The sequence below is a fragment of the Pelorhabdus rhamnosifermentans genome (assembly GCF_018835585.1).
In the GTDB taxonomy this organism is placed as follows: domain Bacteria; phylum Bacillota; class Negativicutes; order UMGS1260; family UMGS1260; genus Pelorhabdus; species Pelorhabdus rhamnosifermentans.
Genome location: NZ_JAHGVE010000002.1, coordinates 99,665 through 157,033 on the forward strand (window position 1 = coordinate 99,665; position 57,369 = coordinate 157,033).

The following is a 57,369-nucleotide window of genomic DNA, read 5'->3' on the forward strand; positions in this document are numbered from 1 at the left end:
GACTCCGTAGCTCAGCTGGATAGAGCGTTTGACTACGAATCAAAAGGTCGCAGGTTCGAATCCCGCCGGGGTCACCAGTAATGGAATCAAAAAACATCTTTGTATAAGGTGTTTTTTTTTCGTATTAAAATTTGTTTTTAAATGCTATTTTAGTCTTGCCAAGCTTATGTTAATTTGATATAATATTTCTTGTCATCAAATATGACTCCGTAGCTCAGCTGGATAGAGCGTTTGACTACGAATCAAAAGGTCGCAGGTTCGAATCCCGCCGGGGTCACCATTGATTAAGAGCAGTGTAAAGAATAACTATTCTTTGCACTGCTTTTTTGTGTGAAGTGAATTTTTTAAGGGAGTGGGTTAAATTTAAATGAAGCGTGAGTATATAAAGCGGATACGTTATAAGGCATCCGCTCTATTTTTACATTGATTTTAAAGTATAAAAAAACATAATATGTCGAAAATAGTAGTATAGATGAGATAATAAATGAATATATCACTAAAACTCATTTATAAGGACTATTTACTAGTTGCTAAGTTTATGTTAATTTGATAAAATAAATTTCGTCACTTAAGACACTCTTACCTTTCATTTATATTATTATAAATGGCTAATAAAAAAGTCTTGACTTTGTAAGAAACTGTGTGTTATAATATTAAATGTTGTGAGATTAACAACTGTGGTGGCTGTGGTGAAGCGGTTAACACGCCGGATTGTGGCTCCGGTACTCGAGGGTTCGAGACCCTTCAGCCACCCCATTTAAATTAATAATTCGTTGGGGCATAGCCAAGTCGGTAAGGCACGGGACTTTGACTCCCGCATGCGTTGGTTCGAGTCCAGCTGCCCCAGCCATTATATGATCCACTAGCTCAGTTGGTAGAGCACCTGACTTTTAATCAGGGTGTCCCGCGTTCGAGCCGCGGGTGGGTCACCATCATTATGCGGGAGTGGCGGAACTGGCAGACGCACTAGACTTAGGATCTAGCGCTTTACGGCGTGCAGGTTCAATTCCTGTCTCCCGCACCAGTTGTAAAATGTAGGTATATCAAAGGCTTTAGTCCTTCGGTATACCTTTTTCATTTCGAAAGTAGTGTTACTATGGTTGCGACTTTGCCGATTGCTTATCCTTTACGTATAGGATAAGCAATGTCATTCCTTAGAAATAATAGAGCGACGACTTATGTTAAACAGCTGGTGGCCCCTGAGCTTCGCGAAGGACATAAACATTAATCTATAGTCGAACAATTTTTAATGGATGTGCCTGTTGCAATTGTTTGCCTTCAGCTGAGAGTTCGACAATGTAAGCAGGGCCATAGTCAAAGTCATCGGTAATATCTTGATAGATGTAAGTTGATGAATTCAGTTTTCTTTTTACTTGCTTAAGATGGGATAAGCCGTTATTAGAGACAATATCAATAGACATATAAATTTACCTCTTAGAGTTATTCTTAATGCTACTATTTTATTATGGTAGCATATGTCAACATAAAATTCTAGAGTAAATCTGAAGAAAGATCTCTAACCTTGTCATATATTGTTATATGATGGTAACTGAAAATGTCCATAAAGCGCAGTGAGTCACGGCAAGACGTGGTACTAATACGGTAAAAACCCTCCATATTTAAAAGTTACCACTAATTATATTTGGTGAATGTGACAAAAATATGACAAGTGTTTTTGTTTGAGTACGTGGCAGATAGTGACACGCTGTAACATATGAATTATACTTATATTATAAAGCTGAAGGTTAGAAGGGGTTGTATCTTAGTGTACTGGTTTAGGGAAAAGATTTTCATACGGGGAATGATTATTTTATTTTTTTTATCGGGGCTGAGTTATATCGTTTTAACTTATTTTCAAGGAATTCCAGTTTTAAATTATCATCAGATTAATAATGAAGACCATAATGTGTTAACATTGAGTGATACTGAGTTTGAGGCCCAAATAAATTATTTATATCGTGAAGGCTATACTGCTATCTCGCCGGAGCAATTAGTTGATTACTTGCAGTATGGGAAAAAGCTTCCACCCAATCCTATTCTGATTACTTTAGATGATGGTTATGAAGATAATTATCGCGTGGCTTACCCAATCTTGCAAAAATACCATTTTACTGCGACGATATTTGTAATTACTGATTTTGTGGGTCATTATAATAAGTATTTAACTTGGGATCAAATAAGCGAGATGAGTGATTATGGAATGAGTTTTGAAGATCATACTCTAAGTCATATTTCTTTGCCCAAAGCTTCCGATGAAGAGATAAGTAAGCAATTAGTTCAATCAAAGGAAGCATTGGAATGGAGGTTGGGTAAGAAAGTAGAATACTTAGCTTATCCAGGTGGAGAATATGATCAGCGGGTAATACAGATGACAAAGGACGCAGGGTATCGAGCCGCTTTTACTGTGAATTTTGGGCGTGATCGGGTGAATTCTACATTATATACTTTAAATCGAATTCCTATCTTTGGAGGAGGATCACATACATTCCTTCATTTTTGGCTACGTCTAAAGTTTACCCAGGTATTTAACGCTTTGCAAAATTTTAAGGCTTTTTTACTTAAAGAGGGGGATACTTCTGCAGCTGGTTTGATTTATATCCCCTAGAATTTTATGTATATTAAAGGCCTCCAAGGTTTTGGAGGCCTTTTGTGGAAGCTTTCATTGATATGATGCAGCTGTTGGACTTAATTTTTCTTATTAATGTATTCATTGACTGCATGGAGAGCACTTGTATCAAAATCATTGGGATCCTCATCTCTCAGTTCTACAGGCTCAGGATTGTTGGGACCGTATTTTGCGTAATCATCTACTTGCTTGGTTTTTTTTGATTTTTGCATGATCATCACCTCAGAAAATAGTTTCTCCAAACTGAAAAAAATTACTCCAATTGCTTGCGTGTTCTATATGGAGTATCTTTTATAGTGTATGAATGTTTCGCTTTTTTAATGAGGGGAGTGACATACTAAGGTGTGATAGCTCAAATGAAATTTTTACAGATGATTCTGAATTATGAATAGGAATTTATATCACTTATGATGAAGTAATAGGATGTACAGAAAAATTCGATAAAGGGGAAGCTTATTTGTTTCACGTGGAATAATATGGAAAATAATAAGTTCAATCATGTTATAACATGATTGAACTATCTGGGAATTTTAAAATTGGGTATAGAAAAACCAGAGATCTGATTCCCCCTACAGAAACTCTGGTTTTACACAAGGAGCTACGTGGCCTCCTTTACTATTTATTATAACTATTTTTATGTGGAAAAGCTAGTGATTTGAATGTATCTCTGAAATTTCCATAAAACAGAACTCTAGTATGGAAAAATGTTCACCAGGAATGCAATCTAATTGCGAAGGATGTGTGTTCGTTGAAGGCGAGTGGTGCGAATATTTTCAGTCTTATTTATGAGCAATGGCAGAAGTTTAGTACTACGGGAAATTATCGGGATTGTGCTGTTCGTTCTCAAATTTTAGCGTCGTGGATTCGCTGTCACAATGCGGGGGTCGATCCAGGTGATATGCGCTTGCATCGGGCTTTGACGGATATCAATCTGAAAAAGTTATTGCGTAATAAAGAAAAGTTGATTTGTATTGCTAAACCTTTTATGGCGAATCTTTACAAGTTTGTTCAAGGTTCAGGTTTTGTTGTTGTATTAACGGATGAACAAGGCTATATTATGGAAGTTTTTTCTGATGATGATAGCTTACAAAATTCTATTACGAAAAATTTTTTTCAGGGAGCTAGTTGGCGTGAAGAAGAAGCAGGTACCAATGCGATCGGAACGGCGCTGGAAATAGGTGAACCGATTCAAGTGTCTGGCGCAGAACATTATTGTCAAAAGCATCATTGTTTAACTTGTTCAGCTGCACCGCTATTTGATTCCAAAGGGAAAATAATTGGTATTTTAAATATGTCGGGTGCATCCCAAGCGTCTCATTTGCATACTTTAGGAATGGTCGTTGCTGCAGCTGAGGCGATTATGGCGCAGATGAGTATTCAGCAAAAAAATTGTGAATTGGCTATTGTTAACAATCGATTGACAAATTTTTTTAATACTGTCTCTGATGGTGTTGTCATTGTTGATAAGGATAATCGGATTATTCAAATGAATCCAGCAGCGCAGAAAATTTTTGATAAGTCTGAACAGCAGGTTTTGGGAATATTTATCAATGACCTGTTTGAGAAAGAGGGGGCTTCACTGAAACAGCTTTTAGCAACAAATGAACCTTATACAGATGTGGAAATAGAAGGCACTTGTTCTTGTTTAGCATCACGAGAACCGATTATCAATGAACAAGACGGAATCATAGGTGGCATTATTTTGCTACGGCCGATTAAAAGAGTAAAGAATTTAGTGAATTGTTATAGTGGCAATTACGCAACTTTCTGTTTCAGTGATATTGTTGGCGACAGTGTTCAGATTCGTGAAGTAATACACATTGCACGCCAAGCAGCTGTTACCAGGTCCAATGTTCTCATTCAAGGTGAAAGTGGTACAGGAAAAGAAATGTTTGTTCAGGCTATCCATAATTCCAGTACCAGTCAGAATGGGCCTTTTATTGCACTCAATTGTGGGGCAATACCGCGCGAACTGATCGATAGCGAGTTATTTGGTTATGATGATGGTGCCTTTACTGGGGCTAAACGAGGTGGAAAGCCAGGAAAATTCGAATTAGCATCAGGTGGAACCTTGTTTTTGGATGAAATAGGTGATATGCCGCTTGAAGAACAGACCGCCTTGCTTAGGGTGATACAAGAAAGAAAAGTCGCTCGCATTGGCAGCGATAAGATGATTCCTGTCAATGTTCGCTTAATTTGTGCGACAAATAAAAATTTATCGCAGGAAGTAGAACGCGGGACTTTTCGTCATGATTTGTTTTATCGATTAAATGTATTATCTATCTTGCTTCCGCCGTTAAGGCACCATATTGAAGATTTACCCCTGTTATTTAAATATTTTTTGGAAAAGTTAAGTCGCGATCGGAATTGTAAGTTTACTGTTGAATCAACTGTTGTGGATTGTCTCATGCAATATGCTTGGCCTGGTAATATTCGCGAGTTACAAAATGTTGTTGAACGTGCAGTGAGCTTAGCTCAAGATGGTGTCATTACACTGCGTCAGTTGCCGCCTGAATTTTATTCAACTCCTTCTCAAGCATTACCGGTTGGGAAAACACTGCCTCTATCCATTGTTGGAAGTCGGGAACAACGTAAAAAAATTGCCCATGATGCCGAAAAGAACAAGATTATTCAACTTTTAAATATCTATGGTGGAAACGTAAGTCAAGTCGCGAGGGTGTTAGAAGTTTCGCGAAAAACATTGTATAATAAAATTCGTTTGTATACAATTCAAAATTAGTTGTTACGTTAAAGTGTTACCAACTTGTTACTTATAGTAAACACAATGGTAACACTTTTTATACGATCAGAGTACGGCTTTGGTTGGGCTAGTTGTCGTAGTTCTTATCTATACATCCTTTTTAGCGATGTAAAAACGGGAAGGAATCAGTTGCAGCGCTGATTTCACTGCATTAGAAACATTTTATATCTCTCTTCCTTGAGGGATATTTTTATTTGCGAAATTTGGCATAATATTTGCAATACTTACAAGCAGAAGATCTTCTGCTTGTAAGGTTGTTGCATGAAAGTCTAATTTTAGTAGCATCATATCATAGTTAGCAAGAATTGTTTGGACGTAGGTTGACTATAGGTTCAGCCTTTCGGGAGAAAAAGGAATACAGTGCTGAAATAAAAGACAAAGTGCTGGATTCTGCCCCGCATTCTGTCTTTTATTTGTGAAAGCCGACAATTTTGCTTAGCATGATTAACGTCGAACATAGCGAAGAGGAAGTGAGCGAATGAAAGTGATTCCAGTTCAAGAAGCGGAAGGGATGGTTTTGTGTCATGATATTACGGAGATTATTCCAGGGGAATTTAAGGGACGGGCATTTAAGAAAGGACATATTGTTTGTCATGAAGATATTCCCAAACTGTTAAAAATCGGCAAAGAACATCTGTATGTTTGGGAAATGGATCAAACGCGTTTGCACGAAAACGATGCGGCAGTGAGAATTGCTCAGGCTGTTGCTGGTTCAGGCATTGTCTTAACGGAGCCTGTGAATGGCAAAGTGGAATTAAAAGCTCATAAAAAGGGTATATTGAAAATTAATATTTCAGCTTTAGAAGCGATTAATGATATTGACGAGGTGATACTTGCTTCCATGCATTCCAATCAACTGGTAACAACAGACACGGTTCTTGCTGGATGTCGTGTGGTTCCTTTAGTGATAGATGCAGATAAAATACGTCAGGTCGAAGACATTGGTCAATCCTTTTTTCCGGTCATTCAAGTTAAAACACTTCAACCGCTGAAGGTAGGGATTATTACAACGGGGAGTGAGGTTTATCATGGTCTGATAAAAGACGGGTTTGGCCCAGTTTTGCGTAAAAAGATCGAAGAACTGGATAGTCACGTTTTAAGACAGGTTTTGGTTGATGATAGCATCACGATGATTGTCGAGAAAATTCGTAGCTTAATACATGAAGGGGCTCAACTGATTATTGCGACAGGGGGAATGTCGGTTGATCCCGATGATGTTACTCCTGCTGGTATTCGGGCGGCTGGTGGATCTGTTGTTGCTTATGGTGCACCGGTGCTTCCGGGGTCCATGTTTATGTTGGCCTATATTGGCGATATTCCAGTGATTGGGTTACCTGGTTGCGCTCTATACAATCAGACAACCATATTTGATTTAATTGTTCCGCGTATCTTAGCGGGGGAGAGGATTAGCCGGAAAGATATTACTCGCTTGGCTCATGGCGGACTTTGTGCGGGTTGTAATCCTTGTCGTTATCCCAATTGTACTTTCGGTAAAGGTAGCTAACAAGCGGTTTTGTGAGGTTGTCTCTTAAACATAAATTCATAAAAAGGGAGAGGTAAAAATGCAAAAAAAACTCTTATACATTAATGGGTTACCTAGGACTTTGATTGTTAATCTTGAGGACAGTTTAGCTAAAGTTTTACGGGAACAACTGTTACTTACGGGGTGTAAGGTAGGCTGTAATCAAGGCCAATGTGGGACTTGTTCGATCATTATGAATGGTGACGTAGTCCGTTCGTGTATTGTTAAAATGAAGAGGGTGCCTGATGAGGCTCATATTACAACCATTGAGGGACTTGCTACGCCAGACGAGCTTCATCCACTTCAAGTTGCCTGGATGGCCTATGGTTGTGCTCAGTGTGGTTTTTGCAGTCCTGGTTTTATTCTTTCAGCGAAGGTTTTGCTTGATGGTAATGCCAGTCCAACGCGGGAGGAAGTTCGTGATTGGTTTCAAAAACATCGAAATGCCTGCCGCTGTACTGGCTATAAGCCTTTAGTGGATGCTGTTATGGCTGCGGCACAAGTGCTACGTGGCGAGTTACGTAAAGAAGATTTGCTATATAAGCCTGTGGATAATAAAATTTACGGTACGACTTATCATCGGCCATCAGCAGTACAAAAAGTTACGGGTACCTGGGACTATGGTGCCGATGTTGCTTTGCAAATGCCACAAGGGACCTTGCGCTTAGCATTGGTTCAAGCCGAAGTATCTCACGCCAATATCAAAGGAATTGACACGTCAGAAGCTGAAACAATGCCTGGCGTTTATAAAGTAGTTACCCATAAAGATGTGAAAGGCAAAAATAGGATTACGGGTCTGATAACCTTTCCATCAAATAAAGGCGATGGCTGGGATCGTCCCATTCTCTGTGATGAGAAAGTGTTCCAGTTTGGTGATGCTATTGCCATTGTTTGTGCCGATACGGAAGAACATGCTAAGGCAGCCGCGAAGAAAGTGAAGGTGGATTTGGAAATGCTGCCGGCTTATATGAGTGCGCCTGCGGCTATGGCAGAGGATGCTATTGAAATCCATCCCGGTGTGCCGAATGTCTATTTTGAGCAAGGCATTGTGAAGGGGGAAGACACGAAACCCATTATGGATCGCTCCGATATTGTCACGGTGGAAGTCGAAACCTATTGTAGTCGTCAACCGCATTTGCCGCTTGAACCTGATGTCGGATGCGCCTATATTGACGAGGAAGGGCGTCTCACCATTCACTCGAAGAGTATTGGACTCCATCTTCATCACGCCATGATTGTTGCAGGTATTGGTATTGAGCCGGAAAAGTGTCGGTTAGTCCAAAATCCCACGGGTGGTACATTTGGCTATAAATTTAGTCCGACTATCGAGGCCTTGCTGGGTGTTGCCTGCTTAGCGACAGGTAAGCCGGTTTCGCTTAACTTTACAATGTATCAAAACATTACTTATACTGGAAAAAGGTCGCCTGCTTCTGTTTATTGTAAGCTGGCTGCCGATAAGACAGGTAAGTTACTTGCTATGGAAACAGATTGGTGGCTTGATCATGGCCCATACTCCGAATTTGGTGATTTAGTGACTTTGCGGCAGGCTCAATTTACTGGTGCCGGTTATGATATTCGCAATATTCGTGGCCAAGGCCGTACGGTGTGTACTAATCATGCCTGGGGTTCTGCTTTTCGTGGCTATGGATCGCCGCAAGCTTTTTTGGCTTCGGAAATTGCCATGGATGAATTGGCGGAAAAATTAGGTATGGATCCACTGGAGCTTCGTTTTAAAAATATTTATCGTCCTGGAGCTACGACTCCTACGGGGCAAGTGCCTGAAGTTTTTTGTTTGGAAGAAATGTTTAACAAGATTCGTCCGCTGTGGAAAGCAGCGAAAGAACGTTGTGCGAAACTTACAACACCAGAGAAGAAACGTGGCGTTGGTTTTTCACTGGGCATTTATGGTTGTGGTCTTGATGGTCCCGACAGTTCGGAAGCTTGGGCGGAGTTAACTCCAACCGGTGTTACTATTGGAAACTCTTGGCAGGATCACGGTCAAGGCGCAGATATTGGTACGTTAACTCATGCCCATGAAACGCTTCAACCCCTTGGGATTAAACCCGAGCAAATCAAGCTGATCATGAATGATATGGCATTTACACCGAACAGTGGTCCGTCAGGCGGCAGCCGGTCAAATGTCATGACAGGCAATGCCACGACAGTTGCTTGTCAGATGCTTCTCAATGCCATGCGTAAGGCAGACGGGTCTTACCGTACGTATGATGAAATGTTGGCTGAAAATATTCCGCTTCATTATGATGGCAAATGGACGGCATCTATGTGTACTGATTGTAGTCCCGTGACAGCACAAGGGGATCCATTCCCAATTTATATGTATGAACTTTTTATGCCTGAAGTTGAAGTGGATATGAAAACAGGCAAAGCTAAAGTCGTGAAGTTTACGACGATTGCTGATATTGGAACGATTACCAATAAGACTGTTTGCGATGGTCAGATTTATGGTGGTTTGGCTCAAGGCGTGGGGTTGGCCCTTACGGAAGACTTTGAGGATTTGAAGAAGCATACCAGCTTGGTTGGTTGCGGACTGCCTTTTATTGATGATATTCCGGATGATATGGAAATTATCTATAACATTACACCGCGTGAAAATGGTCCGCATGGTGCAGCAGGTACAGGCGAAGGTCCATTATCAGCTCCTCATCCGGCGATTTTGAATGCTATTTACAATGCCTGCGGCGTACGAATTTATGCGATACCGGCATTACCGTCCAAAATTAAAGCCGGTCTTGATGCACTGGCTGCTCAAAAATAAATTTGTTTGGCAAAAATTTTAAGAAATGAGCGGATAGCATGGATCAACAACAATTGCATGAACGGGAAGCGAGATGTAAGCAAGAAAATCCACCGGGCTGTACTGCCCGGTGTCCAGTTCATGTGGATGTGCGTGGAATTGTTTCTGCCATTAGGCAGGGGGATTATGCAGCAGGTTTTTCCTTGTTACAACGCCGGGTATTCTTCCCGAGAATTATCAGCAGTATTTGTGATCATCCTTGCCAAAAGGCTTGTAGGCGCGTGGAAATCGATGAGGCTATTTTTATTCATGCCTTGGAAAAAGTTTGTGTTCAGCAGGCCTATCATACTGCTGACAAAATGATTCAGCAGCCGCTTAAAAATAAAACTGTGGCTGTTATTGGGGCTGGATTAAGCGGATTAACTGTTGCAGTAGAGCTTGCTTATAAAGGGTATAAAGTCGTTGTTTTTGAGGCAACGGAAGGTTTGGGTGGAAATATTAGGAGATTTCCCGAAAGTAAATTACCGAAACAATGGATTGAAGACGATTTTAGTATACTAAAAAAATTGCCTATTACCATTCAGTATCATACCCCGGTTAGTAACACGAGTGAGGGAGTCCAAAAATTTGATAATCTGTGTGAAAAGTTTGATGCCCTTTATTTAGGTGTGGGCTGTCAGAATATCGAACGATTGAATCTCGGACTTAAGCGGCAGTCTGATGGAAAATTAGATGTAGAGGAACTGACGCTTGCAACCAGTCACGCCAAGGTTTTTGCCGGAGGAAGTCTACGGCGCGATAGGGAACATTTATCACCGATTCATTCGATATCCGATGGAAAAATTGCCGCTATTTCTATCGAGCGTTACCTCCAAAATGCATCGCTTACAGCCAGTCGCCCCCAAGCAGGGGCTGTTGAAACGGAGCTTTATGTGAATCTTGCCGGGATCAAGCCGGAATCTCAGACCACTATGGAAAAGGAGGGCGGCTATAGCGAGGCAGAGGGATTGCAGGAAGCCCAGCGCTGTTTGTTATGTGAGTGCCGTGAATGTGTGAAAGCCTGCGAATATTTGGCGCATTATCAGTCTTATCCGAAACGGTATGTTCGTGAGGTATATAATAATTCATCTATTGTTATGGGGATTCATCACGCCAATAAAATGATTAATTCCTGTAGTTTATGTGGTTTGTGTGAACAAATTTGTCCGAATGGATTCAATATGGGTGAAGTTTGTTATGAGGCGCGGCAAAACATGGTTCAAACAGGGAAAATGCCACCGTCAGCCCATGATTTTGCTTTGCGCGATATGAAATTTAGCAATAGTGAGCGATTTATGCTGAATAAGCATCAACCTGGTTTTACAGCAAGTAAAACGGCATTTTTTCCGAGTTGTCAGCTTGCTGCTTCTTCGCCACAAACGGTACAAAAAATTTATGAGTTTTTATGTAACACTATTCCGGGTGGTGTCGCTCTCATGCTTGGTTGCTGTGGGGCACCGGCCAAATGGGCTGGACAAGAGGCATTGTTTCAAGAAACTATTGAGTCTGTAGAAAACCATTGGCGTGAACTTGGCAGTCCACATGTTATTACAGCCTGTCCAACGTGTTTTCATGTATTTAAGAATTATTTGCCGAATGTGCCTGTAGAGCATTTAGTTTCTCGCTTAGATCAGATGGACATACCGAAAAATCAAGGAATAGCAGTTGTTCCGCAAAAGTTGGCTGTTCATGATAGCTGCATGACAAGGAAGGAAAGACAGTTGCAAGATAGCGTTCGGAATATTTTAGTTAAACTGGGTCATAGTGTCGAAGAGCTGCTTTATCATGGTGATCATACAGTATGTTGTGGTTATGGCGGTCTCATGATTTATGCTAATCCAGAAGTGGCGCAGAAGGTCATTCGTAGGCGGATCAGTGAAAGCGAGACAGATTATCTGACCTATTGTGCCATGTGTCAGGAGAACTTTATCAGTCAGGGGAAGGCAGCTTATCATTTGTTGGACTTGATTTTTGGAACGGAGCCGCATCATGTTGTGAAGCAGCAAGTGACGAATTATTCAGAGCGCCAGTACAATCGGGCCCGGTTAAAAAGAAATGTCCTGCGTGAGATTTGGAATGAAATCATCGAAGAACCACAGTCTGAAGTGAAGGTCATCATGGATGATACTGTAAAACAGATGATGCAGGACAGAATGATTCTTGTCGAAGATGTGATCAAAGTGATTTCGCAGGCAGAAAACACGGGCCGTAAGCTGAAAAATACGGAAAATGGTCATTATATTGCCTACCTCCAGCTGGAGAATGTAACTTATTGGGTGGAGTATTTTCCGCAGGACGATGCGTTTGTCGTTTATCATGCTTATTGTCATAGACTGGAAATTTCCTAATCACGGAGGAGCTAGATGAACAAACAAGTCAGCCAAAAGGAGTCAACTATTTTATGTGTGAAGTGTGGTGTCTATTTAACACCCGGGAATGTGACGCTGTCCTATCTTGGCAGTAGTTTTCCTGTTGAGCTTTATAAGTGTCCGCAATGCGGGCTAGTTTTTATTCCTGAAGAACTTGCAACAGGCAAGATGGATAAAGTGGAAAAATCGTTGGAAGACAAATAAATCAAAATGAAAAAGTTAAAGGGTAGCTGTAACATCTTGTAAGAGAAGGGGGTGGCTAGATGAATGAGGAATTTTTTCGCATGGTTGAAATTGCTCAGCAGGAATTTTATTGTAGTCAGATATTACTGATGATGGGATTGGAAGCGCAGGGAAAACAAAATCCCGAACTCATTCGGGCCATGGCCGGCTTAATTGGTGGTCTGGGTTTTTGCGGAAAAACTTGTGGTTCTCTTACAGGCGGGGCTTGTTTATTAGCTCTGTATGCTGGCAAGGGGAGCGAGGAGGAAGTCGAAGATAGTCGACTCAATGCCATGATTCGTGAACTTGTTCAGTGGTTTGAGCGGGAACAGTGTGCGAATTATAGTGGTATAAACTGTGACAGCATCTTAGAGAACAATCCTAAGAATCGTTTGGAACGTTGTCCGCAACTCGTTTATCAGACCTATGAGAAGGTAAAAGCTATCCTTGCCGAAAATGGCTATGATTTGGCAGGGCAGCTTGAGGTTTGATAAAAATCAACGGACAGGTGGTGAAGTGGGGCTGTGTCTCGGCAGAATAAGATAGTCGCTCTCATACTTGCAGCTGGATTATCTTCTCGTATGGGCGAATTCAAACCACTGCTGCCCATCAATGGTGCCACAGTCATTGAAAGTGCAGTTAATTGCTTTCGGCAAGCAGGCATTGCAGATATTCGCGTAGTTGTGGGACATCAGGCCGAGCAGCTTATGCCAGTGTTACAATCGCTAGGGGTTCGGCCTGTTTTGAATGTAAATTTTGCATCAGGCATGTTTTCATCCATTATGGCCGGATTGCAGACTTTTGCGAGTGCGGCTGATGGCTTTTTCTTGTTGCCTGGTGACATGCCGCTAGTAAAGAGTTGTACATTGGAAAAGCTGATGAAGGCCTACTTTCAAACGGATTGTCCGATTATTTATCCTACGTTTTTGGGTAGGCGGGGTCATCCGCCGCTTATTTCTCACAGGTGTTTTCAGACGCTTCTATCTTGGCAGGGGTCAGAAAATCTACGTCTCCTATTGCAGCAATTTGAACAGGATGCTTATAATGTTCCGGTGATGGATCAGGCTATCTTGTTCGACATGGATACTCCAGTTGATTATGAAAAGCTGCTTCGTTCTACACTGAGCAAAAATATTCCAACAGTGGAGGAGTGTGAGGCAATTTTTGCCGAGTATGACGTTTCGCAAAGCATTGTCAGACATGGGAAGGCAGTCGCACGTGTTGCCAGACAGATTGCTGCCCAATTAAATGAGGGGGATTGTTATGATCTAAATATCGAACTGATTGTAGCAGGAAGTTTGTTGCATGATATTGCAAAAGGGCGGCCTCATCATGCTGAGGCTGGGGCCATTATTTTAGATCAACTTGGTTTTCCAACTGTAGCCAAGGTGGTAGCTAGTCATATGGATTTAATACAACCTAATCAAGCAGTGATTGACGAAGGTGTGATTGTTTATATTGCTGACAAGCTTATTAAAGAGGAATCTCTTATTCCTATTGCTCAGCATTTTTCTGAGACAAAGCTGCGCTATATTGCCAGTGAGAGTGCTTTGAAAGCCATTGAACAAAGGCTAAAAAAAACGTTGATCATTCAAGACAAACTTGAGCATGATTTAGGAATTCCTAATTTGTTTGCTATGGTATCAAGTGGGGAGGTGCGAGATAGGTATGATTTATCTGAATAATGCGGCGACATCTTGGCCGAAAGCGCCGCGTGTTGCAGCAACAGTGGCAAAAAAACTTCATGACATTCCCTTTCATGCAGACCGTTCTGGGTTTAATTCCCCTGCTTCGGAAATGAATTGTCGTTCGTTATTGGCTGAGACCCTTCATATTATCGATTCCAGTCGGATTATTTATTGCTGCAACGCTACGCATGCTTTGAATCTTGCATTATATGGATTTCCTTGGAAACAAGGTGCAACAGTACTTACAACAGCAGCAGAGCACAATGCTGTATTACGGCCTCTCTATTATTTACGTAAGCATCGTGGCATCCAGGTAGAAATTGTCTCGGTAGACAGTATGGGGCGCGTCATACCTGAATTGTGGGAGCAAGCGGTAAAAAAGTTTTCACCCCAGTTAGCTGTTTTTACACATGCTTCAAATGTTACAGGGGCCATTCAGCCTGTTGTTGAGTTGAGTAATATAGCAAAAAATGGGGGGGCAGCAACGTTGTTGGATGCTTCCCAAACATTGGGGGTTATGGACGTTTTGCCTGATTCATGGTCCATCGATATGGTCGCTTTTACCGGTCATAAGTATTTGCTGGGCCCGGCAGGAACCGGGGGACTCTATGTTGCCAATACGATTGAGCTTGAACCAGTTTGGGTGGGGGGGACTGGCACGCTAAGTGATCGGGAGGACATGCCTCCCCAGCTTCCTGCACGGTTAGAAGCCGGTACACCGAATGACCCCGCTTTGGCGGGGTTGGCTCAGGCTATATTATGGCAGAAACAACAGCCACTTGATTTAAAAGCTATGGACGAGCAAGTGGCAAAGCTGTCTCTAGGATTCAAAGAATTTGGTGCTAAAGTTGTTGAGGTTTCCTCGCCGCGTATGCCTGTCATAGCATTTGTTTTGCCGGGCTGGAAGGTAGATGAAGTAGGGGAAATTCTTTATAAAAGTTTTGATCTTGTTTGTCGGACGGGGCTGCATTGTGCCCCTCTGATTCATAAATTTTTAGTGACAGGTGAGGATGGTAATATTCGAGTGAGTTTGTCGCGATTTACTTCTATAGAAGACATAGACGATACTTTATTCGCGATTCGGGACATCTTGTTATGAAGGTTTTTGATTGTCAGCGTGTTGAAAATTGTTTTAGTAAAACAGCTCTTTTTCAGTATGGTCTTCCGTTTAAAATCGATGACCCCTTTCTCAGCCAATTTGAACAGGTCGGTAACGTAACTTGTTATCGGAAGTTTCCCCGACCTTATTTTAAGATTTTTTTGTCTGATGGCACAGAGATAAAAGGCGTTCTTAGCGATACTTCACTGAAAGTGAATTTTCTGCCTGAGACAAGTGAGAAGAGTAAAGCCTTATTTGAACAATTGTTAACACAGTTTGTCCGTGAACATTTGATGAGCAAGGAGTAAGGATGATGGAGAATATCGTTGTACTTGATAAGGCCGAAAGTGTTTGTCCTGAGTGTCTGAAGCGGATTCCTGCCCGAAAAATTAAGGAAGATGACTGCGTTTACTTGGTGAAAGAATGTTTAGAGCATGGGACTTTTCGGACTTTAATTTGGCAGGGTGACCCAGATTATGAAAGTTGGTGCCATAAAAAGATACCCTCTACACCTGTTGTTTGTGCGACGAATGTAGAGCAAGGCTGTCCATTTGATTGTGGACTTTGTCCAGATCATCGGCAACAACCCTGCTGTGTGCTGCTTGAGATCACTGAGCGTTGTAATCTTTCTTGTCCTATTTGCTTTGCAAGTGCTCAAGAAACTGTTCATAGCGATCCGGATATTAGTGTAATTGAAGGTTGGTACCGTATGTTGCTTGCTAGCGGAGGTCCTTACAATATCCAATTATCAGGTGGCGAGCCGACGGTGCGGGATGATTTGCCTGATATTATTCGGTTGGGCCACAAGCTGGGTTTTGAGTTTATTCAAATCAATACAAATGGGCTGCGGTTAGCAAGAGAGCCGCATTTTGTGGATCAATTGAAGGAAGCCAATCTTAACTGTGTATTTTTGCAATTTGATGGCTTATCCGACGAAATTTATCAAACCATTCGAGGTGCAGCATTACTTGATGTAAAACTTGCAGCTATTGAAAATTGTGCAAGGCGCGATATTGGTATCGTACTCGTCCCTACGCTTGTTCCTGCTGTCAATACGCATCATATTGGTGCGATCCTTCATTTTGCTATCGAACATATGCCCGCTATACGTGGCGTGCATTTTCAGCCGATGAGTTATTTTGGACGTTATCCATCTTTACCACCCAGTGAACGATTGACCATTCCTCGAATTATTAAGGAAATTGAAGGACAAACAGCAGGCAAGTTAAAGGTAGAAAATTTTTTGCCGCCAGGTGGGGAAAATTCCTATTGTTCTTTTCATGGTAACTTTCTTTTAATGGCGAATGGTGACTTAAGACCGTGGTCTTTGTTTCAGACGGCACAATGTTGTGCAAAGCCGACTGTTGCTGCCCAAGGAGCCAAAAGCGCCCGAGCTTTTGTTGCGAAACAATGGTCAGCCTCCTCCTGCTGTACGGATGGACAGAGTGCTTCAACGAGTGAAGTGAGGCGCGAGGATAATGCTCAGGGAATAAATACGGACAGTATAGATGATTTTTTGCAGCGGGTGAATACGTATACTCTGTCCATTTCAGGCATGGCTTTTCAAGATGCTTGGAATTTAGAAATTGATCGTTTGCGTGATTGCCTGATTCATGTAGTAAGTCCCGCAGGAAAATTGATTCCTTTCTGTGCTTATAATCTTACGGCTCGAGATGGAACAAGCCTTTATCGTGGCAAGAGTTGACTTATGATTAAGAAAAACTTTACGAAAACGCCGCTCGACAATTGGATCAATCATAAAATAGGATCAGCTTCGGCGTTTTTGACAAGGCAGGCCCTAGCTGAATACCAGTTAAGAAAATTACAGGAAACTATTGATTGGGCCTATCAACATAGTCCTTTTTATCATGCGCATTTGCCTGAAGGCGTAAAGAAAAAGTTGAATTGCCTAGCTGATTTATCGCAGCTTCCCTTTACGACCACCAGTCACCTTGAAAAGCAGGGTTTGCAAATGCTCTGTGTATCGCAGGGCGAGATCCAGCGAGTTGTTACGCTCGTTACTTCAGGGACTACGGGTCAGCCTAAACGTTTGTATTTTACGCGTGAAGATCAAGAATTGACGATTGATTTTTTCTGTCAGGCTATGTCTATTTTGACAAAAGCGGGCGATTATGTCGCTATACTTTTGCCTTGCGAACGTCAAGGGAGCGTTGGTGATTTGCTTGCAAGTGCCCTGGAGCGGTTAGGAGCTCAGCCTATTAAGCAAGGAATTATTCATGATCTAGAAGAAACATTACAAAAATTAATTGTTACTCAGGCGAATGTTCTTGTGGGTATTCCAATTCAGATGTTAGCTTTGGCTAAATTTTATGAAGCTAGTCATAAACAAGCGCCTTTGGCGTTAAAACGGATTTTGTTGAGCACGGATTATGTATCAGAAGCAATTATTCAAGAAATCGGTCGAATTTTAAATTGTGAAGTCTTTGATCATTATGGTATGACAGAAATGGGACTGGGGGTAGGGATAGAATGTTGTGCTCATCAGGGGTATCATATGCGTGAAGCTGATTTATACCTGGAAGTCATTGATCCGCAAACCGGAAGAAACTTGCCTTTAGGACAGGTGGGAGAGCTTGTTTTTACTACTTTAACAAGGAAAGGCATGCCACTCATTCGTTATCGCACAGGAGATTTATCGCGAATTTTGCCAGGAAACTGTCCTTGTGGAACTGTATTACAGCGAATTGATACTATTCGTTCAAGAAAAGTAGGTTGCATTTCACTTGGAGAAAATAATTTTCTAACTATGGCAGAGTTGGATGAAAAGTTACTGGTGTTACCAGGTATTATTGATTTTACAGCTACTATTTCTTACGATGCCGTATTTATTTTGCTTCATATTCAATTGTTCTTGCTGACCGATTATTCTACTATTGATAGTCTCAAGAAGTCAGCTGTTTATGATGTGCTAGAGCGAATTGATTCAATTCGTTTAGCAAATGACAGGAGACAGCTTAAAATGAAAGTCGAGTTTTTAAGTGTAGGTACTGAGTTTAGTCCGAAGTCAAGTAAACGAGCAATTCAAGTGCTTGTACAATGAAGATTTGAGCTCAACTTATTGAGCTGTTATCGCGGTTTAACGTGAGGGGGAATTTTTAGTGAATCATTCTAGCTGTCCGCGCTGCAAGACGAAAATAATTGATACGGCTTTATATCAGTGTGTTCGTTGTTTTACTGTGTATTGCAAGAATTGTGACGATACAAAGTCCGGTCACGTGTGTCCAAAATGTGGTATGTCGCAACGAATGGTTATTTCACCCGATAAATAAAAAAGCAACCCATTAGGGCTGCTTGAGTTTTTTTATCTTATTATTTTTCTTTTTTGCAGCGCGGTACATCTGGACCATGACCGCGTAAATCGTTTATTCTATTCAGAGCTGAGTCGGATAAAAAGGCAATTTGTGACGGATTTCCTTCAACTGTTTCACCAGACAGAATTAACCCATTACTGTTTTCTAGATAGCTGATAGGCAGAGTCCGTCTAAATGTTTTTCCTGTTGTTTCATCTGTCACTTCAATTATGACAGAATGAGCTTCAATTTTATGGGGAATGGACATGATATCAACCTCCTATTTTATCTCCATCATAATGTAAAGCTACAGCGATTTCAAGGTTTATCTCATCCTTAAATAGCTATCAAAAGGTAGAACATTTATTTTAGTGAAAAGATGGAGTTGAACGAACCTTATGGAAAATCGGACGATCTATTTAATAAGGCATGGCAGTATTCAAACTGCAGATGATCAGCACCGTTATATTGGGCAAGTCGATTTGCCATTAAATGAAGTCGGTGTGGGGCAAGCGCAGGTGTTACAGCAAAGATTTGAACATGCCTCGATTCATTCCATCTATTGTAGCGATCTTTTTCGCTCACAGCAAACGGCTGAAATTATTGCTACTCATAAGAAGGTTGTTATTACGGCTCGCAAAGATTTGCGGGAAATTAATCTCGGAGAATGGGAAAATCGTACCTTCGCTGAGATTATGCAACGATTTCCTCAGCAATTTAAAGCGCGTGGGAAAGATATTGGCTACTATTGTATACCAGGTGGTGAGAGTTTTGCTCAGTGCAGTCAAAGGGTTGTTGCTGCTTTTCATGACATTATGAATAATTCTCATGGTAATATTTTGATTGTCGGTCATGCTGGTGTTAATCGGCTGTTATTATGTCATATGCTTGGCATACCCATTGGAAATCTTTTTCGAATTAGCCAAGATTTTGGATGTCTTAATATTATTCATTGTAATCATACTCACTATCGTTTACAATTAATGAATTTCAAATAAAAGACAACAGATTGGGATTTTGTTGAGCTGTGCTAAAATAAAAATTTTAGTACGGTTTTTTTTTGTATAATTTACTTTGGCATTTTCAGGATTTCCTGATGAATGGCGAGGATCGTTTGTCCATATGTAATGCCAGGGACTGCCCATTTGCCATTCAAGCCTTGCCAAGTTTTTATTTTACCGTAAGAAGGCGTTTTTCGTAGTAATGCATAACGAGGGTCGACAATGTTCATTGTTGGAGCAATTGACGTTGTATAACCTTTCAAATGTTGAATTTGTGCCCGAATGCCCAGACGTGGCTGGGAAAACTGAGCACCCTTGATACCCTTGCCAGTGGTTCCCAGACCGGCATAATTATTTTGGATGGCAATGACATCGCCGCCATAATGAAAAAAACCAGTTTCATGCAGAGATTGAGCCAACGCGATGTCCGGGCGGATACCTTCTCGAAACCCTTCTTCATAAAAAATATTGACAAGCTCTTGAGGGGAGATTACTAATTGTGGTAGAGGATTTTTGCTTAGGAGATAGTTTAAACATTGTTGTTTCGTGGCCATTGGTTTACCTAAAATAGATAGATCAAAATGATAAAGATCCTTTAGTTTGAATGTTGTTGATGAAATAGGTGGATATTTTGTTTGGAATGCTAAGTAAGCGGAATGAGTCATTATTCCAAATCCAATAAAGAGGATAGCGAATAGTAGGACGAGTGTCTTTCGTTGTGGCATTGAGGTTCTCCTTTACAAACAATATTGAGAAAATTCATAAATGATAGCGAATGAAGCTGTTGTCGGGAATGATAAGATTTTGTAAATATTTCATCGGATTGATAAAAAGGATGATATGAAGTAAAAAACGTGTTAGAATTATGAGTGAAAGTTTATCATGCATCTTGATATAGTGATGGTATGATTGTTATAGAAAAATAACCTTAGAGGATAGTGAATATGACTAACAGTGCTGCAGGTATTCAACGCATGAGTTTAGATGATTTTGCGAATACTTTACCAGGTGTAGTTTACCAATTTTGTGTATTAAAAAATGGCGAACGCAAACTTTTATATATAAGCGGCGGTGTAAAAGAACTTTTTGGGTGCTCACCTCAAGAGGCTTATGATGATTTTAATATTATTATAGCGCAAATTCATCCCGAAGAGCGTGAATTACATCAAAAATCAATTTGCCATGCTACGCACAAATTACTTCCCTGGAGTGTTGAACGTCGTTTAAAGTCAGTTGAAGGTAGAGATAAGTGGATTGAAATCAAAGGGGTGCCTAAGAAATTAGCTGATGGAACTGTTCTTTGGAATGCCATGATTTTAGATATTTCTGAGCGTAAAGAGATGCAGGCCGAAATTGAGATTTTAAGTACGCGTGATGTTTTAACTGGCCTCCCCAACCGGTCTTTTTTTTCTGAACAACTTCGTATTGCACTGCAGCATACGAAAGAAAATCCTGATCACTTGTTTGCTGTTTTAATTATTGGTTTAGATCAATTTTCGGTTGTCAATGACAGCCTCGGTCATAATCAAGGGGATATTTTGTTGCGATTAGTAGCCCGACGATTGATAAGTAGTGTAGCGGCTGGTGATACAGTTGCTCGGTTTAGTGACGATAAATTCTTGATTCTATTACACGAAGTCGAAAATATGCAGCATGCCATTTATATGGCTGAGCAGATTCGGCAGTCCTTTGAAGCACCCTTTATTTTAGGTCCTCATCGCATGTTTATGACTGTAACGATTGGCGCTGTCTTAAGTGCAACTGACGGTAAAGAAGCAGGTGATATGCTGCGCAATGCTCATAGTGCATTGGATAGAGCCAAGCGTAATAATCGAGGTGGAATTGAAATATTTAAGGCAGAAATGTATAATAATGCGCTAAACACGTTGAAATTGCATTCGGAATTAAGGAATGCTATTGAACATAACCAATTTTTCCTTCATTATTTACCCATTGTATCACTCAAGAGTGGTAGAATTATGGGAGTTGAAGCCCTCATCCGTTGGCAGCATCCACAACGCGGAATCGTTCCCCCAAATGAATTTATTCCTGCAGCAGAGGAAACCAGTCTTATATCTAAGATTGGCACCTGGGTGTTAGAAAAAGCTTGTCAGGATGTGCAATCATGGCACAAGTTGGGCTTTCGCCATATTCGATTGGCTGTTAATTTTTCAGCCCAACAATTTATTACGAAAGATGTGATCCATCTTTTGGAAGTGATGTCTACTTATAATATTATTCCGCAAATGTTGGAACTGGAAATAACCGAGCGAACTGCCATGCTCAATACGGGACAAACTCGTCCCATTTTGGAGGAATTGCACGATATGGGTATTGGCATATCTATCGATGATTTTGGTACAGGCTATTCTTCGTTAAGTTATTTAAAGCGTCTTCCATGTCATGTTCTTAAAATCGATAAATCTTTTGTAAATGATATTACGGATGATCAGGATGCGGCAATTATTGCCAAAACTATTATTGCCATGGGGCACACCCTCGGACTATCTGTTATTGCCGAGGGTGTTGAGCGACATGAGCAACTAAAGTTGCTTAAATCTTTTGGGTGCGATGAAATGCAGGGATTCTTTTTTAGTCGTCCTGTTTCTTCAGAGCAAATGATTGAGATGTTACAAAGAGAAAAGTCCATATGAAAGGGGTTTTTATGGTTAAATTATTAGCAATTTTTACAAATCGGCAATTTCAGAATATTGCTCTTTCACATTTTAGTACTACCCTTGGCATGAATTTGCTTATTCCCATTTTGCCTGTCTTTTTACAAAGCAAAGGATTCGCTGAAACTCAAATTGGTTTGATTATGGGGGCCACTGCAGCCAGTGCCCTTTTTATTCGTCCCTGGGTAGGTGTTCAAGTCGATACGAGAGGTAGTCGTCCGCTTATTTTAGTGGGACAGTTGCTTCTTATGCTATCAATGATTGGGTTTTTATGGGCAACCAATTTTCTTTCCTTTTTTATGTTAAGAGTATTGTTTGGTTTTGCTTTGGCTTTTTATGGTACAGGGGCTGTTACTTTTGCTAGTAGTATTGGAACAGGAGAAACTAATTCCAATTCGATTGCCATGTATACTTTGACAACGATGATAGGCCTCGGCATGAGTATGAGTTTGGCTCAAGTTGCTTTTGATACATTTGGTTTTTTGACCTTAGTAAGTATGGGTTTTGTTCTAATTGGTTTGGCTTTTGGGGTCATGAGGTTTCGAGCACATTCTGTGAAGATGTCTGGAAATAGTAGTCAGCGTGTTCCTTTCCTTGTTGTGCTCAAGGCCAGAACTGTATTGGCAACCCTGTTTTGTCAGTTTGGTGCCAGTTTTTCTTTTGGTGCCGTTTTTACTTTTGTCCCGCTGGCTGCGCTTGATTGTGGCATTCAATTTTATTCACTATTTTTTATTGCCTTTGCGGTTTCAGTTATTGGTTCGCGTTTTTTTGTGCAACAAGTCAATGAATTGTTTGGTTTAGAAAAAGCTTCTGTTTATGCGGGAGTTATCATGATTGTTGCACTTGTATTGCTACTTGTGAAGATTTCAGCGATTATTCTTGTTTGTGCGGGGCTGTTGTTTGGTTTAGGATTTGGTATTGTTTTTCCTTCACTTGTGTTGATTTTGGTACAGCGAATTAGTCAAACTAATCGTGGTACTGCTCTTGGTATACTGATTGCAGCTGGGGATATCGGTAATGCCTGTTCTACGGCTATATTAGGTGGTGTTGCAGAGCATTTTGGCTATTTTGCTTTGTTCTTGACGACAGCTTTCATTTTAGTTTTAGGCGTTTATGGTTTTTATCGGATTATTTCAAAAGAGTTTGCTGTACATTCTCATGTTGTGGCACACTCATAGCGGATTTGATTGGGTCTTTCTAAAGTCTAATATATTATTTGGATATTAAATTTTATAAAGAGTTCTAACCAATTTTCGCTTGGTGCACAGTCAGTAATGATATAATTAATATCAAAAAAATCACAAAACTTTATAAATGCAGTTTTATTAAATTTAGTATGGTCTGCAAGCAGGATGAATTTTTCCGCTTGTTTGACCATACTTTTTTTTAATTCGCTCTCAGGTTCGTTAGATTCCATAATGCCTTTATCAAGGGATAATCCTTTACAACTCATTACAGCCATATCTACGTAATAATTTTGAAGTGTATCATGAGCGACGGGTCCTACTAATGCTAAGGAATGTGCGCGGAGTGTTCCTCCAGTAGAAATAATATTAAAGTTTGAGTTGACAAAGTTATAGGGGATTTTAATTGAATTTGTAATAATTGTAAGACCCTTTTTGTCTTGAAGGGCTTCCATTAGTTCTAGGCACGTACTGCTAGTATCCATCATGATAGTATCACCATCATTAATTAGCTCAGCAGCTTTTAAAGCAATTTTCTGCTTCAGTTCACGATTGATCGATTCTCTTTTAGGAAAGGGTAGATCTTCATTTGTATGTTGAGTGAGGACAGCTCCACCATAAGTACGAGTTAGTTTATTTTCAATTTCTAATTTTTCCAAATCACGACGGATGGTTTCTTCTGTGACATCAAACAAGTGGCTTAATTTAGATACATATATTTTTCTGTCCTTTTGAATCAAATCAACAATTTTTTGTCGACGTTCCATACCAAGCATGCGGTATTCCTCCTTGTATCTGTTTTTTAGTGTCAAAACTACAATTAATCACATTTTTAAGTATAGCTGGAGTTTATAAAAAAGCAAATCCTACGAAATATTAAGTGCTGAGTAAACATAAAACAAACACAAAAGAAGATAAACAAATAAAATAAAAGATAAAACGTATGAAATGCAGCAATGAAATGTTGACAAAAAAGAAAAACGCGTTAAAATAAAAGGTGAAGATTCATTCAAAAATAAATATTCTCATAAATCGGAGGGATTACAAGGAACAATCACCACTCTTTTAAACATATGGAGTTTAGTCTAATTATTTTTTTTCTAGGATGGATTATTTCTGCTTTTATAAGTGTTAGCGTCTGTTATTTAAAATATAAAAGAGAAAAACAGAAAATACAAACAAGGTGGGTTTGTGTTGGAAATGAAATGTGAAAAGAAGAAAATTTACTATTTGGCCATAGATATCGGTGCCTCAAGTGGTCGGCATATTTTGGGCTGGATAGAAAATGGGAAAATTCGTATTGAAGAGATATATCGTTTTGAAAATCGTTTGGAGGAAAAAGACGGTCATCTGTGTTGGGATTTAGACAGGCTATTCCAGGAAGTCGTACAGGGACTGCAATATTGTAAACAGCTTAATCGCATACCACTGAGCATTGGCATCGATACCTGGGGTGTTGATTTTGTTTTACTAGACCAAGCGGGCAAAGTTTTGGGTAATGCCATTGCTTATCGGGATGGTCGAACGCAGGGGATGGATACAGAGGTTTATAAAGTCATCAAAGAGGAAGAGCTCTATCGTCGTAATGGCATACAAAAGCAGCTTTTTAATTCTGTATATCAATTGGTGGCTTTGCAGAAGCAACAGTCAGATTTTCTGAATAAAGCTCAAAATTTTATGATGATTCCGGAATACCTGAATTTTCTCCTGACAGGCGAGAAGAAAAATGAATATACCAATGCAACGACAACTCAATTGGTCAATGCGCAAACGCAGGATTGGGATAATGAATTGATTGAGCAGTTAGGTCTGCCACGGCGGATTTTCGGGAAGCTGCACATGCCGAAGTCTTCGGTTGGGTATCTTTTGCCGGAAATCCAAAAAGCTGTTGGGTTTGATGCCGAAGTTGTTCTTCCGGCAACGCATGATACGGGTTCTGCAGTTTTAGCTGTACCGGCCAATGATGATCATTCCATTTATTTGAGTTCAGGAACATGGTCCCTCATGGGCGTCGAACGTCTTATCCCGGATTGTACGGAAAAGAGCCGACAGCATAATTTTACGAATGAAGGTGGCTATCATTATCGCTATCGGTATTTGAAGAATATTATGGGGCTTTGGATAATGCAGTCCATACGCAAGGAGTTCAAACATGCCTACAGTTTTGCCGAGTTGTTTACCCTTGCAGGTATAGGCAGTTATTTTCCTTCCATTGTCGATGTGAACGACTCATCTTTCCTCGCACCGAAGAGCATGATCAGGGCTGTACAGGACAATTGTGAAAAAACAGGGCAGGAAAAACCGGAAACCGAGTGTGAGCTGCTTTACTGCGTTTATAACAGCTTGGCTAAATGTTACGCAGATACGGTGGCGGAAATCGAGGAAGTTACCGGAAAAGTTTATCAGCGTATCCATGTTGTCGGTGGCGGCTGCCAGGACAGTTTCTTGAATAAGCTTACGGCCGAATATACAGGTAAGGATGTCTATGCTGGACCGATTGAAGCGACGGCGCTTGGGAATCTTATGGCGCAAATGCTTAAGAATGATGAATTTTCTGATCTTATCGAAGCACGAGAAACTATCGCCAAATCATTCAATGTGAAAAAAGTATAGATTTGAATGTCATCAAAAATGACCCAAGATTATCTTGCAGATTTTTAGAGGAGGGTGAATCATATGTCAAGATTTAGTGAGGCAAAAGAAATGTATCAGGAAATGGGGGTAAATGTTGATGACGCTGTGGATAGGCTGTCAAAAGTAAAAATTTCTATGCATTGTTGGCAGGGCGATGATGTTATCGGTTTTGATTCGAAAGAACTTACCGGCGGTATCGCAACAACGGGTAATTATCCGGGAAAGGCCACAAACTCGCAGCAGCTTATGGCAGATATCGACAAGGCCCTGAGCCTCATCCCCGGAAAGCATAAAATCAATCTGCATGCATCTTATGCAATTACAGAAGACAAAGTAGAAAGAGATAAACTTGAGCCGAAACACTTTCAAGCATGGGTGGATTTTGCTAAAGAGCGCGGTTTGGGTTTGGATTTTAATCCGACTTTGTTCTCGCATGCCAAAGCCGCGGATAATTTGACGCTTTCCTCGCCGGATGAATCGACTCGAAGATTTTGGATCGATCACTGTAAAGCAACACGCAAAATAGCCGCTTATTTTGGCAAGAATCTCGGGTGTACGGCATTGAATAATGTATGGATTCCAGATGGCTATAAGGATATTCCTGCCGATCGTCTTGGGCCACGAAAGCGTCTAAAAGATGCCTTAGATGAAATTTTTCAAGAAAAATATGATAAAAAATATCTGGCAGACAGCGTGGAATCAAAAGTTTTCGGGATTGGCGTAGAATCCTATACGGTAGGATCACATGAATTTTACATGAATTATGCGGCAAAGAATAATCTGCTCTGCTTACTGGACACCGGTCATTTCCACCCGACCGAAGTGGTTTCGGATAAGATTTCTTCGATGCTTCTCTTCGAAGATCAGCTGGCTCTTCATGTCAGTCGTCCGGTGCGCTGGGACAGTGATCATGTTGTCTTATTCGATGAGGAACTCAAGGAAATTGCGAAAGAGATTGTGCGTTGTGATGCACTGGATCGTGTATTCATCGGGTTAGATTTCTTTGATGCAAGCATCAATCGCATATCTGCCTGGGTTGTCGGCATGCGCAATATGGAAAAGGCGTTGCTCTATGCGCTGCTTATGCCGCATAAAGTATTAAAGAAAATGCAGGATGAGAAGAATTTCACAGAACTTATGGCAACGATGGAAGAATTAAAGACACTTCCGATTGGCGACATTTGGGATCATTACTGTGAACAGCAGGGGGTTCCGCAGGGAAAAGCCTGGTTCAAGGAAGTACAAAAATACGAAACGGATGTTTTAAGGAAACGTTAAAAGGGGTTTGAAAAAATGGACATAAAGAATGCAGGATTTATACAAGGTTTTATTCGCCTTACAGAAGATGCTTTTCGCAAGGGATGGCATGAAAGAAACGGTGGAAATTTAAGCTACCGTATTAGGCCGGAAGAAATTGAAACAGTAAAGACAGAATTAAAAGCGCCGGAAGAATGGGTTTCGATCGGTGTTTCTGTGCCAAAGCTGGCTGATGAGTATTTTTTGGTGACTGGCACCGGAAGGTACATGCGCAATGTCAGCCTTTGTCCGGAAGACAATATTGCCATCATCAAGATTGATAAAGCAGGCGAAAAATACAGTATTGTTTGGGGACTTGTCCATGGTGGTCGCCCGACGAGTGAACTGCCGACCCATCTTTCCAATCATGAACTAAAGAAAGAACTGACCCATGGCAAGAACAGGGTTATTTATCATGCGCATCCCACGAATACCATTGCACTGACCTTTGTCTTGCCGCTAGAAGATAAAGTATTTACGCGGGAACTGTGGGAAATGGCAACGGAAGATCCGGTTATTTTTCCGCGTGGAGTCGGTGTTGTGCCATGGATGGTTCCGGGCGGCAAGGCGATTGCTGATGCGACCAGAAAACTGATGCGGGAATATGATGTTGCCGTGTGGGCGCATCATGGCATGTTTGTTACGGGAGAAAACTTTGATGAAGCTTTCGGGCTAATGGACACCGTGGAAAAAGCGGCAGAAATCTGCGTTAAAGTGCGTTCTATGGGCGGCAAGAAACAAACGATTACCAGTCAGAATTTTAAGGATCTTGCCCGTGATTTTCAGGTTGATTTGCGTGAAGAATTTTTGGACTAAGGAGAAAGGGGAAGGAGATAAAGAAGTCTTATCTCTTTCCGTATCTTTATCTAATTGTTACTTTACATCTTGAATTGTTTGAATTATCAAGTTTATCGGTAATTAAAAATATTCATAACGAAAAGGGGGAAACAACATGACAACACAAGAACCTTCAGCATGGAAAAAAACAATTATTGCTGCTATGACGAGTTATATTGATGCTGGTTCTATTGTAGCTGGAGCTGCTGGCTTGAGTTTATGGCAAAAGTATCTAGGGATGGATGGGACCCAGTTGGGGCTTTTGGGGGCATTGAGTTCAAATGCGGGCTCCGCTGCTGTGGGGGCATTAATTGGCGGCCGCCTTTGTGATAAATATGGGCGCAAATTTGTTTATACCTATGATTTGCTTGTTTATATTATCGGGATGTTGTTCATTGTATTTGGCGTGAACTACGCGATGCTCTTAGGCGGCTATATTATTGTAGGCTTGGGTGTGGGTGCTGATGTCGTGGCATCGTGGACCATGATTGCGGAAGAAGCTCCAGCAAAAAATAGGGCAAAACATTGTGGTTCCGCTCAGTTTGCCTGGGCGCTTGGGCCGGCGGTCGTTTTGATCTTAGCGGTTTTAGTAAATGATTTAGGTTTATTGGGAAACCGTCTTATCTTTGGACACTTGATTCTTGTTGCAGCCTGGGTTTGGTATCAGCGGCTGCAGATGCCCGAGTCTAAAGATTGGCAGGAGGCAAAGGAAAAAGAAAATGAATTGATTGCCGAAGGACGTGTGGAGAAGACATCATATAGTGTGTTGTTTAGCGGAATTAATTTTAAAACCGTATTATTTCTTTGTGGGGTTTATTCTATCTGGAATTTATGTGCAAGCACCTGGGGATTTTTTATGCCTTATATCTTTGAACATGTTGGCAATCTTTCCAATGCGACAAGCAATGCTTTACAGGTTGGTTCGTTTGTGATGTCAATTTTAGCAACGTTTTTTATCTTTATGGGCCTGGGCGATCGTGTAAGCCGTCGACTTATGTATTTTGTCATTGGAGGGATTTATGTTCTTGCCTGGTCTATGTGGCTCTTGCCGCCGGAATCAATGACAATGGGAATGGTTTTTGCCTTTACGGCATTTGCTGGGATTAATAACGGATCAGGTCAGCAAGCCTTTTATCAGCTTTGGTGCAGCGAACTTTTTCCTTCACGTTATCGTGCGACGGCGCAGGGCTTTACCTTCTTTGTTACGCGATTTGCCGCTGCAGTCTGGGCATTTGCTTTCCCGATTATCATGGAAAGTTTAGGCTTCAAATATGCTGTTATGCTTATGGTCATTTTCGCTGCGGTTAGCCTGCTCATTGGGACAATTGGAGCACCGGATACGCGCGGTAAGACGCTTGAACAGATCGAAGAAGAACGTTATGGGACAAAATCTTCGGCAGGATTATATGTTGGTGCGAAATAAAGAAGAGCATAAAGGGGATTGTAAAATTATGGAAAGGTTTGCCTGGAAGGCGATTGTTCATGAAGGGAAAATTGCGGAATATAAAAAGCGTCATGATGAAATTTGGCCAGAAATGAAGCAGGTCCTGAAAGACTCTGGCATTTGCAATTATTCCATTTGGAATATTGGCAACGAAGTGTTTGGCTATTTTGAGTGTGAAAAAGGCGTGGTGTTTGCGGAAAAGCATCAAGCGGAAAGTCAGATTGTCGGGAAGTGGAATGAATATATGAAAGACGTTATGACAATGGTCATGGACCCGGAGACGGGAGCGCAGCCAAAAATGAGAGAAGTATTCTATTTGAAATAGTAAATATCTTAAAAATTTCAGCCATTCGGTGAAAGACGCAAAATCACAGGTTTCAGTGAAGGCTGTCTTATCGAACTTGGAATGTTCAGCGAGCAAGATGGATTCTATTAAGCATAATAAAAATATGAAAGAGGGGACCTGTTATGATTAATCGTATTGTGTTAAATGAAATGTCTTATTTTGGACCGGGTGCTATTCGTGTCATTCCCGAAGAAGTGGTAACAAGAGGGTTCACGAAAGCTCTTGTGGTAACAGATAAGGATTTATTAAAGTTTCATGTTGCACAAAAGGTTATTCAAGTACTTGAAAATGCCGGAATATCTTATGAAATTTATGACAATGTAAAGCCCAATCCAACTATCGAGAATATTCAAAGTGGTGTTAGAAAATTTGCTGATTCCAAAGCGGATTTTATTCTCGCCATTGGGGGGGGATCTTCCATTGATACAGGCAAGGGAATTGGTATTGTCACCAATAATCCAGAGTTTGCAGATGTAAAATCCCTTGAAGGAGTAGCTGCTACTAAAAATAAGAGTGTACCGATTATTGCTGTTCCAACTACTGCGGGTACAGCAGCCGAAGTTACGATTAATTATGTCGTCACTGATGAACATGCAGTAAAAAAAATGGTTTGTGTTGACCCGAAAGATATTCCCGTGTTGGCTGTCATTGATCCGGAAATGATGATGTCCATGCCAAAAGGGCTTACTGCTGCAACGGGTATGGATGCCCTTACTCATGCCATTGAAGGTTATTTGACAAAAGGGGCATGGGTATTGACAGATATGGTTGAGTTGCAGGCCATGGAACTCATTGCCAAACATCTTGAGAAAGCTGTTTTTTCACCTCAGAACATTGAAGCAAGAGACGGCATGGGAACTGCTCAGTATATAGCAGGCATGGGTTTTTCTAATGTAGGGCTCGGTATTGTTCATTCTATGGCTCATTCGTTAGGGGCTATTTATGACACGCCGCACGGCGTTGCGAATGCCTTGCTATTGCCTTATGTCATGGAGTATAATGCACCGGCTACAGGTGAGAAATATCGTGAAATCGCCCGGAAGATGGGAATAAAAGATGTAGATAATATGAATTCTGCTGAATATCGCCAGGCGGCGATTCAGGCGGTGGTTACCTTGTCTCGTAATGTTGAGATTCCACAAAAACTGGTAGACATTGGTGTAAAGGAAGAAGATCTGCCTAAACTTGCTAAATTGGCTTATCAGGACGTATGTACTCCAGGTAATCCCCGCGATACTTCAGAAGCTGAAATATTAGGAATTTATCAGAAGGCATATAAATAACTATTTCTCTGTGCATAGCAAAAAGAGCGTTGATAAAATTTATATATAGTAAAAGTATATAAACGGTTATATGAAATGCGGGAAGAGGTAGTATAGACAAAGAATCCTTCTTGGAGCGTAACTTATAATCGGGAAGCTAATACTACGGTTCGTTTATTGATAGTATTCTAAATATACTTTGACTAAATTTGTGAGGTGATACTATGAATTGTGATAAAATCGGAAAATTAATATATAATTTGCGGAAGGAAAAAAATATGGCACAAAAAGAAATTGCTGACTTAATGAATATCAGTGACAAGACCATAAGTAAATGGGAACGTGGCCTTGGCTGTCCGGATGTATCATTACTTCCTGAATTATCGCAAATACTTGGAGTCAATATTGAAGAAATTCTATTAGGCAAGATTGAGTCAAATGAAAGAATTGGAGGAAATATGAAAAAACTTAAATTTTATGTCTATCCTCAGTGTAATAATCTCATGACAGCTACAGGAGATGCTAATATTTCATGTTGTGGAAGAAGATTAGAAACCATTAGTTGCAGCAAAAGCGTATGAAAATCATTTACTGAACATTGAGCCTGTAGAAGATGAACTGTATATTTCATCTTCCCATGAGATGGAAAAAACGCATTATATATCTTTTGTTGCCTACGTTACAGGTGATAAGGTTTTTATTGCAAAGCAATATTCTGAGTGGAATATGCAATTTCGTATTGCGGGCACAGAAAGGGACGAAGTATGATATCTCATTCGTTATTCATGATATCCTATTTCGCCCCTTTGATTTTTTTTGAGCTTATCGTTACCGTTGGATTGAAAGTAGTCCTATTTGATTAAATTTGGGAATAAGCTTATAATAAAATTCTGTTAAGCTTTTATTTATTAACTACATAATCATAATAAATGAAAGTGGTTGATAAAATGTATACATTGGAAAATGAAACAATACGTATTTCAATTAGAGAGTATGGTGCGGAACTTCGGGAAATTACGGGTAAAAAGGAAAATACACAATATCTTTGGAATGGGGACCCTAAGTATTGGAAATATAGCTCACCTGTTTTGTTCCCTATTGTTGGTCAGGTTGTAAATTCCATATATCGAGTGAATGGGAAGTCTTATCAGTTACCCGCGCATGGATTTGGAAGAATATCAGATTTTACGGTAATTCGTCAAACCCAAAAGTTGATTACATTTGAATTGAAGTATTCAGAAGAATCCTTGAAACTTTATCCTTATCGTTTTGTACTGCAAATTACCTATACCATTGGTAAAGATTTAGTGAAAGTTGATTGGAAGGTCAAGAACCTGGATGATAAAAATATTTATTTTTCTATAGGTGCACATCCTGCATTCATGTGTCCGATTAATCCGAACGATCATCTTGAAGATTGTTATTTGGAATTTAATCAAGTGGAAGATACTGAAATTATGAAGATTACACCGGAATGTTATTGTTCACATGACAGGGAAATGTATTTAAAACATACGAAAAAGTTACCACTTTCTCGGGATATTTTTAAAAATGGTGTGTTAATTTTTGATCAATTAAAATCCGATACAATCACAATCCGGTCAAAAAATGATTCACGAACACTAAGTGTACGGGCAAAAAAATTCCCATATTGGGGTATTTGGTCAAAAGAAACGGGTGCTCCATTTGTTTGTATTGAACCTTGGCATGGTCATTTTGATTATGCTGATTTTACTGGAGACTTTAGTGAAAAAGAAGGTAATTGTCAATTGACTCCAGGAAGAGCATTTCAATGCAGTTATGAAATGATTATCGGACAATAGAAAAGTGCACGAGATAATTGATTTTCAATATCTCGTGCACTTTTTTATTGTTTATTAATTTCTTAGTGTTAAATATTCAATAATGAGTCTTGATAATATAAAGTAGAGAACGAGAAGCGCTGGCGGATAGTGAATTTGTCAAAAGGGAATTCAATGAAAACGCTTCCGAAAACTGAAAACAAAAATTAATTTGAATATAATACAATATGGACAAGGTTAATAAATAAAACTTAACAGTGAAATAAACAAAACTTATGTGAGTGAGGTCTTATTAATGAAAATAGCAATTGCCGCCGATAAAAAAGGCAAGGTATTAAAAGAGCAAGTCAAAGCATTTTTAGCAGAGCATCATTATGAAATGATGGATCAATCTTCTCCGGATATTTTTGTTTCTACAATTAATATCGTAGAAGCAATAAAAAACAAGACAGCAGATAAAGGCATTGTAATTGATGAATATGGTGTTATACCATTTATGATTGCCAATAAAAATCATGGTATAATCTGTGCCGCTGTTTATGATGATTATACTTCAAAAATGACAAGAAGGCATAATGCTACGCAAATTATTACGTTAGGTTCAGCTATTTCGGCAGAAAAAATTGCTTGTCAATTAGCTTTGAATTTTTCTGAATCTGAATATGACGGTGGCAGACATCAGGCTCGGATTGATATGTTAAACAGAATGGTATAAAAAGAATGGGGGATAAGAAAATGAAAATTGCAGTTGGTTGTGATCATATCGTTACAGATATTAAGGATAAAGTTGTAAAATATTTAAAAGAAAAGGGACACGAAGTTGTAGATTGTGGAACATATGATTTTGTTCGTACACATTATCCGATTTTCGGTAGAAAAGTTGGGGTAACTGTTGCCAAAGGTAAGGCGGATATGGGAGTATGTATCTGCGGTACGGGTGTAGGAATTAATATGGCAGCAGAAAAAGTAAAGGGCGTACGTGGAGCATTGGTCAGAGATGTACAGACTGCCGTTTATGCAAAAGAACAACTTAATGCAAATGTTATCGGCATGGGTGGTAGAGTCGTCGGTCAAGGTACAATTGAATATATACTAGATGCCTTTATTGATGCAGAATATAAACCGACCACTGAAAATCGAGCGCTGATCAAGAAAATCAATGGGTTGATCGGTAAAAATGACACGATGGAAAACGATGCAATATTCGATGAAATTCAGAAAAAATGGGATGAAGGATTTTACCATGATTAAGGTATGAAGCAGGAGGAGGAGCGGAGATGTCAAAGCAGCAATTATTCCAAGAAGATTTAATATTTCAAGAAAATTTTAGAAGTATGGATGAAGCTTTGGCTATAATGGCCAAACGGCTTGTTCAAGCAGATTTGGTGAAAAACTCTTATGAAGAATCGATAAAGGAACGGGAAAAGGAATTTCCGACGGGCCTTGATTTAAGCGTTATCGGAACAGACCTGCCTAATATTGCCATTCCGCATACTAACCGTGAGCATTGCAAAGCAACAAAAGTGATATTGGTGAAGCTGAATCAAGGGGGTATATCTGTTGGCAATATGATCAATCCATTGCAAGAGTTACAAAATGTACGATACTTATTTATGATCATTAATGGTGCAGATAGCGAACAGACCGGTATTCTGAGTAAAATTATGGAGTTTGTGACAAATGCCGATAATATTAAAGCATTAGAAAAAGCGGAGAACATAAGAAGTCTTTATAAAGTTGTTAAAAGCTATACACTATAAATGGATAATTAATAAGGAGGCATCATCATGATTAAGGTTTTAGCGGCTTGTGGAGCAGGAGTTAATTCAAGTCATCAAATTAAAAGTGCCATTGAAGAAGAGATGAGCAACCGTGGCTATCAAATACAGGCTGATACTGTAATGGTCAAAGATATTACAGAAGAACTGCTTTTGAAATATGATATTCTCACGCCAATTTCAACACCGGATTTAGGATTCAAAATCAATATTCCGATTGTAGAGGCGGGACCCATCCTATATCGGATTCCGACGATGAGTCAACCAGTATTTGATAAATTAGAAGAGACTATTAAAAGTCTAAATAAGTAATAAAAAAGTAAATATTATGCAGATTCATTGACTAGAATTTATAGCAGGGGTGAAGTTTTAATGGAGGCATTAATTTCGTTTTCTAATCAATTTTTTAAACCAATTTTGTCGTTAGGCGGCCCACCGGTAATGTTTATCGTGTTGACTTTACTAGCCCTAATCATGAAGGTGAAATTCGCACGTGCATTAGAAGGCGGTATGAAATTAGCCATTGCCCTCACGGGGATGGGGACAGTCATTGGTATTTTAACTGGCGCATTTGCCCCCGCATTACAAGGATTTGTAAAATCTACAGGGATTCAGTTATCAATTACAGACGTTGGTTGGGCACCACTTGCAACGATTACCTGGGGTTCTGCATATACCTTGTATTTCCTAATGCTTTTGGTTATTTTGAACATCGTTATGCTTGTAATGAATAAAACAAATACACTGGACGTAGATATTTTTGATGTTTGGCATCTATCTGTAGTTGGATTACTTGTTATGTATTATTCCAATAATAATTTATTCCTTGCTTCACTTTTAGTTCTGTTTATCGGTGTACTCAAGTTTATCAATTCAGATTTGATGAAACCGACATTTAATGAATTAGTAAATATGCCGGAATCCAATCCGACGACGACAACTCATTTGAACTTTATGTTTAACCCGATTGCGATGGTATTGAATAAAGTTTTTGATATTTTCTTACCGTTCATCGATAAATACGATTTCGATGCAGCAACTTTGAATAAAAAAATTGGTTTCTGGGGCAGTAAGTTTGCTATTGGTTGTTATTTAGGGGTATTTGTTGGTATTTTAGGTCAACAGGAATTAAAATCCATTTTCAGTTTAGCATTTACGGGCGGCGTTTGTTTGGAATTATTTTCTTTTATGGGCAGTTGGTTTATCGCAGCTGTTGAACCGCTATCTCAGGGAATTACAAATTTTATGAGTAAAAAATTTGCTGGCAGACAATTCAATATCGGTATTGACTGGCCATTCTTAGCATCCAGAGCAGAAATTTGGGCAGCAGCAAATGTACTTGCGCCCATTATGCTGATTGAAGCATTGTTTTTGCCAGGCAACGGTGTATTACCATTAGGTGGTATTATTGCTATGGGGATGACTCCATCCTTATTGGTTGTAACGAGAGGTAAGATGATGCGTATGATCATTATTGGGGCTTTAATGTTACCTGTATTCTTATTAGCAGGTACTGCAATTGCAGAATTTGCAACAAAGACAGCTCTTGCAGTAGGGGCATTTCCTCCGGGGATAGCGGAAACCCAGATGATTACGCACTCTACATTAGAAGGACCTGTAGAAAAATTCATAGCTATTGCAGTTGGTAAATTCGGTGGTAACATGACAATTGAAAATGCAATCAAAATGGTAACTTCTTTAGTTGTTTATTTAGGCTTATTCGTTTGGTATGCAAAACAAATGAAAAAAAGAAATATTGAATTAGCAGCAAAAAAACAAAATTAAATGTTTTAAGCGAATAAAGAAAGTGGGATAACGATGAAATTAAAAAATACGAAAGAACTGATTTTAGATGCACAGAAGAACGGCTATGCTGTTCCGGCATTTAATATTCATAACCTTGAAACGATTCAAGCCGTTTTAGAAACGTGTGAACAATTAAAATCCCCGGTTATTTTGGCAGCTACTCCATCTACAGTAGATTATGCCAACAAAGAATATCTCATTGCAATTGTGCAAGAAGCAATGGAAAAAGTAACAATTCCGCTTGCTTTTCATCTGGATCATTTTGAAAATGTAAAAGAGATCAAATCAACGGTCGCAAAAGGCTGCCGTTCTGTCATGATTGATGCATCGAAACATCCGTTTGAAGAAAATATTGCAATTGTAAAAGATGTCGTGGAGTTTGCACATGCTTGTGGTGCTACTGTAGAAGCAGAATTGGGTAAGCTTGGAGGTCAGGAAGACAATATTAAAGTCAATGAAAAAGACGCATTTTTTACTGATCCGAGTGAAGCCGTTGACTTTGTGAAACGGACAGGAATTGATACCTTGGCTGTAGCAATTGGAACCGCACATGGCTTGTATAAAAAAGAACCAAAATTAGATTTTGAACGTCTGGATAAAATACGTCAGGTTATTGATATTCCGCTGGTATTGCATGGCGCTTCGGGTGTTCCATTTAAGGCGGTACAACAAGCGATAAAGTTAGGCATTTGTAAAGTCAATATTGCTACGGAATTGAAGATTCCATTCTCGTCTGCAATAAAAGACTATTTTAATAAACATCCGGATGCTTCTGATCCAAGAAAATATTTAGTCCCTGCGAAAGAAGCAATGGCCAAAGTTGTAGAAGAAAAAGTAAAAATGTGCAAGAGTGCTCAGCGAGGTTGACTATGATTACAGTACTTACACTGAATCCATCTATTGACCGTTCCTATGTGTTGGATGATTTCGTAATCGGAAAAGTTCAACGTGCTAAAAGTGTCATTGCCACAGCAGGCGGAAAGGGACTCAATGTTTCAAGGGTTGTCCATTGTCTCGGAGGAAAGGTCTGCTGCTTGGGATTTTTGGGCGGTTTTACCGGAGGTTTTATTAAGAAAGAAATTGAGGCAGCGGGATTAATCAATCACTTTACTCCAATTCATGGAACATCTCGAATTTGTATGAATTTTAGAGAGAAAAATGGAACTTCTACTGAGTTGCTTGAAACCGGACCGGAAATTATGCCGGATGAAATGAAGCAATTTGAACAAGAATTACAGACTGTATTAAAGGATACAAAAATTCTAGTTGCTTCAGGCAGTTTGGCTCAAGGGGTTCCAACAGATTATTATGGAAAAATCTCCAAAATTTGTTCAGAGCAGAATATAAAGTTTATTTTGGATTCTTCAGGTGAAAGCTTGCGCGTAGCAATCAAAGATAGACCATTTCTGATAAAACCTAACCAAGAAGAACTCGAATATATTACAGGAATCTCTGTTAAAACTGATGAAGATGTATTTTTAGCTTCTTCAAAGGTTTTGGAAATGGGAGCGGAAAATGTCTGTGTATCGTTGGGCAAGCAAGGCATGATGTTAAATGGGAGTCTGGGAAGATTTTTCGTTCATATTCCAGCAGTAAAAGCTGTTAATACAGTTGGCTGCGGAGATTCGCTTGTTGCCGGTTTGGCCTATGCGTTGCATGAGGATTACAATATTCTTGAGATGTTAAAATTTGCGAGTGGTTGCGGAATTTCAAATGCATTGCATAAAGGCGTAGGTCAGATAGATCCTGTGCAAGTAGCTTCATTTGCGAAGCAAGTAACAATAATCCCCTATGTCAATATAAAATAACGAATGAATAATGGTGAAGTGCCCAGAGGGATCAGATGAGGTTGCGGCGATTCATGCGATAGTTGAACTATATGTGTCACTCGGATGTGTTAGAAAAAAATGATTTACAAGGGAACGGCTATTTGTTTAGTAAAAACAAATAGCCGTTTTTGGCATTAAGATTATTTCAGAAAACACATGGTGAAAAAATAGTGATTTTTACTTGAGCTTACCAATGGATAGGTTAACTTTATAATTTCCATAAAGCAATATGGTATCAAGTATTTCATTTAGCTCTTTTTGATTAGCAGCATTTGCTTTTAGCCAATAGCATCCTTCTCCACTTACTCGATATGCTTCTAGAATAGCACTACTTTCCAATAAAAAATGCTGAAAATTGTCATGGTTAGATGAATTCATAAATACTGTAATAAAAGCGGATATTGGTCTGCATAATTTTTCATAATTAAGATTGATGGTAAAGGCTTCAATAATTCCGTCGTCCTGCATATGACGAATGCGTGTGGCTACTGCTTGTCCCGTTAGATGAACGATTTTTCCGATTTCCTGCCATTGCATACGGGAATTTTTTTTTAGGCATTCTAAAATTTCTCGATCTGTTTGGTCAGTCATTTGGCTAATTCCTTTCATCATGTAAGAGATAAAGGCTATCTTCTTACAGGGTTCAATAGGCTTTAAATAACTTAAATGTTACAATAATCCTAGGGAAATTCATGAAGGGAGTGACTATGATTGGAAGTCCAACTTTTACGTCATGCCACATTGCTTATTGTAATAAATGGGAAAAGGCTGTTAATTGATCCAATGTTAGGTCAAGCTGGGGTAATGCCACCTATTCAAAATTCTCCAAATCCTCAACGAAATCCTCTTGTTGACTTAAATATTCAGTTAGACTTGCAAAAGGATATAGATGGGGTATTACTTACTCATACTCATAAAGATCATTTAGATGAGGCGGCAATTCAACAATTACCCCGAAATAAACCAATCTTATGTCAACCAGAAGACAAAGATAAGTTGAAAAGATTAGGATTTTTAGAAGTGTATCAAGTTGTTGAAACGTTTAGCTGGGAAGGAATTGTCATACATCGTACTGGCGGACAACATGGAACAGAGGAGATTGCTGCACAAATGGCTCCTGTTTCTGGCTATGTCTTACAAACGTCAAAAGAACCTGTCTTATATATTGCTGGCGATACGATTTATTGTGAGGAAGTTTCCAATGCGTTGACTCAGTACCAGCCGAGTGTAGTTGTAGTTAATGCTGGAGGAGCTAGGTTTATTAGCGGTGATCCTATTACAATGACAGCTCAAGATGTTGTTAAGGTTTGTCGGAATGCTCCAAAATCAAAAATCATTGTCGTACACATGGAAGCCATTAATCATTGTCTTGTATCAAGAACTGACTTGTGTGCTTATCTGCAACAGGAAGGGTTAGTTGATCAAGTGCTTATTCCTATGAATGGAGAGAAGATCACGGCACTAAAATAATCGATTCTAAGCCCGTAAAGTCATAACAAATACAATGGATGAGTATTCCGATATTGATTTGGTAAATTGGGCGTGGTGATAATAATTCTTAATAGTAATGACATTCATTATGGCGAAACTCCATGTAAGCATTTGATTTATTATTTTGATTTATTATATAGTAAAAGTAGACTTTCCTTTCAGTAAGATATTTCTTATTGATAATAATTCAAACTATTGAATTCGCTCTACAACATGGATTATGCGACATTCGAAATTCTGCCTATTATTACCCCGGAGCAAGCAAGCGATTCCACACGGGATATCGCTTTATTTCTTTGTCTCAGTTTCATACCATTTTTGCAATTTTCTCATCATAAACTGCATGAATGAAAAAATAAGATATATATATTTTACTTACAACTTTCCTAAATATATAATAAGGCCATCAAGAAAATAAAAAAGTGGATGGTGATTATCATGTCGATTGTTAAACTTATGCAATCTTTGCATGTATCGGAATCTAGCGTAAACCAAGATTGCATAGATAAAAAAATTAACTATTATCAAAATGAACTAGAAAAATTGGGGTTTAAGACCAAATGCGAGGAGGGTTTTATAAATCTTACATTAACCAAAACCATTGGTGCAAATAAAGACAATATTTTTGTTTGCATAAGATTAGATGCAACTGGCTATAAGGATATTTCAATCTCCTTACAGCGCGATAATTTCGTTTACAGACTGCCAAACTTTTATGGTTCTTCTGAATCTTTGTTTGCAGCTATTAAGGAATTAAATAGATCCGAAACGAAAGTGGCATAAAACAAGACAAATCGTAAATCTAAAATAGGTTGTAATACAGCTCTACTGATCATTGATAGGTAATGTATTTCTATTAATCACAGTTTTAAGTGCCTATAGTGGGTTCTAGGTGCCCATGATTCACGTCTACCCCTATAATGTATAGATATTAATTTATTGAACACATATTATGATTAAGCCAGCTTTAGTTGATTTGTTAACTAAGGTTGTTTTTTTTGATCGTTACCTGAATCGGAATTGGCACCGGCTGGATTGGAATATTAACCGAAAATGTTAGTTAAAGATGTGGTATTATGCTTACGCAAACAAGTACCCCCTTTTCTTAACAATAAAGAAAAGGGGGTAGGTAATACGGATTAAATACTGAATCGAATGAAAAACGTCGTGCCCTGATTGCTTGTTTTAACCTGGATATCAGCCTGATGCCGTTGGGCAATTCTATAACACATCGGTAATCCTAAGCCAGTTCCGTTATCCTTGGTTGTCAAAAAGGGTTTACCTAAATTATTCAGAATGTGGTCAGGGATGCCAGGGCCTTTATCGCTCACTGATAGAATGACTTTGTCTTTGTCCATGAATGTGCATATATTTAGTCTGCCGCCCGTTGGCATCGCTTCTAAACCATTACGGACTAAATTTAGCAGTAGTTGTCGAATTTCATTTTCATCTAATTGCTGTTCAGGTATTTCCGCAAGATTATGAGTTACGTCTGCCGCTGATGCAATGGCCTCAGCTTGAATAAGCGGCATTAATGATTTGATGATACTATTGAGGCAGCATTTTTTGAAGTCAGACCGTTTTTCCCTTGCCATGCAAAGATATTCGCGGATAATTGAATTTGTTCTGTCAAGTTCTTGGATCATTAATTCAAATTGATCCAGATAGAGAGAAAATTCTTTTTTGTTCATTAATAACTGCAAATATCCTCGTACAGTTGTCATTGGGTTTCGTATCTCATGAGCTACGCTGGCAGCCATCTCTCCTACCGTATTTAACCTATCAGCCCGTAAGGCAATTTGCTCGAGGCTCTTTCGGGAGGTGATGTCGCGAATAATACCTTCCAAGGCCAGTAGTTTGCCATCCTTGCCATAAATAGGAACACAGGTCTGTTCAACCCATATCGTATTTTTATCTTTGCGAGTTAAACGAAATGAATGAGGCGAGTGGTCTAAGCGGGCCGGATTATTGATGAAGTGGTAAAACATCGTGAAATCTTCGGGATATATCAAATTCAACAAGAGATTTGCATCGGCATAGAATTCTTTGGGAGTATAACCGGTACAAGAATAAATGGAAGGGCTTATGTATTCAAGTTTGGGTGTTGGCATAAGTTGATAACGGTAAATGCTATCGACAGCATTTTCTGCTAATAATCGATAAATAGCTTCTTTATTAATCAGATCTTTTTCAAAATATACTAACAAGGTGGCAATGGCAACAAAAAGTCTTAGAAAACTTTCAATTAAATATCCCCATGGCAAAAACCATGCCTCGTCAATTAAGAAGGGCATGTCTAAAGAATGAATTCCCCAGAATATAAAGCCATATCCAAGGAGTAGTTTACTTATACTTCTTAACTGCAAATGGCGCATGAAGGTTATCCCTAGCCATATGCCTGTAATTCCGCCAAAGAAGGTGCAAGGTAAGAGACGATACACGAAAGGCAAGTGCATGATTGAAAACATGCACCCCAGCAGAAAGAGGCCTGTTGCAGCATAGAGCCATCGTCTGTTTACCGGTTTGCCAACGAATAGATAGGTACCCTGTACAAATATTAAGAGAGCACCAAATGTTATGCCTTGAAAGCAGCTAAACCAACCTAGCGATTGCACCCAATCAAGCATACCGGAATCAAAAAAAATATTGCGCAGTAAAAGGAGTAAGCAGCTTAAAATCCAAAAGCCGAAATAGCGTTCACGATAAGCGGCATAAAGGTAGGTATAAATTAGTATCATCAATACTGTCCCTATTATCGAACTAAATATAGATAGAATAAAATAATTCATGATATCATCCTCTGCTAAATACCTGTTTTAGCGTTTAACACAATTATTCATCGTTCCTGTTATGGCATATAATGTGAACAATTCGATATTATCCAACAATTCCCTTCTGAAAAGCTATAGCGGAATTTATATAAGGAGTTCCGCTTGTAGTACAGAATAAGTTTTATATTTGTTCTTCTACTTGACAATGATTAGATATCTAATTACAATAAAACTATGAAACAAGGAAATGTAATAGCTCTTTTAAGCAGAACATCAGAGAAAGCTCATCGCCTTATCGTGCGAGAACTGGAAGCACATGGAATGGACGGTATCGTTCCTTCTCATGGGGAGATTTTAGTCCATCTCCTTACTGGCGAGAAGTATACCATGAAGGACTTAGCCGAAAAAATCCATCGAACAAAACCAACGGTGACTGTATTAATTGATAAACTCGTAGATTTAGGTTATGTCACAAAAGAGAAAAGCAGAGAGGATAGTCGTGTTACTTTTGTCAGATTAACAGAAAGAGGATTAGGATTGAAACCTAGTTTTATTGAGATTTCCGCGAGAGTGAATGCAATTGTGTATAAAGATTTATCCGACGAAGAAGCTGAATATATTGAAGCAACATTAGGAAAAATAAATCGTAATCTAGATGAATAAACTTGTAGAGGATTAGACATCTGACTATATAGTTAGATGTCTAATAAATAAGGGAAATTTTTATTTGAATAGGGTTCCTATATGCAGAAGAGCTATTTTTTATAATGATAGTTAGATATCTAATGGATAGAAAGCAAAAAAAATAATTTGGCAAGGGCTTATAGAAGCCCTGTTTTTTCATCTATTGGTTTTATTTCATCTGTCAGGAATTTGAGACCAATTATTTTTCGAACAGCATCTAAGACATTCATTACGTCCAAAGACAACTGCCATGAATTGATTGTTGATTCTCTTTTATTTTGTTTAACTAAATCAATAAATTCTTTAGCTTCATAATACATAAAATCAGTGGATTGTTTACGAGTAATTTCTTCCGTCTTACCGTCACGATACATGATTTTTATTTCTTCCGGTGTAGATATTTTGTCAATAATCATTGAGCCCTGCTCTCCCTGTATTTCGCTAGGAATGTAGGAGTTAGAAATTTTCGAATGAGAGATTATAGCTTCAAAGTCTTGGTACTTCAGAGTAATACTTCCTGTACCATCAATACCCGAGTCCAGCATTACTGCGTTAGCAATGATTTTCTTTGGTTTGCCAAAGAGATAAATAATTGGATAAACGCAGTAGATTCCTATATCCATTAGTGATCCATTGGAAAAATTCAGGTCAAAGGTATTTACGTGCTTACCTGCCTTATAGGCATCGTATCGAGAAGAATACTGACAATAATTAAAGAGAATTTTTCTTATTTTGCCTAACTTGGGCAAGGATTCCTGGATACCGAGGAAATTAGGCAAAAAAGTAGTCTTAATAGCTTCCATGAGAAGCACTTGATTCTTGTTTGCAATATTAATCATCATTGACAGTTCTTTTTCATTCGAGGCTATTGGCTTTTCACATAGTACATGCTTTTTTTGAAGCATAAATATAATAGCTTGCTTTGCATGAAATGAATTAGGGCTGGCGATATATACGGCATCAATTAGCGGGCTTTTTGCCATTGCACCCAAATCTGTAAAAAAATTTTTCACTGTCGTATATTTATCTGCAAATGCCCTAGCCTTTTCTTCTTTACGGGAATACACTGCCTGCAAGCAAAACTCACCTGTTAGTGAAGCACAACGGATAAATTCTTCAGTAATCCAACTTGTACCAACTACCCCGAAATTAGTCATTTTTTCCTCCCTATTTATAAAGCATATCTACAATAACCAATTGCGATAAATCCTTGTTTCAATAGAATGCAGTTACTATATCCCTAGTATAAGCGTTATCCGCATATTTAGATATAAATTCAGCTTTAAAATTTGTTAATGCGATTGTTTTAGCTCCAGATTTTTTTGCTAAAGCATTTACAGTATCTATTGTACTCCCGAATGCTGCACAGGATTACATTCCCATGCAGTTTTTTTTCTTTTCATGGAACAATATTATATGACGAATTAGTAGCACAAATAATTTTTAATGAGAAGCAGGGTATTTGATATTTTCAACTCTGATATTAGTGATGAAATCAAGGACGTTACAAAGAACTCCTGAATATCTTCAAAAGCGTGGAGATAATGCTTTTGCCCAATCATGGAATAGGTTGCAGGTGAAGGAGGAGAGGTGTTTTAAATGCGTGGTCGCCCAATTCTTGATATTGACTTAGAAAAAATTAAGGATAACTCCGTTCAGGTGGTAGAAAAATGTCAACAACACGGGATCGCAGTCATTGGTGTTACCAAAGGGTTTAGTGCTATGCACCAGATCGTCACTGCCATGGTGAAAGGGGGGGTTGTTGGTCTAGCTGATGCTAGAATGCAGAACATCATTGAACTTAGGAAAAGAGGCTTTACGCAGCCAATCACTTTGCTGCGGCTTCCCAGTTTAAGTAATATTAAAAGTGTTGTTCAGTATACTGATTCAAGTATTAATTCGGAAATCACTGTAATCAAGGCATTAGCGCGGGCAGCGAAAAAATTAAACAAAATCCATCAAGTGATTTTAATGGTTGATGTCGGCGATCTTCGGGAAGGGGTATTGCAAGAAAATGTGCTTGATATTACAAAGCGGGTTGCTTGTTTTAAAGATATAAAGCTAGCAGGATTAGGGACAAACATGGGATGTTTTGGTGGCATATTGCCTAGTCCTAAAAATCTAGGGATGCTGGTTGAATTGGGAAATGCTGTTGAAAATCAATTAGGATGTAGGCTTGAGATAATTTCAGGTGGGGGAACATCTACCTTGTTTCTGGTGGAAAATCATAAAGTTCCTGCCGGGGTAAATCAGTTACGGATTGGTGAAGGGATATTGTTAGGTACCGATACAACCCATAATAGAAGAATCCCATGGCTTCACCATGACGCATTCCGCCTACGAGCGGAGGTGATTGAGGTGAATTCCAAGCCATCAATACCGACAGGGACTATTGGTAGAGATGCTTTTGGTAATATTCCCGAATTCACAGATATAGGGATTAGAAAAAGAGCCATTATATCAATGGGAAAACAAGATGTCAATATTGAAGGAATTCGTCTTATTGACGGCAATTTAATGATTTTGGGAGCTAGTAGTGATCATTTGATCATTGATATTACCGATTCTGAACAAGAGATCAAGGTTGGTGGCGAGATTGACTTTTCGCTAAACTATTCCGGCGTGCTTTCAGTCAGTGATTCAAAGTATGTGGAAAAACGTTTTACAGGAGGAACCCATGATTGAACTGGTGCGAACAACTGAAACTGAACTTATTGAGCGTTTAGTTCAGTTAGAATCAGAAGCTTTTGGCGAAGGAGGAATGAATGTTTGGCATCTTGTACCGCTCATAAGGCATGGCCGTGTATATGCATTTCGCAAAGACGAAGCAGTGATTGGTGTAGTCCAGTATATGTTGGATTGGGACAATCCTCAAAAGGCGTACATGATCGGGGTTTCAATATCCCAAGAATCCCGTGGTCAAGGTGTAGGGGCTGAACTACTTCGAGACAGTTTTAACGCTTTATCGAAAGAAAATATTAAAGAAGTGGAACTCACCGTGGAACGGAATAATATTGTAGCAGTTAAGCTTTATGAGAGTAAGTTTGGATTCTTGTCTACGGATTTCAGACCCAATGAGTATGGTGAGGGCGAAGATAGACTGGTGATGAAATTGATGCTAGCTAATGTTGTGAACTAAGCGGCTGATAGCAACGATAGTAATTTTCTATCCAAAGTAAATAGGCTAGAAGCCAGATAACATATGGAATGGATTCAGAAACCAAAAACTGCGTTTTTCAATGGTTTGTACTGGGATAATGAAATGCCGACGGATTTAATGCAGATTGCATAGGAGATATTTAGAATGAATTCTTTATTGTATACTATAGCTATAGAAGTATTATGAACGGACTAGTAGTAAAAATGTAGTTGTGAAGGCGGGTTAATAAGAAATGAATGAGAAATGGACTATAGGTGAGGTAGCAAAACTTTTCGACGTATCGACTGATACTTTGCGGTATTATGAAAAGATTGGTATACTTACATCGCACAAAAATGGTGACAATGGATATAGATATTATTCCTATGACGAAATTGTAGTCCTTATGGATATAGTGTTTTTTCGTAATATGGAGCTATCTGTTAAAGATATTAAGCAGATTATAACGAAAATGGATGTTGGCGATATTAAAAATAGACTTTATCAAAATCAAAGAATCGTTGAAAAGAGGATACAGGAATTAATTAAGCTAAAGAAAATGATTACCCAAGTTGCTTTTCAATATAAAATGTGTGAAGAGCGATTAGGCGAGTTTTTGATTGTTTCTGCACCTGATTTTAAATACAAACTTATTGGCAACCAGGCGGATGATCTAGTTACTATGATTCGTAAATATAAAAAAGAGGATTGGATAGTTGACCGCATACGATATACGCTGTTAGTTCCACAAGAAAAGCTTCTGAAAAATCCGAATTTTTTATCGGCACAAGTGGGTATTAGTATTGATGAAGAGAATTTGTGTATGCTGGACTTCTCAGAACAACAGGAACTTTCATCGTTACATGATGTGAATTACTTATATACAATAGTAGGAACAAGCTACTCAGAACAAGAAAATAATACATTGAATAAAGCTTTGAAATATTTAAAAGAAGAAGGTAGAGAAGTAAATGGTCCCATGATTGGAAGATACATGGCAAGCTCTCATAAAGATGGTCTTGATTATTATGAAGTTTGGATTGCAATTAATAATCATTGACCTTGGAGTAGCTCTAAGGTTTATCATCTTATTGGGGTGATAAGCATGAATGAAAAAATATTAGGTGAAGAAAAGATTGCTACGTTATTTCTAAAATACAGTATTCCTGCGATTTCTGGGATGTTATTTTTAGGATTAAACACAATTGTGGATGGCTTTTTTGTTGGCCATTATATTGGAGTTAATGCTTTAGCAAGTGTAAATATTGCTATGCCTTTTTTTAGTTTAATGATTGCGGTTGGTGTGGTAATAGGTATTGGAACACAGAGTATTATAGGTAAAAAATTAGGTGAAAGCAACATAGAAGAGGCGAGTGACACATTTAAAACGTCGCTTAGTTTCATGTCAGGAGCATCGTTGTTATTTTTAGTAATAGCGATTGGTTTTACAAAACAGATAGCTGCTTTTTTGGGGGCAAATGAGCAATTAATGCCAATGGTAATAACTTATATTAGCTATGAAAGTTTATTTTTACCATTTTTAGGGGTAATGTTTGTTTTAGATTATGTGTTAAAATTAATGGGGAAACCTGTATATTCAATGCTAGCTCTAGTTATTGCTGTTATAAGCCATATGATGTTTAATTATTTATTTATTGTACAACTCGGACTAGGAATTAAAGGGGCTGCTTTGGCTGCAGGCTTAGGCTATAGTATTGCATTTGTTATGACTATACTCCCTTTTATAATGGGAAGAACCACTTTAAAATTATTTAAAGGAAATTTTAAGAAATCATTAGCTTGTAATGTTATCTATAATGGCTCATCGGAAGGGTTATCGGAGATAGGCACGGGTGTTACAACATTCCTATTTAATATTACGCTTATGCATTATGTAGGTGAAGTTGGCGTAGCCGCCTTTACAGCTATTAGCTACTTGTCTTTTATTGGAAATAATATACTGATTGGATTATCAGATGGCGTTGGTACTATCATTAGTTATAATTATGGTAGCGGTAAAATAGAGCGTGTAAAAAAAGCATTAAAGCTTGCTGGTTTTTCGGCAATAATCATCGGTGTAGGATTGTTTTCCGTTATATCCATTTTTGCTAGAGAAATAATTGCGATATTTTTAGATGCGAATCATGAACAAGCTTTCAACTTTGCTGTGTATGGTGCGAGACTGTATACCTTCGCATTTCTAGTAAATGGATTGAATGTCGTTTCATCAGGTTATTTCACCGCTATTTGTAAACCCAAGAGTTCGGGATTAATTGCTTTAAGTAAAGGCATAGTATGGATAGGTATAGGCATTGTTATGTTGCCGCAGATATTTGGTATAAAAGGCATATGGTTAACTGTACCTGTTGCAGAAATGCTAACGTTAATATTATCCGGATCATTGATGTATAAACATTTTAAGTATCAAATTCAACCTAATTAGAATAGATAAAACTGAGGTGTGATAGTGCAAGAATACGATAATAAAGTTGCGTTGATTGATGCTATAAAAAAGACTTATCAGCTTTTTGATAGAGAATTTGATGAAATTCTAGAAGAAAAAAAAGATATCCGAATTAAAGAAGTGGATAAGACACCACAAGAAATGATAGTATATCAGCTTGGCTGGTTAAATCTTATTATGGGATGGGAAAATGATGAGTTGAATGGAAAGGAGGTTGTTACTCCTTCCCGCGACTATAAGTGGAACCAGTTGGGGCAGCTTTATCAATCTTTTTATGCTGAATACAGTGGATATTCACTAAAGGAATTACGAAATTTGTTTAAGGAAAGCATCGAAATGTGGTGTGACTGGATTGGTCAATTGAGTGACGAAGAACTATTTACGCCAAATGTACGCAAGTGGACAGTAACACGCGCAAATTGGCCGATGTGGAAATGGGTACATATAAATTCGGTTGCGCCATTTAAAAGTTTTAGAACTAAGATTAGAAAGTGGAAAAATCTAACGGAAACAATATAAGAATAAAGTATTAATATCGCAGAATTGGCAATTAAAAAGGATTTTTCATGAGGTACGGTATGATTTTATAAAGAAACACCTGCTATTTCTCATTAGCAGGTGTTTTTTCATGCGTATTTTTTGGAATTTTCGCATATCCTTATCACGGCTTTTTTTCCTTGTGAGTGGCGTAGTATTCTTTAAATGTGGTCTTAAACTGTATTTTTGTCCAACCGCGTAGATCGGAATCGTCGCTTTCCATTAAGTTCTTTAATATATCTGTCATATCTTTTAAGTCGGGGTCAGAAATGGCCTCGACTTTTTGTGCTTGAGGTTCAATTCCTCTTAATAGCCAATCAGTTGATACGTTATAGAGATCACAGAGAATCACGATTGAATCAGCTGACGGCTTAACCTCATCTTTCTCATATCTGTTTAAATTACTTCGGGATATTCCTGTTTTTTCTGCTAAAAGTTGAAGTGTCGTATTGGGCAATGGAAGGCTTCTGATCCGAAGAAGCCCGGGACATACCAAATTTCTGTTGATTACCTGAAGTTCGGCAATTGGGCCATTGATTCTACGTTTTGGAAAATTGTTTTACTAGTGCCAGGCGGCAACGGTATTGGAGGGGATGATGCGAAGGCTTTGGATTGGATTTTGATTACGTTGTTGTAAAAATCTTGATGTGGACTTTAAATATTACAATTTAACTCTACTTTTTATTGTGAAATATCTGATGATTTTTTTGTTCAGCTTTTTCCTTTTTACGGCGCAGGAAGGAAAATAAATCACTCATGGCTGCTACAGTGATAAAAAAATTTTGGCAAAGTTAAGTATGAATTCGCTTACAATAGCCATTATGCCTAACCTTTTTTACAGCAACTTCGCCAATTCTTGGTATAGCGTGTTACATGATTTTGATTCACACTGTTTTTTATGTAATAATCAAAGCTGGTGAAGATGATTTCTCGTACCAATACAAGTTTGCTTCTTGACTTTTCCATTTTTTCAAGATAACTGCAGTTCTGGAAAACAAATTAATTCGACTTGTTCTTGATTGGTGGTTTCCATCATTTGCGAAGAAGCTCTTATGTGAATCCGCCACTACTGAAATAAATTGGGGTTGCTATTTTGATTTTACGTTGACAAAAAGACATTTTGAGTGTAATTTAATGTTTAAGAGTCATATTACTGACGGATGTGGATGACCACAAGGGAGTATGACTGAAAAGGCCGACCGTCTGGGCGAATGACCCAGATAGTCTGCTTTTTTTTGCAATGCTGGATAAAAAGACAGGTTTAGATTAAGAAAATGGCAGAATAGATAATTAATAAATACATAAATGATATTTAAAGGAGGAGAGTTTTAATATTACTGAGGACAGTTTCTCGGATGGCGGACTTTATCTCGATGCAAAACAAAGCTATAGAAAAATCTCTTAAGCTTGTGGAAGATGGCGCTGATATCATCGATCTAGGGGCCGCTTCTAGTAATACTGAAACGAAAAAAGTGAAGCCGCAAGAAGAAATTAATCGTTTAAAACCCGTCGTTAATTCTTTGCTATCGCAAAATATTTCAATTTCGATAGACACTTTTAAGCCTGAAGTTCAAAAATATTCTTTAAAGAATAATGTTCATTATTTAAATGATATTCAAGGATTCCCTCATTCTGAAATTTATTCTGATTTAGCAGCATCTAATTGTAAACTTATTATAATGCATTCCATCCAACGTTTTGGTCCGGCTACAGTTATTGAGACTGAACCTGAAAAAGTATTTAAGGGAATGGTCGCTTTTTTTATCGAACGTATTAAAGTGCTTCAAGATTCAGGTATTCCATTGGAACGAATGATTTTGGATCCGGGGATGGGATTTTTCTTAGGAGCTAATCCTGAATCTCCAATTTATGTTTTAAAAAATATAAAACAATTGAAGGAATATTTTAATTTACCAATCCTTGTTGGAGTTTCTCGAAAATCATTTTTTGGGAAACATTACCAATCGCAAAGTAAATGAGAGAGGATCAGCTACTTTAGGAGCAGAAATTTATTTAAGTTATATGGGTGTAGACTATATTCGTACGCATGATGTACGTTCTTTGAACGATGCACTAAAAGTGATTAAAGCATTAATCTGAGTTCAATTAAAATAAATCCTAGTTCGATGTTTAAAGAGGATTTTTTTTACTAACAGGACAACCATAAAAAGTAATGATAATATCCCGATTACAAGGAGACGACAATGATAGATCAGGGAAAAATTCGCGAAGCAGTAGCAATGATCATAGAAGCAATAGGAGAAAATCCTGCAAGGGAAGGACTTCAAGGTACACCTGACCGTGTAGCGAGGATGTATGATGAGATATTTGGTGGATTAGAAGAAGACCCCAGAAAGTACCTTGAGGTACATTTTAACGAAGACCATGATGAGATGATCTTAGTGAAAGATATCCCGTTTTATTCCATGTGCGAACACCACTTTGTCCCTTTCTTCGGCAAAGCCCATGTAGCATATATTCCGTCGAATGGTAAAATAACTGGTTTGAGTAAATTGGCAAGATTAGTAGAGAGTGTGGCTAAGCGTCCGCAGCTTCAAGAACGTTTGACCAGAGAAATTGCGGATATCATTGTGGAGTGCCTGAATCCGAAAGGAGTGGCTGTTGTTATTGAAGCTGAACATATATGTATGAGTATGAGGGGAGTAAAAAAGCCAGGTTCAAAAACTGTTACATCAGCAGTCCGTGGATTATTCAGAAAAGATGATAAGACCAGAGCTGAGGTATTCTCGCTTATCAACAATTAAAAAATAACTCTATATTGCGCAGGAATTACATCAATTATTGTGAGGACTTAGTAAAAGATATTACAATTGCATACATCGGTGGTAGACTAATTCTATTTTCCTTTACATAAAAACCTGAGTCGGTTTATATTGACTCAGGTTTTTATGCAGTGGTTAAAATTTACTTTTCCATGTTACATTGGGGGAATTTTTTTGAATATCAATAATATTATCACTATCATGATCTAATTTAATGTGAACAGTCCGTTTACTTACCGTCACCCCAGGTGCAAGTTCGAAATTCTTTTTCTCCTCTTTTTTAATCGAATAGTTATAATCGGCCAAGTTTTGAGGCGGATTATCTGGGGGCGGTATTTTACCAGGCGTAATGTTCAACGACTCGGTTAGCGTGTTTTCTGGAGGCTGCGATTGAGAAACCGATTCAGCAGGCGCGGAAGCGGGTTCTGCTACTTTGGTTTGAATATTGTTAGTTGAAGTGGGAAGAACTGTTTCTGTCGTTGGTTCTGAAACGATAGGTTCTGGTGGAAGAGTCTGGGATGAGTAATTATTCTTTATAATAAATCCAACGAATAGGAGTATAGACAAGAAAGTAAATGAGACAATGACAATTTTTTTCTTCATTTATATATTCCTTTCGAATATTTTAATGAAATGGATAGGATTATATCGTTTAATCCTTTCTTCATTTAACAGGGATTATCCTTCCCCATTTTTTGCGTTATCTTTTAGTGCCGTACTATGGGCAGGGTGTAATTTTTGACTCCGCTGCCACGTATTGACGTCAAGGAAAAAAATGTCTATACTAAATATGTTAGTAAGTACAAACATACTTTAGCAAAGGAAAGATTCGGATGAGCATGCTGCAGCCAGAACTAGATACCAAAGGAAAAATAATAATTAAGACGATTGATTTAATTGCTAAAATGGGTTTTAAAGAAGTTACGACTAAACAAATTGCGGAAGCGGCGGGAGTTAGTGAGATAACTGTATTCCGTCATTTTCAAAGCAAGAAAAAACTGTTGCTGGAGGCGCTGACAGTCTGTGCCAAACCTCCGTCTTATTTGGAAGAACTCTTTACCTCCGGCAAATTAGGCAGAAACTTGGAAAACGATATACAGCTTATCGCTCAAGCCTACCTTTGCCTTTTACTTGATAATCTGAAAATTATCCAGATTATCTTCCATGAGGCGAACAACATTCCCGAAATTAATGATACTGTGGATAAGCGTCGGTTTATGAACCGCACACGTTTAACCGAATATTTCGATACTATGCAACGACGTGATAAGGTCGTGAAAGGAGATTCAGGGATCCAGGCGAGTAGCTTACTGTGGCTTTGTTTTGGTTTTTTTATCAGCAGAGTCATACTTAGAAATGAGCCTCCTTCTCAAGCTGACAATGAATCATTTGAAGATAGTCTCCGACTTTTTGCTCGTGGCATAGCGAGATAAAATTTTTGTCATGCATGTTAGTTAGTACAAACATACATGATGCTGATAATCGAGGTGTTTTTTGTGGCTCGAAAATATCTATTACTGATTACTGTTTGTTTGGGAACGGTGCTTACTGCATATGTAAGCAGTTGTGTTAATATTGGTTTGCCGAACATTATGGCGGCGCTAAATTTAAATTTAGATTCCGTTGTCTGGGTTTCGTTGAGTTATATGCTGCCATATGGAGCTTTACTACCGTTGACAGGAAAATTCGGGGATGAGTTTGGCGCTAAGAAACTGTATATTATCGGCCTGATATTATTCACTATTGCATCACTATTCTGTGGAATGTCCGCTTCTGCCACATTCATGATAGTGTCCCGCGTTGTCCAAGGAATTGGCGCCAGCATGATCTTACCTAACGCCATGGCTATTGTTGCTGCTACATTTCCGGTTGAACAGCGCGGACAGGCTCTAGGCATTTGGGGTGCCATGGCTGCTGCCGGCAGTGCCATGGGTCCTACAATAGGCGGATATCTGATCGATCATATTAATTGGCAATCAATTTTTTTCTCGATTACTCCGTTGTCTATTATCGGCTTACTTATGGCCTTTTTTTTGATTCCATCTACTAAGGCCAGTGTCAAAACAAAAATTGACTATGTTGGCGCCTTTTTGTTGACAGTTTGTCTTGCTCTGTTGTTATTGACACTGAACCAGGGGCAAAAAGAAGGATGGGATTCGCTGTATATCAGAGTGCTATTCTATCTTTCGTTTTCCTCATTTATTTCTTTTATTCTGGTTGAGAAGTATGTTGAGTCCCCCATTGTTGATTTGACTCTATTTGTTAATTTTGGGTTCAGTATTGCTAATATCCTCAACTTTATTTGTTATATGGCTTTCTATTGCGCTATGTTCCTATTACCATTTTTTCTTAAGAACATTCTTAACTATAGTCCTGTTTATGCTGGTATTGAGTTATTACCTTTAACAACGGCAGTTATTATTTTTGCACCTGTTGGTGGTAAAATGTCCGATTTGCTGGGAAACAGAATCCCGACTTTTCTTGGAATGATTATCATTGCTCTTTCCCTGTATATGTTCAGTTTTATTAATCCTCATTATGGGCACAAAGAATTTTTTATTCGTCTGCTCATCATGGGAATTGGTTTAGGACTGATGATGTCACCGCTTAGTTCTTCGGCTATTTCTATTTTATCCCGTGATAAAGTGGGAGTTGGTTCCGGCGTGTTTAATCTCTTTAAAAACATAGGAAGCTGCATTGGAGTGGTCTTTCCCGAAACGCTGCTGATCAATCGGGAAGTTTTTCACCAGCAGAATCTCAGTGAATATATAAATCCTAATATGCACGCCGAGGATCATATTTATAAATTACTCCAAAGCCTTTGGGGAGCGCAAGGTATGGATGCTGCGCAAATTACTAAAGCGACCATGGGTGTATTTACCGGTGAAGGATTTCCTCGGCCTGAGCAATACAGCGCATTTAAATTAATTCTTGCGCAACTGACAGCTCGTAATGCTGCAGTGTTGTCATTTCAGGATGTATTTTTTATCATGTCGCTTATTGCATTAGGAATGGGTTTTCTATCGTTGCTGTTGCCATCCAAGACGAGGGTGTAAAACTACAATATTTTCCAAGCAGAGAGGTGTTAATCATGTCAGAAGAAAAACGATCAAAAATCACAAAAAAAAAGATTATATTTCTTGTTGGACTGTTGGGTGTTGTTTTGACGGTTGGTCTTGCCTGGTGGTGGATCAAGATAAATCGCATTGTTTCTACGGATGATGCCCGGGTAAAAGGAACCATTGTCAGTGTCAGTTCTAAACTATCTGGGCGGATTGAAAAGGTGTTGGTCAATGAAGACGATTCAGTTATAGAGGGACAAGTAATTGCCGTTATTGAAAAAAGTGACTTTGAAGTCCAAGTGGCCAATGCCCAAGCCAATTTGTCGTCAGTGCGGGCAAAATTGGCCGCATTGCAAGCCGGTAATCGCAGTCAAGAGATTTTGCAAGGACAGTCGTCTGTGGCAGAAGCGCAGGCTACACTGGATAACGATCAAAAAGATTATGACCGAGCTGAGACTTTGAATAAGCAAGGTGCTATATCGGCTCAGCAGTGCGACAAGGCGTATTCTGCTCTGTCAGTTGCCAAAGCTCATTACGATACTGCTGTGCAAAAGTACAGCCTGCTGGCGGAGGGACCGCGCACAGAAGATATCCAAGTTGCCACAGCGCAGGTTGAGCAAGCGGAAGCGGTTTTAAAAAATGCTCAGATGCAGTTGGACTATACGGTGATTAAGGCACCGATATCTGGCATTGTTGCTTTGAAATCTGTAAATTCCGGACAATATGTTGTTCCTGGGCAAACGATGTTTAGCGTAGTTGACTTGGGTGATGTTTGGGTGATGGCTAATGTTGAAGAAACTTATATGGGGAAAGTATGTGAGGGGCAAAAAGTTGATTTTTCGGTTGATATGTATCCAGGACGAACATTTCACGGTGAAGTAATAGCGGTAGGAGCGGCTACCGGATCGCAATTTGCTCTATTGCCTTCTGATGATGGTTCTTCTGGGAATTTTACGAAGGTGACCCAGCGGCTACCGGTAAAAATCCGAGCGCTTGATGCGGAACCAACGTTGCTTAAACCCGGCATGTCGGTTCTTGTTGACATTCATATTAAATGAGTATTGAACGAACCGCTAGTCCCTGAAATTACTGATGGATTAGGCAGGTAGTATCAAGGAACTAATTATTGCTAATTTAAGACACTGTCATCTTTTCAATGGCAAGGATATCAGCATTGCGTATTGTTTTATATTTTCAAGTGGTATATGAATTTTCGCAAGATCGGAAAACAACAAAGAGGCAAAAAAAAAAGCCATGTCGCTATCGCAAGGATACTGTGCTATATATCACATGTTGGTTAATGGTGAAAGTATAATCCAACTGATCTCTATAAAATTGATACGCTACTGGATAGACACCCTTTCTTTAATTCAAGTTGTTTTTTACGCTAAAGCCAGCTCACTACATTCTCAAGTTTTTTTCTAGAAGAAAATCGTTTTTCAGTTTGACCTTTTTCATAGTGACCGACTGAAATTAACAACACGAGCTCTTCTTCTAAACCAATCTGTAATTCTTCACTTATTTTCCGACCAGCTAAGTATATAGGTGCACTTAAAGCACATCCACCCAAACCAAGATAATTTATGCAAAGTAGCATATTCTGAGCAGCCATACTAACACATTTAATCATTTCTTCTCGTATTACGGTGTTAACATCTTTGTCAGGAAAAAATGCACCAAATAATCTCCCCGTTGGCGATTTTTTATAGCTTTTTCCAACCAAAGCAATGATCAGGGGAGCACTTTTAAAAGCTAGTGCATACTTACCAGAAGCTCTAATTAAAGCAACATTATTAAAACAATTATTTTCTTCAGCCGTCTGCCTTCTAGAGTGCAAATTTTCGGTTATTAAATATGCTAACCTATTAATTGAATTTTTCTTATTGATAATAATAAAACGCCAAGGTTGTACATTTCCCGGGCTAGGAGCCCATATTCCACTTGTCAAAATACTCATTATATCTTCTGAAGCTATTTCTGTATTAAGATATTTTCGTACACTCCTTCTGCTTGAGAAAAATCTTGAAACATCTTCTTGAAATATCTTCTCTTGTATCATGTCAACAATCATTCCTTTCGCTAACGCAAATTTGTTTCTATAGTGTTACCTTCTCAAAATTAAGGTGTGCTGAACTCCCCAATTCTATCAACA

54 protein-coding genes, 6 tRNA genes, 1 pseudogene and 1 riboswitch are annotated in these 57,369 nt (G+C 38.9%); of the genes and pseudogenes, 50 read left to right on the top strand and 11 right to left on the bottom strand.

Annotated features, from left to right (window positions below; all coding sequences use genetic code 11):
• The 6 genes from Ga0466249_RS03665 to Ga0466249_RS03690 all read left to right on the top strand — a co-directional run bounded on the left by Ga0466249_RS03665 (position 1) and on the right by Ga0466249_RS03690 (position 1,024).
• Positions 1–77 (top strand) — tRNA-Arg (locus Ga0466249_RS03665).
• Positions 78–203: 126 nt separating this feature from the next.
• Positions 204–280 (top strand) — tRNA-Arg (locus Ga0466249_RS03670).
• Between the two features lie 400 nt (positions 281–680).
• Positions 681–756 (top strand) — tRNA-His (locus Ga0466249_RS03675).
• Positions 757–774: 18 nt separating this feature from the next.
• A tRNA-Gln gene (locus Ga0466249_RS03680) sits at positions 775–850 on the top strand.
• A gap of 6 nt (positions 851–856) precedes the next feature.
• Positions 857–932 (top strand) — tRNA-Lys (locus tag Ga0466249_RS03685).
• Between the two features lie 7 nt (positions 933–939).
• Positions 940–1,024 (top strand) — tRNA-Leu (locus Ga0466249_RS03690).
• Between the two features lie 205 nt (positions 1,025–1,229).
• Here Ga0466249_RS03690 and Ga0466249_RS03695 read toward each other — a convergent pair.
• A complete protein-coding gene (locus Ga0466249_RS03695) occupies positions 1,230–1,421 on the bottom strand; it encodes a hypothetical protein (RefSeq protein WP_215828084.1) in 192 nt (63 codons plus the stop codon).
• Positions 1,422–1,765: 344 nt separating this feature from the next.
• On the opposite strand from Ga0466249_RS03695, the gene Ga0466249_RS03700 reads away from it, so the two are divergent.
• A complete protein-coding gene (locus Ga0466249_RS03700; RefSeq protein WP_312889700.1) occupies positions 1,766–2,605 on the top strand; it encodes a polysaccharide deacetylase family protein in 840 nt (279 codons plus the stop codon).
• A gap of 80 nt (positions 2,606–2,685) precedes the next feature.
• On the opposite strand, the gene Ga0466249_RS03705 is transcribed toward Ga0466249_RS03700, so the two are convergent.
• Positions 2,686–2,838: a hypothetical protein gene (locus tag Ga0466249_RS03705; protein ID WP_215828085.1), complete on the bottom strand. Its 153-nt coding sequence runs from the start codon at positions 2,836–2,838 to the stop codon at positions 2,686–2,688.
• Positions 2,839–3,374: 536 nt separating this feature from the next.
• Here Ga0466249_RS03705 and Ga0466249_RS03710 point away from each other — a divergent pair.
• The 12 genes from Ga0466249_RS03710 (at position 3,375) to Ga0466249_RS03765 (ending at position 18,371) form a co-directional block, all read left to right on the top strand.
• A complete protein-coding gene (locus Ga0466249_RS03710) occupies positions 3,375–5,366 on the top strand; it encodes a sigma-54-dependent Fis family transcriptional regulator (protein WP_246588428.1) in 1,992 nt (663 codons plus the stop codon).
• Between the two features lie 499 nt (positions 5,367–5,865).
• Positions 5,866–6,891: a molybdopterin-binding protein gene (locus tag Ga0466249_RS03715; RefSeq protein ID WP_215828086.1), complete on the top strand. Its 1,026-nt coding sequence runs from the start codon at positions 5,866–5,868 to the stop codon at positions 6,889–6,891.
• 58 nt (positions 6,892–6,949) lie between these two features.
• On the top strand, positions 6,950–9,685 hold the full coding sequence (locus Ga0466249_RS03720; RefSeq protein WP_215828087.1) for a molybdopterin-dependent aldehyde oxidoreductase: 2,736 nt from the start codon (positions 6,950–6,952) through the stop codon (positions 9,683–9,685).
• 38 nt (positions 9,686–9,723) lie between these two features.
• Entirely contained in the window at positions 9,724–12,051 is a 2,328-nt protein-coding gene (locus tag Ga0466249_RS03725; protein WP_215828088.1) for a pyridine nucleotide-disulfide oxidoreductase/dicluster-binding protein, read from the top strand.
• 15 nt (positions 12,052–12,066) lie between these two features.
• Positions 12,067–12,276: a DVU_1557 family redox protein gene (locus tag Ga0466249_RS03730; protein WP_215828089.1), complete on the top strand. Its 210-nt coding sequence runs from the start codon at positions 12,067–12,069 to the stop codon at positions 12,274–12,276.
• A 59-nt stretch (positions 12,277–12,335) separates the two neighbouring features.
• Positions 12,336–12,785, top strand: a complete 450-nt coding sequence (locus Ga0466249_RS03735) for a DVU_1555 family C-GCAxxG-C-C protein (protein WP_215828090.1) — start codon at positions 12,336–12,338, stop codon at positions 12,783–12,785.
• Positions 12,786–12,818: 33 nt separating this feature from the next.
• Positions 12,819–13,979, top strand: coding sequence for a DVU_1551 family NTP transferase (locus Ga0466249_RS27465; RefSeq protein WP_215828091.1), 1,161 nt, complete (start codon positions 12,819–12,821; stop codon positions 13,977–13,979).
• Positions 13,963–15,081, top strand: a complete 1,119-nt coding sequence (locus Ga0466249_RS03745) for an aminotransferase class V-fold PLP-dependent enzyme (protein ID WP_215828092.1) — start codon at positions 13,963–13,965, stop codon at positions 15,079–15,081. The genes Ga0466249_RS27465 and Ga0466249_RS03745 overlap by 17 nt, the downstream gene beginning before the upstream one ends.
• Complete coding sequence (locus Ga0466249_RS03750; RefSeq protein ID WP_215828093.1) at positions 15,078–15,389, top strand: hypothetical protein; 312 nt, start codon at positions 15,078–15,080, stop codon at positions 15,387–15,389. The genes Ga0466249_RS03745 and Ga0466249_RS03750 overlap by 4 nt, the downstream gene beginning before the upstream one ends.
• A 2-nt stretch (positions 15,390–15,391) precedes the next feature.
• Positions 15,392–16,786: a radical SAM (seleno)protein TrsS gene (gene trsS / locus Ga0466249_RS03755; protein ID WP_215828094.1), complete on the top strand. Its 1,395-nt coding sequence runs from the start codon at positions 15,392–15,394 to the stop codon at positions 16,784–16,786.
• Positions 16,787–16,789: 3 nt separating this feature from the next.
• On the top strand, positions 16,790–18,142 hold the full coding sequence (locus Ga0466249_RS03760) for a DVU_1553 family AMP-dependent CoA ligase (protein WP_215828095.1): 1,353 nt from the start codon (positions 16,790–16,792) through the stop codon (positions 18,140–18,142).
• A 58-nt stretch (positions 18,143–18,200) separates the two neighbouring features.
• Complete coding sequence (locus tag Ga0466249_RS03765; protein ID WP_215828096.1) at positions 18,201–18,371, top strand: hypothetical protein; 171 nt, start codon at positions 18,201–18,203, stop codon at positions 18,369–18,371.
• Positions 18,372–18,411: 40 nt separating this feature from the next.
• Here the strand turns inward: Ga0466249_RS03765 and Ga0466249_RS03770 are convergent, their stop codons facing one another.
• Positions 18,412–18,660 (bottom strand): hypothetical protein, encoded by a 249-nt coding sequence (locus tag Ga0466249_RS03770; RefSeq protein ID WP_215828097.1) that lies wholly within the window; start codon positions 18,658–18,660, stop codon positions 18,412–18,414.
• 130 nt (positions 18,661–18,790) lie between these two features.
• Here Ga0466249_RS03770 and cobC point away from each other — a divergent pair, with 130 nt between their 5' ends.
• Positions 18,791–19,390 carry an alpha-ribazole phosphatase gene (gene cobC, locus Ga0466249_RS03775; RefSeq protein WP_215828098.1) on the top strand — a complete coding sequence of 200 codons (600 nt, stop codon included), beginning with the start codon at positions 18,791–18,793 and terminating at the stop codon, positions 19,388–19,390.
• Between the two features lie 71 nt (positions 19,391–19,461).
• Here the strand turns inward: cobC and Ga0466249_RS03780 are convergent, their stop codons facing one another.
• Positions 19,462–20,118: a glucosaminidase domain-containing protein gene (locus Ga0466249_RS03780; RefSeq protein WP_215828099.1), complete on the bottom strand. Its 657-nt coding sequence runs from the start codon at positions 20,116–20,118 to the stop codon at positions 19,462–19,464.
• 219 nt (positions 20,119–20,337) lie between these two features.
• Between Ga0466249_RS03780 and Ga0466249_RS03785 the strand changes: the two genes are divergently transcribed.
• Entirely contained in the window at positions 20,338–22,047 is a 1,710-nt protein-coding gene (locus Ga0466249_RS03785; RefSeq protein WP_215828100.1) for a bifunctional diguanylate cyclase/phosphodiesterase, read from the top strand.
• A gap of 11 nt (positions 22,048–22,058) precedes the next feature.
• A complete protein-coding gene (locus Ga0466249_RS03790; RefSeq protein ID WP_215828101.1) occupies positions 22,059–23,246 on the top strand; it encodes an MFS transporter in 1,188 nt (395 codons plus the stop codon).
• 26 nt (positions 23,247–23,272) lie between these two features.
• Here the strand turns inward: Ga0466249_RS03790 and Ga0466249_RS03795 are convergent, their stop codons facing one another.
• Positions 23,273–24,028 (bottom strand): DeoR/GlpR family DNA-binding transcription regulator, encoded by a 756-nt coding sequence (locus tag Ga0466249_RS03795; RefSeq protein ID WP_215828102.1) that lies wholly within the window; start codon positions 24,026–24,028, stop codon positions 23,273–23,275.
• A gap of 424 nt (positions 24,029–24,452) precedes the next feature.
• Here Ga0466249_RS03795 and rhaB point away from each other — a divergent pair, with 424 nt between their 5' ends.
• The 15 genes from rhaB to pfkB all read left to right on the top strand — a co-directional run bounded on the left by rhaB (position 24,453) and on the right by pfkB (position 38,265).
• Positions 24,453–25,865 carry a rhamnulokinase gene (rhaB, locus tag Ga0466249_RS03800; RefSeq protein WP_215828303.1) on the top strand — a complete coding sequence of 471 codons (1,413 nt, stop codon included), beginning with the start codon at positions 24,453–24,455 and terminating at the stop codon, positions 25,863–25,865.
• 63 nt (positions 25,866–25,928) lie between these two features.
• The gene (locus tag Ga0466249_RS03805; RefSeq protein ID WP_215828103.1) at positions 25,929–27,164 is read left to right on the top strand and encodes an L-rhamnose isomerase; all 1,236 of its coding nucleotides are present in this window, start codon (positions 25,929–25,931) and stop codon (positions 27,162–27,164) included.
• Positions 27,165–27,179: 15 nt separating this feature from the next.
• On the top strand, positions 27,180–27,998 hold the full coding sequence (gene rhaD, locus Ga0466249_RS03810; RefSeq protein ID WP_215828104.1) for a rhamnulose-1-phosphate aldolase: 819 nt from the start codon (positions 27,180–27,182) through the stop codon (positions 27,996–27,998).
• A gap of 136 nt (positions 27,999–28,134) precedes the next feature.
• Positions 28,135–29,442 carry an MFS transporter gene (locus Ga0466249_RS03815; RefSeq protein WP_215828105.1) on the top strand — a complete coding sequence of 436 codons (1,308 nt, stop codon included), beginning with the start codon at positions 28,135–28,137 and terminating at the stop codon, positions 29,440–29,442.
• Between the two features lie 28 nt (positions 29,443–29,470).
• Positions 29,471–29,788 carry an L-rhamnose mutarotase gene (locus Ga0466249_RS03820; RefSeq protein ID WP_215828106.1) on the top strand — a complete coding sequence of 106 codons (318 nt, stop codon included), beginning with the start codon at positions 29,471–29,473 and terminating at the stop codon, positions 29,786–29,788.
• Between the two features lie 143 nt (positions 29,789–29,931).
• A complete protein-coding gene (gene fucO, locus Ga0466249_RS03825; RefSeq protein ID WP_215828107.1) occupies positions 29,932–31,092 on the top strand; it encodes a lactaldehyde reductase in 1,161 nt (386 codons plus the stop codon).
• A 203-nt stretch (positions 31,093–31,295) separates the two neighbouring features.
• The gene (locus tag Ga0466249_RS03830) at positions 31,296–31,652 is read left to right on the top strand and encodes a helix-turn-helix domain-containing protein (protein ID WP_246588430.1); all 357 of its coding nucleotides are present in this window, start codon (positions 31,296–31,298) and stop codon (positions 31,650–31,652) included.
• A 366-nt stretch (positions 31,653–32,018) separates the two neighbouring features.
• Positions 32,019–32,894, top strand: coding sequence for an aldose 1-epimerase family protein (locus tag Ga0466249_RS03835; protein WP_215828108.1), 876 nt, complete (start codon positions 32,019–32,021; stop codon positions 32,892–32,894).
• A gap of 274 nt (positions 32,895–33,168) precedes the next feature.
• Complete coding sequence (locus tag Ga0466249_RS03840; RefSeq protein WP_215828109.1) at positions 33,169–33,588, top strand: RpiB/LacA/LacB family sugar-phosphate isomerase; 420 nt, start codon at positions 33,169–33,171, stop codon at positions 33,586–33,588.
• Between the two features lie 20 nt (positions 33,589–33,608).
• Complete coding sequence (gene lacB / locus Ga0466249_RS03845; RefSeq protein WP_215828110.1) at positions 33,609–34,124, top strand: galactose-6-phosphate isomerase subunit LacB; 516 nt, start codon at positions 33,609–33,611, stop codon at positions 34,122–34,124.
• Positions 34,125–34,150: 26 nt separating this feature from the next.
• Positions 34,151–34,633, top strand: a complete 483-nt coding sequence (locus Ga0466249_RS03850) for a PTS sugar transporter subunit IIA (protein ID WP_215828111.1) — start codon at positions 34,151–34,153, stop codon at positions 34,631–34,633.
• A gap of 27 nt (positions 34,634–34,660) precedes the next feature.
• Complete coding sequence (locus Ga0466249_RS03855; RefSeq protein ID WP_215828112.1) at positions 34,661–34,963, top strand: PTS sugar transporter subunit IIB; 303 nt, start codon at positions 34,661–34,663, stop codon at positions 34,961–34,963.
• Positions 34,964–35,023: 60 nt separating this feature from the next.
• Positions 35,024–36,436, top strand: a complete 1,413-nt coding sequence (locus Ga0466249_RS03860; RefSeq protein ID WP_215828113.1) for a PTS galactitol transporter subunit IIC — start codon at positions 35,024–35,026, stop codon at positions 36,434–36,436.
• A gap of 33 nt (positions 36,437–36,469) precedes the next feature.
• Positions 36,470–37,324 (top strand): tagatose bisphosphate family class II aldolase, encoded by an 855-nt coding sequence (locus Ga0466249_RS03865; RefSeq protein WP_215828114.1) that lies wholly within the window; start codon positions 36,470–36,472, stop codon positions 37,322–37,324.
• A 2-nt stretch (positions 37,325–37,326) separates the two neighbouring features.
• Positions 37,327–38,265, top strand: coding sequence for a 1-phosphofructokinase (gene pfkB / locus Ga0466249_RS03870; protein ID WP_215828115.1), 939 nt, complete (start codon positions 37,327–37,329; stop codon positions 38,263–38,265).
• A gap of 198 nt (positions 38,266–38,463) precedes the next feature.
• On the opposite strand, the gene Ga0466249_RS03875 is transcribed toward pfkB, so the two are convergent.
• The gene (locus Ga0466249_RS03875) at positions 38,464–38,877 is read right to left on the bottom strand and encodes an Lrp/AsnC family transcriptional regulator (protein ID WP_215828116.1); all 414 of its coding nucleotides are present in this window, start codon (positions 38,875–38,877) and stop codon (positions 38,464–38,466) included.
• Between the two features lie 120 nt (positions 38,878–38,997).
• Between Ga0466249_RS03875 and Ga0466249_RS03880 the strand changes: the two genes are divergently transcribed.
• Together Ga0466249_RS03880 and Ga0466249_RS03885 are read left to right on the top strand one after the other, a co-directional pair.
• Positions 38,998–39,756: an MBL fold metallo-hydrolase gene (locus Ga0466249_RS03880; RefSeq protein WP_215828117.1), complete on the top strand. Its 759-nt coding sequence runs from the start codon at positions 38,998–39,000 to the stop codon at positions 39,754–39,756.
• 459 nt (positions 39,757–40,215) lie between these two features.
• Entirely contained in the window at positions 40,216–40,560 is a 345-nt protein-coding gene (locus tag Ga0466249_RS03885; RefSeq protein ID WP_215828118.1) for a hypothetical protein, read from the top strand.
• A 356-nt stretch (positions 40,561–40,916) separates the two neighbouring features.
• On the opposite strand, the gene Ga0466249_RS03890 is transcribed toward Ga0466249_RS03885, so the two are convergent.
• Positions 40,917–42,566: an ATP-binding protein gene (locus Ga0466249_RS03890; RefSeq protein WP_215828119.1), complete on the bottom strand. Its 1,650-nt coding sequence runs from the start codon at positions 42,564–42,566 to the stop codon at positions 40,917–40,919.
• Positions 42,567–42,869: 303 nt separating this feature from the next.
• Between Ga0466249_RS03890 and Ga0466249_RS03895 the strand changes: the two genes are divergently transcribed.
• On the top strand, positions 42,870–43,211 hold the full coding sequence (locus Ga0466249_RS03895; protein ID WP_246588432.1) for a MarR family winged helix-turn-helix transcriptional regulator: 342 nt from the start codon (positions 42,870–42,872) through the stop codon (positions 43,209–43,211).
• 158 nt (positions 43,212–43,369) lie between these two features.
• Here the strand turns inward: Ga0466249_RS03895 and Ga0466249_RS03900 are convergent, their stop codons facing one another.
• Complete coding sequence (locus tag Ga0466249_RS03900) at positions 43,370–44,389, bottom strand: Gfo/Idh/MocA family protein (RefSeq protein WP_215828121.1); 1,020 nt, start codon at positions 44,387–44,389, stop codon at positions 43,370–43,372.
• A gap of 442 nt (positions 44,390–44,831) precedes the next feature.
• Here Ga0466249_RS03900 and Ga0466249_RS03905 point away from each other — a divergent pair, with 442 nt between their 5' ends.
• The 5 genes from Ga0466249_RS03905 (at position 44,832) to Ga0466249_RS03925 (ending at position 49,354) form a co-directional block, all read left to right on the top strand.
• Positions 44,832–45,917, top strand: coding sequence for an alanine/ornithine racemase family PLP-dependent enzyme (locus Ga0466249_RS03905; RefSeq protein WP_215828122.1), 1,086 nt, complete (start codon positions 44,832–44,834; stop codon positions 45,915–45,917).
• The gene (locus tag Ga0466249_RS03910) at positions 45,910–46,371 is read left to right on the top strand and encodes a GNAT family N-acetyltransferase (RefSeq protein WP_215828123.1); all 462 of its coding nucleotides are present in this window, start codon (positions 45,910–45,912) and stop codon (positions 46,369–46,371) included. The genes Ga0466249_RS03905 and Ga0466249_RS03910 overlap by 8 nt, the downstream gene beginning before the upstream one ends.
• Positions 46,372–46,624: 253 nt before the next feature.
• Positions 46,625–47,431 carry a MerR family transcriptional regulator gene (locus tag Ga0466249_RS03915; protein ID WP_215828124.1) on the top strand — a complete coding sequence of 269 codons (807 nt, stop codon included), beginning with the start codon at positions 46,625–46,627 and terminating at the stop codon, positions 47,429–47,431.
• 45 nt (positions 47,432–47,476) lie between these two features.
• Positions 47,477–48,814 (top strand): MATE family efflux transporter, encoded by a 1,338-nt coding sequence (locus Ga0466249_RS03920; protein ID WP_215828125.1) that lies wholly within the window; start codon positions 47,477–47,479, stop codon positions 48,812–48,814.
• Between the two features lie 24 nt (positions 48,815–48,838).
• On the top strand, positions 48,839–49,354 hold the full coding sequence (locus Ga0466249_RS03925) for a ClbS/DfsB family four-helix bundle protein (protein ID WP_215828126.1): 516 nt from the start codon (positions 48,839–48,841) through the stop codon (positions 49,352–49,354).
• A 142-nt stretch (positions 49,355–49,496) separates the two neighbouring features.
• Here Ga0466249_RS03925 and Ga0466249_RS03930 read toward each other — a convergent pair whose 3' ends face one another.
• On the bottom strand, positions 49,497–49,829 hold the full coding sequence (locus tag Ga0466249_RS03930) for a helix-turn-helix domain-containing protein (protein WP_215828127.1): 333 nt from the start codon (positions 49,827–49,829) through the stop codon (positions 49,497–49,499).
• A 682-nt stretch (positions 49,830–50,511) separates the two neighbouring features.
• Positions 50,512–50,588: riboswitch (ZMP/ZTP riboswitch) on the top strand.
• Between the two features lie 117 nt (positions 50,589–50,705).
• On the opposite strand from Ga0466249_RS03930, the pseudogene folP reads away from it, so the two are divergent.
• Both folP and folE read left to right on the top strand, forming a co-directional pair.
• Positions 50,706–51,472 (top strand): annotated as a pseudogene (gene folP / locus Ga0466249_RS03935) (dihydropteroate synthase).
• 104 nt (positions 51,473–51,576) lie between these two features.
• Positions 51,577–52,137 (top strand): GTP cyclohydrolase I FolE, encoded by a 561-nt coding sequence (gene folE / locus Ga0466249_RS03940; protein WP_246588434.1) that lies wholly within the window; start codon positions 51,577–51,579, stop codon positions 52,135–52,137.
• Between the two features lie 153 nt (positions 52,138–52,290).
• On the opposite strand, the gene Ga0466249_RS03945 is transcribed toward folE, so the two are convergent.
• Positions 52,291–52,758, bottom strand: a complete 468-nt coding sequence (locus Ga0466249_RS03945; protein WP_215828129.1) for a hypothetical protein — start codon at positions 52,756–52,758, stop codon at positions 52,291–52,293.
• Between the two features lie 230 nt (positions 52,759–52,988).
• Here Ga0466249_RS03945 and Ga0466249_RS03950 point away from each other — a divergent pair, with 230 nt between their 5' ends.
• The 3 genes from Ga0466249_RS03950 (at position 52,989) to Ga0466249_RS03960 (ending at position 56,275) form a co-directional block, all read left to right on the top strand.
• Positions 52,989–53,588 (top strand): TetR/AcrR family transcriptional regulator, encoded by a 600-nt coding sequence (locus Ga0466249_RS03950; protein WP_215828130.1) that lies wholly within the window; start codon positions 52,989–52,991, stop codon positions 53,586–53,588.
• Between the two features lie 63 nt (positions 53,589–53,651).
• The gene (locus Ga0466249_RS03955) at positions 53,652–55,211 is read left to right on the top strand and encodes a DHA2 family efflux MFS transporter permease subunit (RefSeq protein WP_312889701.1); all 1,560 of its coding nucleotides are present in this window, start codon (positions 53,652–53,654) and stop codon (positions 55,209–55,211) included.
• Positions 55,212–55,246: 35 nt separating this feature from the next.
• Positions 55,247–56,275 carry an HlyD family secretion protein gene (locus Ga0466249_RS03960; RefSeq protein WP_215828132.1) on the top strand — a complete coding sequence of 343 codons (1,029 nt, stop codon included), beginning with the start codon at positions 55,247–55,249 and terminating at the stop codon, positions 56,273–56,275.
• Positions 56,276–56,604: 329 nt separating this feature from the next.
• Here the strand turns inward: Ga0466249_RS03960 and Ga0466249_RS03965 are convergent, their stop codons facing one another.
• Positions 56,605–57,276 carry a nitroreductase family protein gene (locus tag Ga0466249_RS03965; protein WP_215828133.1) on the bottom strand — a complete coding sequence of 224 codons (672 nt, stop codon included), beginning with the start codon at positions 57,274–57,276 and terminating at the stop codon, positions 56,605–56,607.
• Between the last annotated feature and the right edge of the window lie 93 nt (positions 57,277–57,369).

What these genes read in the sequence shown, in the direction of transcription:
- rhaB (WP_215828303.1), top strand. Translation starts at nt 24,453, where the DNA reads ATGAAATGTGAAAAGAAGAAAATTTACTATTTGGCCATAGATATCGGT.
- Ga0466249_RS03965 (WP_215828133.1), bottom strand. Translation starts at nt 57,276, where the DNA reads ATGATACAAGAGAAGATATTTCAAGAAGATGTTTCAAGATTTTTCTCA.
- trsS (WP_215828094.1), top strand. Translation starts at nt 15,392, where the DNA reads ATGATGGAGAATATCGTTGTACTTGATAAGGCCGAAAGTGTTTGTCCT.
- Ga0466249_RS03905 (WP_215828122.1), top strand. Translation starts at nt 44,832, where the DNA reads ATGCGTGGTCGCCCAATTCTTGATATTGACTTAGAAAAAATTAAGGAT.
- Ga0466249_RS03945 (WP_215828129.1), bottom strand. Translation starts at nt 52,758, where the DNA reads ATGAAGAAAAAAATTGTCATTGTCTCATTTACTTTCTTGTCTATACTC.
- Ga0466249_RS03820 (WP_215828106.1), top strand. Translation starts at nt 29,471, where the DNA reads ATGGAAAGGTTTGCCTGGAAGGCGATTGTTCATGAAGGGAAAATTGCG.
- Ga0466249_RS03805 (WP_215828103.1), top strand. Translation starts at nt 25,929, where the DNA reads ATGTCAAGATTTAGTGAGGCAAAAGAAATGTATCAGGAAATGGGGGTA.
- Ga0466249_RS03950 (WP_215828130.1), top strand. Translation starts at nt 52,989, where the DNA reads ATGAGCATGCTGCAGCCAGAACTAGATACCAAAGGAAAAATAATAATT.
- Ga0466249_RS03835 (WP_215828108.1), top strand. Translation starts at nt 32,019, where the DNA reads ATGTATACATTGGAAAATGAAACAATACGTATTTCAATTAGAGAGTAT.
- Ga0466249_RS03730 (WP_215828089.1), top strand. Translation starts at nt 12,067, where the DNA reads ATGAACAAACAAGTCAGCCAAAAGGAGTCAACTATTTTATGTGTGAAG.
- Ga0466249_RS03920 (WP_215828125.1), top strand. Translation starts at nt 47,477, where the DNA reads ATGAATGAAAAAATATTAGGTGAAGAAAAGATTGCTACGTTATTTCTA.
- cobC (WP_215828098.1), top strand. Translation starts at nt 18,791, where the DNA reads ATGGAAAATCGGACGATCTATTTAATAAGGCATGGCAGTATTCAAACT.
- Ga0466249_RS03840 (WP_215828109.1), top strand. Translation starts at nt 33,169, where the DNA reads ATGAAAATAGCAATTGCCGCCGATAAAAAAGGCAAGGTATTAAAAGAG.
- Ga0466249_RS03875 (WP_215828116.1), bottom strand. Translation starts at nt 38,877, where the DNA reads ATGACTGACCAAACAGATCGAGAAATTTTAGAATGCCTAAAAAAAAAT.
- Ga0466249_RS03960 (WP_215828132.1), top strand. Translation starts at nt 55,247, where the DNA reads ATGTCAGAAGAAAAACGATCAAAAATCACAAAAAAAAAGATTATATTT.
- folE (WP_246588434.1), top strand. Translation starts at nt 51,577, where the DNA reads ATGATAGATCAGGGAAAAATTCGCGAAGCAGTAGCAATGATCATAGAA.
- Ga0466249_RS03900 (WP_215828121.1), bottom strand. Translation starts at nt 44,389, where the DNA reads ATGACTAATTTCGGGGTAGTTGGTACAAGTTGGATTACTGAAGAATTT.
- Ga0466249_RS03735 (WP_215828090.1), top strand. Translation starts at nt 12,336, where the DNA reads ATGAATGAGGAATTTTTTCGCATGGTTGAAATTGCTCAGCAGGAATTT.
- Ga0466249_RS03750 (WP_215828093.1), top strand. Translation starts at nt 15,078, where the DNA reads ATGAAGGTTTTTGATTGTCAGCGTGTTGAAAATTGTTTTAGTAAAACA.
- Ga0466249_RS03885 (WP_215828118.1), top strand. Translation starts at nt 40,216, where the DNA reads ATGTCGATTGTTAAACTTATGCAATCTTTGCATGTATCGGAATCTAGC.
- Ga0466249_RS03815 (WP_215828105.1), top strand. Translation starts at nt 28,135, where the DNA reads ATGACAACACAAGAACCTTCAGCATGGAAAAAAACAATTATTGCTGCT.
- Ga0466249_RS03725 (WP_215828088.1), top strand. Translation starts at nt 9,724, where the DNA reads ATGGATCAACAACAATTGCATGAACGGGAAGCGAGATGTAAGCAAGAA.
- Ga0466249_RS03760 (WP_215828095.1), top strand. Translation starts at nt 16,790, where the DNA reads ATGATTAAGAAAAACTTTACGAAAACGCCGCTCGACAATTGGATCAAT.
- Ga0466249_RS03780 (WP_215828099.1), bottom strand. Translation starts at nt 20,118, where the DNA reads ATGCCACAACGAAAGACACTCGTCCTACTATTCGCTATCCTCTTTATT.
- Ga0466249_RS03855 (WP_215828112.1), top strand. Translation starts at nt 34,661, where the DNA reads ATGATTAAGGTTTTAGCGGCTTGTGGAGCAGGAGTTAATTCAAGTCAT.
- Ga0466249_RS03910 (WP_215828123.1), top strand. Translation starts at nt 45,910, where the DNA reads ATGATTGAACTGGTGCGAACAACTGAAACTGAACTTATTGAGCGTTTA.
- Ga0466249_RS03790 (WP_215828101.1), top strand. Translation starts at nt 22,059, where the DNA reads ATGGTTAAATTATTAGCAATTTTTACAAATCGGCAATTTCAGAATATT.
- Ga0466249_RS03745 (WP_215828092.1), top strand. Translation starts at nt 13,963, where the DNA reads ATGATTTATCTGAATAATGCGGCGACATCTTGGCCGAAAGCGCCGCGT.
- rhaD (WP_215828104.1), top strand. Translation starts at nt 27,180, where the DNA reads ATGGACATAAAGAATGCAGGATTTATACAAGGTTTTATTCGCCTTACA.
- Ga0466249_RS03890 (WP_215828119.1), bottom strand. Translation starts at nt 42,566, where the DNA reads ATGAATTATTTTATTCTATCTATATTTAGTTCGATAATAGGGACAGTA.
- Ga0466249_RS03695 (WP_215828084.1), bottom strand. Translation starts at nt 1,421, where the DNA reads ATGTCTATTGATATTGTCTCTAATAACGGCTTATCCCATCTTAAGCAA.
- Ga0466249_RS03770 (WP_215828097.1), bottom strand. Translation starts at nt 18,660, where the DNA reads ATGTCCATTCCCCATAAAATTGAAGCTCATTCTGTCATAATTGAAGTG.
- lacB (WP_215828110.1), top strand. Translation starts at nt 33,609, where the DNA reads ATGAAAATTGCAGTTGGTTGTGATCATATCGTTACAGATATTAAGGAT.
- Ga0466249_RS03715 (WP_215828086.1), top strand. Translation starts at nt 5,866, where the DNA reads ATGAAAGTGATTCCAGTTCAAGAAGCGGAAGGGATGGTTTTGTGTCAT.
- Ga0466249_RS03795 (WP_215828102.1), bottom strand. Translation starts at nt 24,028, where the DNA reads ATGCTTGGTATGGAACGTCGACAAAAAATTGTTGATTTGATTCAAAAG.
- Ga0466249_RS03705 (WP_215828085.1), bottom strand. Translation starts at nt 2,838, where the DNA reads ATGCAAAAATCAAAAAAAACCAAGCAAGTAGATGATTACGCAAAATAC.
- Ga0466249_RS03850 (WP_215828111.1), top strand. Translation starts at nt 34,151, where the DNA reads ATGTCAAAGCAGCAATTATTCCAAGAAGATTTAATATTTCAAGAAAAT.
- Ga0466249_RS03785 (WP_215828100.1), top strand. Translation starts at nt 20,338, where the DNA reads ATGACTAACAGTGCTGCAGGTATTCAACGCATGAGTTTAGATGATTTT.
- Ga0466249_RS03865 (WP_215828114.1), top strand. Translation starts at nt 36,470, where the DNA reads ATGAAATTAAAAAATACGAAAGAACTGATTTTAGATGCACAGAAGAAC.
- Ga0466249_RS03895 (WP_246588432.1), top strand. Translation starts at nt 42,870, where the DNA reads ATGGACGGTATCGTTCCTTCTCATGGGGAGATTTTAGTCCATCTCCTT.
- Ga0466249_RS03915 (WP_215828124.1), top strand. Translation starts at nt 46,625, where the DNA reads ATGAATGAGAAATGGACTATAGGTGAGGTAGCAAAACTTTTCGACGTA.
- pfkB (WP_215828115.1), top strand. Translation starts at nt 37,327, where the DNA reads ATGATTACAGTACTTACACTGAATCCATCTATTGACCGTTCCTATGTG.
- Ga0466249_RS03860 (WP_215828113.1), top strand. Translation starts at nt 35,024, where the DNA reads ATGGAGGCATTAATTTCGTTTTCTAATCAATTTTTTAAACCAATTTTG.
- Ga0466249_RS03830 (WP_246588430.1), top strand. Translation starts at nt 31,296, where the DNA reads ATGAATTGTGATAAAATCGGAAAATTAATATATAATTTGCGGAAGGAA.
- Ga0466249_RS03720 (WP_215828087.1), top strand. Translation starts at nt 6,950, where the DNA reads ATGCAAAAAAAACTCTTATACATTAATGGGTTACCTAGGACTTTGATT.
- fucO (WP_215828107.1), top strand. Translation starts at nt 29,932, where the DNA reads ATGATTAATCGTATTGTGTTAAATGAAATGTCTTATTTTGGACCGGGT.